The following is a 57,671-nucleotide window of genomic DNA, read 5'->3' on the forward strand; positions in this document are numbered from 1 at the left end:
CCAGCAGATGGTAATGGAGATGATGGACAATTTGTCCCGCGTTGGCTCCACAATTCGTAACCACGCGATATCCGGAATCAGCGACTCCCAATTCCCTCGCGACGTGCTGGGCTGCCTTTTGAACTTGTCCGATTACTGCCCAGTCTTCGTCAGTCGCAGCGTCCAAGGAGGCAAAGTGATTTTTAGGAATAAGCAGCACATGGATCGGCGCAGCAGGTTGGATATCGTGAAAAGCCAAGACTTGATCGTCTTCATAAACTTTCTTGGAAGGAAGCTCTCCCGCGACTATTTTACAAAAAATACAATCACTCATTCTTAAAACCTCTCCTTTAGCATACATCGAATTTGGTTATTCTAATCTTATCGGAAAGACGAGAAAAAATCCATTTTTGGATATAAAACGGAAGAAAAACGCCACGAACGAATCGTGACGCTTTCATCCGCTGAAGATTCGGTGTTAGCGGTTATGCTGTTTTTTAGCTGCTTGATGGATCTTCTTCCACTTCGCTTTTTCAGCGGCTTGCAGCCCTTTATCTTCTTTGCGGGCCAAATAGGCGAGCTCTTTTTGGAGCTTTAAATAATTTTGGAAACGATCCTGCGCAAGCGACCCGTCAGCTAGCGCTTGCCGAACTGCGCAATTCGGTTCATTTTCATGTTTACAATCATGGAAAAAACAACGCGTTCCCAGCTCTTCAATATCTTGAAATGATGTGCTTAACCCTTCCGACGCATCCCACAACTGAAGTTCACGCATGCCTGGCGTATCGATTAAAATGCCTCCGCCCGGAAGAGCGATCAGTTCCCGATGCGTGGTCGTATGCTTGCCTTTATCGTCCCCGGATCGGATATCGCCTGTCTCCAAAATCTCTTCGCCATATATGCGGTTCACCAATGTAGACTTTCCTACCCCTGATGATCCAAGCAGCGTCACCGTCTGCCCCGGCGTAACGTAGCCGGCAAGGTCGGCTAGCCCTCGATTTTCCGCTGAGCTAATAATGTGAACCGGTACGCCGACAGCTACCGCTTCCACTTCTGCGGCCATGGCCTCGGGATTATCGCTTAAGTCGGCTTTACTGAGCACGATAACAGGGTTGGCGCCGCTCTCCCAAGCCAGCACGAGGTAGCGCTCAATTCTTCGTACATTAAAGTCCAAATTAAGTGCTGTGACTAAAAATACCGTGTCAACGTTTGTTGCGACAATCTGCTCATCGTTGACTTGACCGGCAACTTTGCGGGAAAACTTACTTTTACGCGGCAGCACAGCATGGATCGTCGCTCTCTGCTCTTCTTCGCGAACCGAAAGAACGACCCAGTCGCCGACCGCGGGGAAGTCTTCACGACGAAGCGCGTTGTGACGCAACTTGCCTGAAATTTCAGCAAGCACTTCACCGGATTCCGTTTGAACGCGGTACATATGCTTATGCTCCAATGAGACACGACCCACATGATATCCTTCATGTTGATACGGCTCGAATGCTTTCTCAAAAAAGGGATTCCATCCCAAATCAATCTTATTCAATCGCCTTTTTCATCCTCTCTTGCTTATCTAAATCAAGTATAGTCTGGGGCTCTTGAATTCACACGGGAAACAATCATTATGAATCATTTTTTCTCCATTTCAATCAACGTTAAGCAATGGTCAATTCTATTGTAGACTGACAGTCTAATTAAGCATATAATAGAAATAAATCGATCGTTGAAACGGAGTGATCGGATGAGTCAGTTCATGAGAGCCTCCACCCGCAAAAAGCGGGATGTCATGATGGATGTGGCTTTGACCATGTTTATGGAAAAAGGCTACGAAAACGTATCCGTTGACGATATTATCGCATCGACCGGCACGTCGAAGGGGACCTTTTATCATTATTTTAAAAGCAAGGACGCCATCATTTCAGCGATTTACAGCAAACAAATCGAATGTATTCAAGACTGGGTGAAACAGCCCCCTTCCAAGGTGCAATCCCTTGAAGGGCACATTAATCGCTTATTTTTAGACTTATCGTCCAATCTTGCACCCTACCCGCGATTAATTCGAAGCTTACAAGCGTTGTCGCTGCAGAACGAAACAGTGAAGTCAGAAGAACAGCAGCAACTGCGCATACTATCGGAAAGCTTACTGCACTGGCTGCCGGAACCAAGAAAAATTGAACTTTTGGTCTGTATGTATGCAGGAACTGTTCTTAAATGGTGTGGCGAAGACAATGCCGATTTACTCTCCATGATGAAAAGCAACTTAGCCTGGCTATGGGCAGGCCTTCGTTCAGAAGTGCGGGGCGCGCCGCTGCAGGTAGAACCAGTCTCCAAGGAGGAAAACAAAATGAAAATAGCTATTATTGGCGGTGGCTTGGCAGGATTGACTGCAGCCGCTTATTTATCCGAAAATCCACATGTCGAGGGCATCCTTTTTGAACGCAGTCCTCAGCTCGGCGGTCGCGCTTTTACTTACGAAAAAGCCGGCTTTACACTTAATTACGGTGCTCACGCCGTCTATGGCATCGATCGTCATACACTGACTTCGATGGAAAAAGAACTGGGACTTTCTTTTAGCTCCAAACAAGTGGATAAACGTAAAGTTGTTTATGCCAAAAACAATCAGCTCACGCCGGCACCGCTCGACGCAATCAACCTGCTCAAAACCGATTTGCTCAGCACGGTGCAAAAAGTACGCTTCGTCGGTGAAATTGCCGCGATTATTGCGAATATCCACAATCTTAAAAACTATGCCACGCTTGCTGATTACCTAGCAGAATCCAATGCGGATGAAGATGTAAAAGAACTTTGGGAGCATCTTGTATGCTCCAACTTCTTCATCGCCCCTGAAGATGCTCGTAAAGTTTCCGGCGCTGTCATCAGCGAGTACTATCACAATCTTTTCCTATCCAGCAAGCCCGTGAACTACGTATTAGGCAGTTGGGCCGTCATTACGAATCAGCTGAAGCAAAAAATGACTTCAACCGGACGCTGGGAAATCGCCCTTCAAGAAGGCGTAGACAGTCTGCGATACGCGGATAAGAAGTTCATTCTTCAGACGAAAAACCGCGAAACGGCCTTTGACAAAGTCATTTTCGCGATGCCGGTTCAACAAGTCGTAAAATTGCTCAAAGGCACAGCATGGGAGCCGTTCCTGTCCCCTTATGAGTCGAATACTGCGACAGAGGTTATGGTTTATGATATCGGACTCAGCCGCGTTGTCGCCAGACCGTTCAGCTACATCAGCGATATGGATAACAAACTGTTTATCAGCGACGTTTCGGCGACGGATCACACACTGGTCCCTGAAGGCGGACAATTGCTGCAAGGTATCGCCTACCTGAGCGACAACTTTGACAATGATGAAGAGCGCAAAGAATATCTGGATCGGAAAACCGTTCAAATGGAAGCCTTGTTTGACAAACATTATCCGGGATGGCGTGATGTAACTGCCGTCAAACGGGTTTCGAAAAAAGCAATGGTTTCCAGTGTGAAAAACATCGCTACCAATAACCTTTTGCCAACTCGCGTAGAAAATGTGCCTTTCTACTTCTGCGGAGACGGCTGCACTGGTAAAGGCGAACTGGCCGAACGCGCATTTTCAAGTGCACGACATGCAGCTTTATCGATTGTCGAGGAAGTGCAGCAGGCATTGCAAAACGTATAAAAGTCAAATAAAAAACTGCTCCATCGTTGCCGACACATCTGTCGGGCGTTGGGGCAGTTTTTTTGTTTATAGAAGAAGCTTCTATTGGATGAATTCCAATTACCTTGGGTAAAAAAGTATTCTCTTTTCAAATTCGGCCTTTCCAGTATTCCCACGCTTTTAAATATTCCGGTAAATCGTGAGGATGATGTTTACAGCTAAGCCCAATACGACAATAGAGCTGTATGATCACTTCCTCGATAAGGTGCGACCGCCCCATCGTTCCATGTTTTAACATTTGGAATGCCGGAAGCAATGTTTCCAAGTTCAAGTCGTCCGGAGAGGAGCAAAATGCATAAAGAAAATCATAATGGACAGGGCCGACCATAGGCGATGGATCGATAACCCCCGTGAGAACTTCTTGATGAAAGACGAAATTATGAACGCCCATATCCCCGTGAAGCAAATATTTGGCTTCATCTTCTTGTTGCATCGCTGTCTTTTCAACGAGTAATTTGACTTGATGATAATCCTCGAGGGGCAAAAGATTTCCAATATACATACGGGCTTCTTCGACACTTTGCTCATTATACTCCCGCCAAGTTTCATGCGAATATTTTAACCCGTCCCATCTGTCCGCTTCCTGCTCATTAACATAATGATTGATAAGCTCCTTAACCAAAAGGGGCAGCCAGTTCTTTTTCGAACCCCGGTTGTAATGGGTTGCGCCTTGCAGGAATGAATACACGATGAATGTTTTCGCAGGATCTGTGTAGAGCAATTTAGGCAATAAACTCGTTCGCTGATAAGTTTGGAGAAATAGCTCGGCCAAATTAATTTGCTCGGGATGGTCCAGTTTTAGCACGTATTTCGATTCATTATTTTCAGAAACGATATAAATGAGCCCCTCTGTTGTACCTTTCATCTTACTTAAAACAACATGGTCACTATCAAATATACCTTTTTCATGAAGCTCTTTCATGATGCCGTTAACCCTTGCTTCTCCTAACATTCTCGAGTTCTCCTTCATGTAAACTTATCCTGCTCTGGTTATTAAACATTTAGTGTCCGGTCATAATCGCAACCGTTCTACTTGTACAATCCCAGGTCACATGGCCTCCGAAAGTTTCTCCGACGAAACGGGCCGGTGCGACGGTAAAGCCATTGACCAACTGAGCAGGTTCATCCAATTGAACAGCTTTCCCATTAAGTATAACGGTTTTCCAGTCCAGCGTGAGCTGTAGGGTCGTGCTGCCTTTGCGCGCCGTTACCGTGCGTGTTGCTGCCTCATACTCCACTGTCGCTCCTAATTTTTCAAAGATTGCACGCAGAGGAACCATCGTAGATCCGTTCATGATCACGGGCGCTTGTTCGAATTTTTGGTTTTTGCCATCGATCTCAACAGAAACTTGTGAGGTTAACCCGAAATTGCGGTTTGCGACTTGTTTGCCGTCTCGGTTGTAAATTCGCAATTGCAAAACAGACCCCTCGGGCACCTCACCGGCTTGCAGGCCCAGCCCGTACGGCAAATTAGTCTGTGTCGCAATGACTCGCCCGTTCAGGACGTATTCCACTTTTCCGATATAAACTTCCGGTATTTTTACAAATGGAACGAGTCTGGTCTTCTTGGTAAAAGATTGGTGATCTGCATCCACAGGGACATAACCGATACCGTCCTCCGGCTTGGCTGTTTGGGACACATCTGACAACAGATAAGGATTGGCAATCAATTTGCGGTAATAGTTTTGTATAGACGCGGAATCGCTTAGTGAATAGTCGTTTTTGGCATTTTCCATTTTTTGATCGACGTTAAAATAAGTGATCGCTTTTAGTCTCGGATATTTGTACGGCATAATTTCGTATAACCTTTGTAAATTGAGCTTCGCCCATTCCGTAAAATCTTCACCTGCCGAATTAGAAAAATGAGGAACCCCCGTTTCACTTAGCATGAGCGGTTTCCGGTCTGCGTACGTATTGTATAATCTTGTCAACCGCTCTACGTTGCTGGTCGCAATCATGGAAGGCAAGGAAGAATCGCCGTTCTCATAAGGCTCGATGTAGAGGCTGACGCCCACCCAATCTACGTACGCGTCTCCCGGATAATACGGATCAATATCGTTGGCCGGAACATCGCCAGGGCTCCAGACCATCGCAATGTTGGGAGCGTCGGCAGCAAACACATCATGAAGCATGCGGAATTTCTCGATATATTGGCTTGGATTACCGTGCCACTTCACCCAGGCCCCGTTCATCTCACCGGCAAAGCGCAAGAAAATGGGAATGCCAGCCGCTTTCGCGTCCTTAGCCCATTGCCGTAAATAAGCGCTGTCTGCAACTGGATCCAAGCCATCATCTGGTTCCCAAGCAATCTGTAGGGCTGCTCCTGCTTCTTTGGCTCTTTTGGCGTACGTGGCAGGGAAAGGTTGTCCCCAGTGTGCGTAGGCTAAAAATAGCGCATGCTTTTTGCCGTACACGCTTTCAGTTTTCGAAAAAAGATTGCCGACTTGCGGATCTTGCTCGGAATACAAACCTATGTATGTGCCGTAAGCAGGCTCGAATTTGGCCAATTTACCATTCGTGGGCAGCGCACGAGCTTGTACCACTTCCTGATCGCTGTCTTGCCGATATAACTCGACCGTTGTTCGAATTTGATCAGCCCGTTGCAGTTTAACTGCTCCCCAATCTTTGCCTGCTTTCAGCCAATATTCGTTTTCAAGTTCGTAATAACGAATCGCCTGCTCATACTCGCCAATCCCATCGAAGTACGCATCTAGATCGCCGTAAAAGAGAGCTGCATTTTCCCATTCACCGGTGCTTGCATAATGGTCGGCGAGAAACTGCCAGTGCGGGACTGCTTCCGCTTGATGGCCATCCGCTTTCAGAGATTCGGCTTTTTGCCAATGATCCCATACGATGTCCGCACCAACCGAAGCTGGGGCGCTTGTGAGACTGGCAGCCATCATTCCTGCGGCTAATGCGATGATCCCGAGTTGATTCCTTTTCAATTTCAATGTTCCCTCTCCATTCTGTCTTTTCATAGCGGCTTGATACTTGATACGCCATAAGAATCGGAAAGTAGCACGCTTGGGCAAGAAAAAAAGAAAGAAAGATAGGAAAAAAGAATGAATGAAGAATGAAAACAGCGAGTAATCCCGCTGTTTCCGTCTTAACCAACAAACAGTTATTTGGCATTTACAAGTACGGCACGGGTACGCTTGCGCTGTTGCTCCGTCAATGGCTGTACGTAGGCAGAATTACCTCGCGGAGCCGCACCCTTAATCGCACCCGCTTTAAACGTTCGCCCGGCTGCCGGAATCGCAGTTCGAATCCCATACGTTGACATCACGATTCCTAAAGGATTGCTAATCGAACGCAAGCCATCGGACGGTGCTGCAAAGTTGAGTGCAGCGGCAAAACGGTCGCTGGAGCGCAGCCATACCGATCCGGAATCTCCCGGAAGGGAGACGGCTGCGCCATTGTTACCTACAATGATAGACTGATTGCGGAATAATAACGTACCGATCGAACCCCCATAGGAAACATTCACATCTACGTTATTCGATTCCACTGTTCCTCTGACAAAGCCTGTAGTACGCCCTGTTTTAAACACTTGCATGCCAACCGGATAGCTTAACAAATGCCCGGGTACGGTTATCAGTCGAAATGCACTGAATAAATACCTGGGATTCAGTATGCTGTTGGAGGTTGGAAGCGCAATGGCAGAGTCCTGAAAATTCACTTGACCCGGGCGAAGTCTAACGAACTGAAATGCCCTCCCAATCCGATCCCTTCCGGAGACGCCTCCGTCTGCCGGACCGGGCTGCAGTGTTTCCGAGAAAGCCGTACTGTTATTTTTGATGAGGACATGATTGTTGCTGAGGATGTAAAGCTGGTTGTTCTTAATGACAACGAGTCCTCCGGTTCCCGTAGCGGCAGGATCCGGTTTACCCACACTTACTCCGCCTGGAACGGGGCGAATTCGGTTTTTGTATATTTGTTTGGGTCTAATCGTTCTTGGCTTTGGAGCTGTTGCATTTGTTTTGAACATGCCCGAAGATATAAAACGAACGGGGATGGACGTGCCTGCTTTAGCTAGGGTCAATTTCAAGCTGTTTAGACTGGACGGAACGATTTGCTTGTGCGTATAAATGATAATCCCCGCTCCCTCGGCTGGTTTCGCTGGATCCGCATACCCCACGCCCACCGCCATCACTTCTGCTCTTTTCAGCAGAATGGGGGCCATTCTGTTCTTATGCCTTAAAGCCTCATAAAAAGTCGCCATGAACATACTCCTCTTCCGCTAAGAATGGTGCAGTGTATGCGACATTGAAAGACATTGCTTGAGACCTTCACCTAAAGCTTGTTTACAGAATGTAAAAAAGGCTAACCGACGGTATATCCCATCGATTAGCCAAGCCTTAAATATCTATAACTCTTCCATCGTAATGCGGCTTCCCCGCCCTGAGGGCTCCGCTGGATGGACAATCAGCTTTCTCGGAAGCCTTGCCCGCAGCTCAGGGACATGCGAAATGACGCCGACAGCCAGACTGTCCATATGCAGCTTCTCCAGCGCCCCAATGACCATATCCAGCAGCTCTTGATCCAGCGTACCGAAGCCTTCGTCGAGGAAAAAGAACTCGAGCGGATATTCGCCCTTTAACTGGATCTGAGCCGATAAAGCAAGCGCTAAAGCCAGCGAGGTGAGGAACGTTTCCCCGCCAGACAGCGTGCTGACCGGACGTTTGACGCCGCCATTGGCGTCGTCGCGGATGACGAAACCGCCTCCGGAGTCCACCTCAATGGCATAGCGGCGACGCGTCAACTCGCCCAATCGCTCCGAAGCGGCGCGGCTGACCTGCATCAGCTGCTCCTCCGCGAGGTACTCGACGAAGGCGTTGGCCTTCAGCACGGCTTGCAGCTTGCCCAGCCGTTCCATCAGCGCCGCCTGCTCCATCCGGCGCGCTTCCAGCTCGCTCCACCGCGCATGCCGCGCAGCAAGCTCTTCGGCGCCCTGCGCCGCCTTGGCCCGCGCCTCGAGCGCAGCCTCTGCCCTTGCCTTCGCAGCGCCTAGCAGCCTCTGCGTCTGCTCCCACTCGGCCGCGCTCAGCACGCGGCCTTGCAGCTTCGCTGCCAGCTGCGCCAATCCGTGGCGCAGCGCCTGCTCGCGCTCGCGATGCTCAGCGGCGAGCGCAGCCCACTGCTGGCGCTGCTCCGGCGCCAGCACCGCGGCTTCGGCGGCTTCGCGCGACGCGAAGCCGCTGTCCGTGAGCGCGGCGTGAAGCACGCGCTCGGCTTGCGCCAGCTGCCGGCTCGCAGCGGCAGCGGCTTCGGCGGCGGCGCTGTGGCGCTGCGCCGCCAGGTGCTGCTCGCGCTGCGCCGCTGCGTGCGCGAGCTTGGTTTGCTGCGCGTGCAGCCGCAGCCGCTCGAGCGCGGAGGTCGCCTCCGCGATGAGCTGCGGCACGGCCGCGCCGGGCGCGCGCTGGGCGAGCTGCCGCGCCTTGTCGGCGGCGAGCTGCGCCAGCCCCTGCAGCCGCTCGTGCAGCTGCAGGGCGGTTTTGTCCTGCTCCAGCGCGGCCCGCTGGAGCTCGTCGATCTTGAGCAGCAGCCCGTCAAGGAACGGGATGCTCTTTTCGATGCGGACGCGGAGCTCGTCCGCGGCACGTTCATTGGCCAGTAGCTGCTCGAGCTGTGTCTCGACCGTGTCCCAAGTTAGCTCTGTGAAACGCTCGTGCCAATGGCTAAGCTGCTTGTCAATCTGCTCATTGATCGTAGCCAATCTATGCTCTGTTTCGGCGAGAACGCCTTTTGCGGCTTGCAACTGAGCAGACGCTTGGGCGTGTTGTTGCTCTAACGATTGGTGCTCTTTCTTTAAGGAGAGTAAGCTTCGCTCCAGTTCCTCTATTTGGTTTTTGTTGGAAATTACGGAGTCCCGAACCATCCCCCAAAAAGCTTCAATTGTAGATAGATTTACCCTTGGATCTTTTAACTCATTTGTATGTAATTGAGTTTCTGCGATTTCTTGAGCCGCTGCCACTTCACCCAACAACGAGGATTTGAGCGGATCCCTCACTACGAAATCAGCTGACTTCACATTGGAAGCCGGGTCCTCATTCCCTGCCATTTCATCCAACGCAGCCGCCTGATCCAATATTTGAACCGCTCTTTGTGTGAGCTGAGCCTGTGTAAATTGAAACTCTCTTGCCTGCTGCAGCAATTCCTGCACTTGCTGAACAGACGCTTCCAATCTTGTTTCGCTTTCGGCAGCGTCATGCAAGGAATCATCTTTCTCCTTGTATCGTCGAGGCGAAGGATGCTCGGTTGAGCCGCAAACCACACAGGCTTCCCCATCGCTCAGCTGTTCAGCTAGAACGGCCGCCAGCGTCTCACGTTCATGCTGTTTCCAGATTCGATTCTGCTCATCTAAAAGAGTTTGGAATGATGAAATCAGTACAACTAGATGCTCGCTATCCCCGCTCATCGAACTACGCAATTGCCCAGCTTGCATCGACCAAGTGATTAGCCGTTGCCGAAAAGCTTGACGCTTCACTGCTAGCTCCGTCAGATTTTGTTCGCATACCAGATAGGCAGACGCTTTGGCCTCTTTCTCCTTCCGTGCATCCTGCTCCTGTCTCCGCAAAAGCTCAATCGACTTCTTCTCTTGTTGGGCTTCTTGCAAAAGCTGGCGCGCAAGGGTATTCGGCTCAACCAGCTTTAACTGGTCTTTAAGCTCAGCTTGCTTCGCGATTGCTTTCTGCTTCGTCTCCATGATTTTGCCGAGCTCACTCTGTAAACCATCCAACATCGATTTTGCAGCCGATTTCTGAGCTTCCGTTTCTTGCACTTGCAGCTGGATTTGTTCCAACTCCTGCTGGAGGATCAAGGCTTGCTGCAGTTGATCCAGGCGCAGCAGTAAAGCTCCTTCTTGAGCAGCAAGTTCTTGCTGGGCTTGTTCGTTAGCTGTATCCGATTGCTGATAGGTTATTTCAGCTGTTTTCTGTGCCGTTATCGCTGCCTCGAATTGCGATTGACTGCTAAGAACCTCAGCAGCAGCATGCTGCTGCTGCTCTAAATATGGCCGTACCCGTTCTGCATGCTCGGCTTGCTGCAGCAGCAATTCCTTTTCGCGGATAAATGCCTCTTGTTCCTGCTGCTGCCCGACTTGCAGCTCCAATGCAGCTTTCTCCGTCTGCCATTGAAACACTTGCTTATGTTCTTCGTGAAGCAATTCTTGGCGCTTCAGATCTAAGCGGCTTTGTTCAGCTTCTTCCTCAGCTTCGAGGAGGCGGTCTTTGGCTTCCTTCACAGCTGATTCTGAAGCATCTCCAAGACCTTGCTGCTCGGCTGCTAGCTGCTTTACTGCGCTATCCGTTTCTTTCACTTTGGCGCTAACTTTCGCGCTCAAATGATCGCCATACTGTTCAAGGTGAAACAGTCTTTGCAGCATTTGACGGCGATCTTTTCCTGTCAGCGTCAAAAATTCCGCAAATTTTCCTTGCGGCAATACGACAGCACGAGTGAAATCCTGCATGGATAACCCAAGAACGCTCTGCACCTGCTGATTCACTTCACCGGCTTTATCGGCAAGCACCACCGTTTCTTCTCCGTTGATTTGAAGAAGTCTCGCAATTGTCCCGTTGATCGACAACTCCGATCCGCGCTTGAACTGCCGTTCGACCCGATATCGTTCCGTACCGGCGGCATTCGTCAGTTCAAATGTAAAAGAGACGAACAATGTCTGCTCGGCATGATTCATAATGGCTTGGGTGCCGCCGCTGGCTCGCTCGACCTTTCCATACAGTGCGAGCGTAATCGCATCAAGGATCGAGGATTTGCCGCTTCCTGTGGGACCAAAGATGCCGAACACTCCCGCATCGACAAGCTGGCTAAAATCAATCGTCTGCAGCTCGCGATAACTTTGGAGACCGGACATTTGTAATTGAATAGGACGCATATGTTCAAGTCCTCCTAAGCGTTTTCTGTGAGAAACACGACTTTCGACGTACTTTCGAAGATGAGCGACCGCTCACCCACCCCACAAAGACGGTTTTTCAGCTTTAAAATCGTTAACAGTGAGTGTTTTCCACGCCTTCGGGACTTTAGCGTGGTTTTTCCGTCTTAACTTTCCTCGTTTCACCGCATCAGACACTTTTAGACGGTTTTTCAGCGTTAAAGTCATGAACAGCTGGTATTTCCGACGTCAGTGGAACTTAAGCGCGGTTTTTCCGTCTTAACTCTCCTCGTTTCACATCATCAGGCACTTTAAGACGGTTTTTCAGCGTTAAAGTCATGAACAGCTGGTATTTCCGATGTCAGCAGGACTTTAGTGCGGTTTTTCCATCTTAACTTACCTCGTTTCACTCATCAGGCACTTTAAGACGGTATTTGAGACTGTCGATTAACTGTTCATAACTTCGAAAATCTGCGGGAGACCACAAAATGTATGCGAAAAATTATACATAATGAGCGGCGCACACATCGAATCAGGCGATTCTATTCGAAATTTCATCCACAAAACGCGATTTGGGTCCTGATTCTGTAAATGAATCCGAAAAATCATATACATTCTCTGCATGTTTCCGTTCAAGTCAATACTATCCACAATAAATCGACAGCCTCTTTTTCAGCGTTAAAATGATTTCATGCTGCATCTCCCAGCTAGGCAGTTATCCACAAGTACTTGTTTTGGATAAAATCAGTCCCGCTCTCGACTACCCGGCCGCTTCCGCATCGTCGTTCTCCTGCAGCAGCTCAAGAAACAGCCGCACGAGCTCCGGTTCAGGCTGCGCGCCTCCCGTTTGACGCGAATAAAACCGCGTAAAATGCTCTTCCATCGAAAGAGCTGCACGAGGTGCGGAAGCCCTTACCGCTTCAATCTCCGGATAAATCGGACGGATATGGATGAAGCCGTCATACGCTTTGCGCAGCGATTGAATTTGTTCCAGCGACATCGCTTCAGTCATCGTGATCTCCAGATCGATCCAGGCGCTGGCATCGCGCCGTTCTTCCAGCCACTGGTACACTTGCTGGATGCCCTCTTTCGCTTTCCAGCTGACCAGCGGACGGCCGGAAGTCAGGAAGATTTCCTGCGGCTCCGCCTTTTGACCAGGCGCCAAGTCGAGTACGGTTACCGACTTCGCTTGTCCCGCTTCGGAGAAGCTGTAGGCGATCGGGGAGCCGCAATAGCGAATCGGGGATGCGGATTTCACATTTTGCGGTCTATGTAAATGGCCTAACGCCACATACTGCGCACCGGCTTCAAAAGCGGACGTATCTACCGTGTAGGCGCCACCGACTTGAATCGGGCGTTCGGATTCCGTTTCCAGCCCACCCAACACATACAAATGGCTCATGATTAAATTCACTGTACCGGATTCGAAAGAAGCAGCCTGGCGACGAATGAGCGCAGCCACTCGCTCTGAATATTTGCTGCGCAGTACTTCCTCCTCGGCAACATCAGACAACAGCTCCTTCAACCTCGATTCCGAAGGATAGGGCAAAGCGGCAAGCCTGGCCAATTCCCCCGTTCTGGCAATTCCGATCGATTGAATGTCTGGAACTGGCATTCCAATTAGTGTTATTCCTTGTTTAGCTGCCAAGGGCCCGGAAGCGGCAAGCCGATCGGGATGATCGTGATTTCCCGAAATAACGGCAACCTGCCGTCTCCCTCCGTCCGCCAGCCTTGCGATACCTTCATAAAAGAGCTGCTCCGCAGCAGCCGGAGGATTGACGGAATCGTAAATGTCTCCCGCAACAAGTACAAGATCAATCGACTGATCCTGAACGATTTGCACCAGCTCGTCCATGAACGCTGTCTGTTCCTCCATGCGGCTGCGCCCTTCCAGCGTTCTGCCGAAATGCCAGTCTCCCGTATGTAAAACGCGCATCGTTTACGCCCCCCTCACATCTCTACTAACTTCGCACCATCAAAAAAGTACAGAAACTTATCCGTTACAGGACGTTTCCAAATATGTTCCACGGCCCGTGTGTACAGCATAATTTGTGTTTCATAACGAGCGCGCAGTTCGGAATCTCCGCTGCCTTTGACGGCATCGGTTTTATAATCGACCAACACAAGGCCTTGCTCATCCTCGAACAAGCAATCGATGACCCCTTGAATAAGCACGGTTTCTCCGGCAGTGGAACGTTCTGTTCCTGTGTATACTTCATTCGCCGGTAAACCATAGCTGAAAGGCACTTCTCGCTGAACGTTCGCTGCCCGTACCAAGCGCTGTCCGACTTCGGTTTTGAAAAAGTTCAAGATAACCGGAACGTCAACAACTTCACTTTGCTGCGGGGTCAGCGTTTGTTTGTTCAGCATCTCGGCCAATGTCTGTTTGATGTTGTCTTCGGTCGGCATTTCCTGAAGCGATATATTTTGCATAACCGCGTGAACGACAGTTCCTTTTTCGGCAGCGGTCAGCTTTCTTTCCTCCATAAACCTCGGTCTACGCCAGATGCTGGAGGTTGTTTTCACCGGTGACCCCACGGATGATTGAACAGACAATCCCGCATTATTCACTGTTGGAAGTTCACCCTCGCCTTCAATACGATTAAGCTCAGACAGGCGTTTCATTTCCGATACGGTCGTTTTGGCAAAAAGCTTGGGCGCATCGGGATATTCATACGTCCAGGAAAGCCGATCCCTCAACCATTCACCCCAGTTTCCTGATGTAGTGACCGGCTGAATGCTGCGAATCGCTTCCATGCGCTCCGCATCAGGCAATACGTTCTCCTGTTCCTCCTGTTTGTCCGATTGCAAACTTTCCGGCGTCATCACTGTGAACTTCCATTCAGAAGGATCCTTAAGCAAATGCAAGCCGGGCGTTGTCTCATGGATGCCAATCCGCTCTCGCCAAAGCGCCGCATCGGGATGGCGCAGCACGGCAGGGCCGACCCAGTCCAGATAACTTTTGGCTTTGGCCAGTTCAAAATCGGGCAAATACCATTCCGCTCTCGATAAATGACGTCCCCATGTACGAAGGAGTTTGTCCAGTGATTTGACAGTTCCAAGCAGGTACAATTTCTCTCTGGCACGCGTGAGCGCTACGTAAAGTACGCGCATTTCTTCAGCTAACAGTTCCAGCTTCATTCGTCTCTTAATGGCAAGCGAAGGCAACGTCGGATAGCTGACCCTGAGTGCCGTATCGACAAAGCGTGGCCCAAAGCCAAGCTCCTTATGCAGAAGAAAAGCATCGTTCAGATCGCGTTGGTTGAACATTTTTGCCATACCCGCAACGAAGACGACCGGAAATTCAAGTCCTTTACTTTTATGTATGGACATGATTCTTACGACATCCTCCTGTTCACCGAGCGCCCGCGCCGTTCCCAGATCGCCTCCGCTTTCTTTCATCCGTTCAATGAACCGCAAAAAGCGAAATAGTCCGCGAAGCGTTGTGCTTTCATACTGCCTGGCCCGATCGTATAAAGCTCTCAAGTTCGCTTGTCTTTGCAAACCGCCCGGCAGCCCGCCGGCAAAATCGTAATAGCCGGTTTGCCGATAAATGTTCCAAATCAAATCCGCGAGCGAGCCTTGTCTGGCCTCATTACGCCAATGCTCCAGCAGCTCCAGAAAATGCTTCAGCTTTTCCAGCAATTTCGGATCATGCCCCTCATCGAACTGCGCATCCGGCCCAGCGTCAACATATTGCAGTAAGGATTCGTAAAATGGCACCGACTTGTCGGTGACTCGAACCTGCGCCAGCTCTTCAGCCGAAAGCTGCACCACTGGCGAGCGAAGAACAGCTGCAAGCGGGACATCTTGATAAGGGTTGTCGATCACCTTTAATAGAGAAAGCATAACTTCAACTTCTGTCGCCGAAAAATAACCCGTGCTCAAATCCGCGTATGCCGGAATTCCATGCTGCTTGAGCTCTTCTATAATAATCGGGGACCACATCTGCGTAGCCCGAAGCAAAATCACAACGTCCCGATAGGTGGCAGGACGCGTACCTCCTGTTCGTTTATCAAAGACTTGAAAAGGCTCCTGCTTGCCACCATCGCCTAATAACTGACGAATCTGACGTGCGATCGCCCGCGCTTCAAGCTGAGCCGTTTCCAGCTCCCGCGCATCTTGAATAGGATCGAGCGCACCTGTAGCTAATTCACCCGTACCTGACTCATCAGCAAAATCGCCGCCTTCTTGATCGTCCGGGTCATTGCCAAACGATTCGCTTGGGTCCGGAGCATCCGTTGAACGATCTACGATCAGCACCTCTACCGAGCAATCTGAACCTGGCGCCGGGTAACCGGCCCCATACACAAGCTCAGCACGCTTATCATACTCAATCTCACCCACAGTCTCGTTCATGATCTGCTTGAACAAAAAGTTCACCGCATCCACAACTTGAATGCGACTGCGAAAGTTGCGCGCCAGATCGATTCTGCCGCCTTGATCTGTTGCTTGCGATGAAGCCGCCTCATCCGATTTTGACCGATAAGCCTTATACTTTTCCAAAAATAGTTCAGGCTCAGCCAGACGAAACTTATAAATACTTTGCTTCACGTCGCCCACCATGAAACGATTCCCCGGCTTCGAATTAGAGATCAGCGTCACAATCGCTTCCTGCACGCGGTTCGTATCTTGATATTCATCAAGCAGCACTTCGGCGAATTGTCTGCGATAAGCAAGCGCCGCTTCCGACGGATAAAGTTCATCCGGCATAGAGCCGGGCGCACATAAAATCTGCAAGCAGTAATGCTCTAAATCGGCAAAATCAATTAGTCCCTTGGCTGCTTTCGCCTGCTGATAACGCTGACCGAAATCAATCACGAGATCAACTAGCGTATGCAGCAATGGAGCCAGCTCAGCTATCTCTTGGCCAAATTGTTCAGGCGTGCGGCCGAACAGTTCTTCTTTGATTTTGTTAATCTGCTCTTTCGCCCTGTTGCGCAGTTCTTTCACTTCTTCTTGAAGTTCTTTGTCATAGTCGTCGCCCTTGCACGCTTTCAGCTTCCCGAACTCCACGGTTTGAAAGCCTTGGTACAAAACGGACCACGGATACGTCGTTGTTTCGAGCAAATTGTTTACGAGAAGAAGATCCTCTCGCAGATTGTCCAAATAGGGCGCCGGTCCGCCCGGCAGCTCGGCCAGCTGCTGCGCTTGCCGGAGCAGGTCGGCTGCGCCTTCCAGCTCAAGGGACAGGTCGCGGACCAGACTCCGCTCCCAAACCGAATAATCCGCCGTCGCGGACGCTGCGGCTACAAATGGCAGCGCCACCGCTACCTCGGAGGCGGACTCATCCGCCGCCTCCAGAGGCGCCGGCGGCCCAAACATCGAGGCCGTCGTCCTTAGCCAGTGCTCCGGCCACGGATGACTGCGCGACACATCATACAGCTTTTGGATCAGCTGCATGATCGCGTCGTCGTTCCGCTCGCCGCTGAACGAATCGACCAGCCGCCAGAAGGCGCTGTTCTCTCCGCTCGCGGCATAGTAGGCTTCCAGCATCTCGCCGAGCAGATCCTGCCTGAGCAGTTCCGCTTCCGTCTCGTTCGCAATGCGAAAGCCGGGATCCAACCGAATGAGACTGAAGTAGCGCTGCACCACCTCAAGGCAAAATGAGTGGAGCGTCGTAATCGACGCGCGTCCCATCAATGCCAATTGCTTGCGCAAATGCTGGGAGCCCGGTTGCTTGGTCAGTTCTTTTTCCAATGCTTCCCGGATCCGGTGCTTCATCTCCGAGGCCGCAGCTTTCGTAAATGTAGCTACGAGCAAACGGTCCACATCAATCGGTTCCCACTCGTTCGAGATCCTGCGAATGATCCGTTCGACGAGCACCGCCGTTTTACCGGAGCCGGCCGCAGCAGCGACCAGCATATTTTGACCGCCGAGCGTGATGGCATCCCATTGATCGTCCGTCCAGGTGCTGCCTGCGGGTTTGGGTTGTTGTTTATTCATTGGGTTTGCGCTCCTTTCCGCATTAGTCACGTAGTTGCTGCACCTTGCTCCAGTTCCGTCCAGAGCTGGTCTTTACCGCGCTGTTTCCAAACCTGAATTTCATTTCCCTCAAATAACGGGTCAAATTGACAAACGGATTTATACGAACAGTGAAGGCAGGCCGTTTTTTTGCCTAAACGGTAGGGTGCGATGTCGACATGACCATCCGTGATCCCGGTTCCGATATGCTTGACCTGCTTGCGCACATATTTGCGAAGCGTATCCCACTGCGCATCCGTAGCTACCGAAGAGCTTGAATAAAAACTTCCGTCTTTTTTCAAGGCTACAGGGATGAGCTGGGAATGGCCCGCTGCGTGAACCAATTGGTCATCCATTAAACCGGCGACATTGGCGTCTGCTGTAATAAGGCCTTTCATTTTATACCGCTTGCGCAGCTCCTTCTCGACTTCCGAGGGATCCAAAGCGTTCTTTTGCTGCAGCATCGGATTGTGCACATGGAAATAAAGTACGCCTGCCGGTTTCGCCGGAATGCCCAGCCACTGCTCAGCGTGTGTGATAATGACATCGAGATACGTCAGCATTTGCAAGGACAAGCCGTAAAACACCTCGGAGAGTTGCAGCGAAGTCTGACTAGATTTATAGTCAATGACGCGCAGCAATACGCCCTGCTCGCCATCCGCACGATCTACGCGGTCAATCCGGCCGATAATCTCCATCGTACAGCCGTTGTCCAATTGAAAGGTAAGCGGCGGCAGCTCCTTGCCGGGGCCAAAATCAATCTCCAGCCCGAGCGGCTGGAATTGGCCATGTTTGGCATGCTCGCCGAGCACGACAGCGGCCCTTCCGACAACTTGTTTCAGCTTTCTCGCAATGTAAGCGTAGCGGCTTGAACTTAGCAGGATTTCCCCCTGCAGCCTCGGCGCCAGCTCATCGACTACTTGCGCAGAACGTTCCATGCAGTCTTCGGCGGAAAGCGAACCCCAGTCCAGCTGATCGCGCTGAAGCCCTTGAACAAATTGATTCAATGCTGCGTGAAACAATTGTCCGATATCCGGAGCATCAAGCCGATAAACGCGTCTTTCCTGCAATCTCAGGCCGTGCGAAAGAAAATGAGAGAATGGACAGGCCACGTACTTTTCCATCCTTGATACGCTGGCTCGCAATTGCTGACCATATAGGCGCTGGCTGGTTAAGGAGCTCAGTCCCGCTTCTTTATTCGTATATTGCAACGCACTGGCTAAAGCTTGCAGCTTCATTTGCCATTGCGGCTGAGTCGCAAACCAGTTGTACATTTCCCACCAAAGATCGGCCATCCGTCCGCCAAGCATCCAATGCTTCATCCGAACAGCCAGGTAAGAAATGGCTTGACTAGGGTGAGCGATATAGGCAGACTGCTCGTCCTCGGTTGTTTCATTCGATGGTTCTGCAAGCAAGAGCGGCATGTCCGTTCCGGGAAATAAATGACGAAGCTGCTTGATCAGCTCGGATGGAAGCAAGGATTTCCCTTCCTCATCTGCGAGCGGATAGCTAAGCCATAATCTTTTGCCGGGCACGGTCAGAGAGGTATAAATGATAAACTGCTCGTCAAGCAGCTTTCTTCTGCTGCCGTCGGCCATCGGTAACCCGGAATCCATTAACACTTCCCGCTCCGCTTCGGTGAGGACACCTTTTTCGTCCATTTGCGCCGGAATCACGCCATCATTTACGCCTAATATGTACGCATAACGAATACCGCTGGAGCGTGTCCGGTCCATGCTGCCGATCAGCAGTTGGTCCATCGATGGCGGTACTAAGCCAAGTTTCATGCTCTCCATACCGGTTTCAATCAAGCCGGTGAACAGCTCTTGCGACAGTTCGTCTTCACCCATCGTCTCGATGAGCTGATCCAGCATATCCATGACACTGTTCCACATTTGACCGTGTTCGCGTGCCTTCTCCGGGTTGCCTTCTTGAATCGCTTTCTGACTCCATGCCTCAAGCTTATCAGGTGCCTGGACTTCAACAAGCAGCTCATAGAGTGCTTGGACCTGCTCTTTTACCGAACGAGCTTGCCCGAGACGTTTGGAGAACGCTAATAAAGGGCGCACAATCCAATCCTTGCTTGCATTCAACTGCTCAAGCGCAGCTGCATCTTCATTCATACGTTCATCAGCTTGCTCTAAATTAGCCCGAAACTTGAATGTCCATGGCTTCCCGTCCGTCCATCTGTAACCTTGTATGCCGAAAGCCAGGACATAGTTTTCAAGCTTATCCATCAGGAAGCGTTCGGATGCGGCGTCTATGGGGAGCAGCAGATCCGTTTTGACGCACCGAAACACGGCATCGTAATGCCAATTATGCTGGACCACTTCAAGCGCCGAACGAATGAATTCAACTAGCGGATGATGGAGCACGGTGCGTTTTTGGTCAAAAAAGTGTGAAATTCCGTAATCGGTCAGAACCGCCTTCAGTAAATCCTGATACCCTTCCATGTTGCGTACCATAATCGCAATATCGCGCCAGCGAACGCCCTGTTCGCGCACAAGCTGAAGCATATCCCGCACCGCACCCTCCACTTCGGCGCGCCGGTGTACGGCTTCTCGAATCACAAGCTGCTCGCTCAGTCTCTCGCCCTGTGCAGGCTGATAACGCTGCGCCCTGCCGCCGATCCTGCGATCGAACACCTTTTCCAAATAAGCGAGTGCCGGACTTTCTTGAAACCTCGGGGAGTACTCCGGTTCGAGCAGCAGAACCTCAGGTGCATGAAGTCCCAGCTGCCATATCATTTCTTGCAAACGCACCATAGTCATGGCCGTGGGGTGGAATAAATCCAGTTCATCCGGGGTATCTCCAGCTTCAAGCGCGCGATCCAGACACAACGTAATCGTCACGTCTTTACAGTGGGCGAAAAGCCCCCCAAGCACCGCAAATTCCTGCGGCGTGAAGCCATGAAAACCATCGATCCACAGCGTTGCCGAACGCAAATAAGCGGAATTCGGCAGCTGCTCCGCCAGCAGCGTCAAATAATCCTCACCATCCAAGTACTGACGAGCGAGCTCTGATTCAAATTCCCGGTAAACAAGACGGATGTCCTGCATTTTATCCCGGAGCAAGCCACTTTCGGCAATGGAAGTCATACGTTTGGTTTCGTGTTCGTCGAGCTGTTCCGCGCTCACGCAGTAGCGTTTCAACTCTGTAAACAATTGGTTCAGCCTGTCGACAAAACCCATTTGTTCCGCGGAATGTCCGAAAAGCCGAAGTTGATCTTTGTACTTATGTAAAATGCTCGTCAAGAGCAGCTTTTTACCCGTTTCATCAATAGGGAGTCTGGCCGTCCCGCCTTCCTCTTGCATCACGCGCCACGCAAGACGGTGAAAACTGAGCACTTGCGCGCGAATCATGCCTCCGATTCGGGAATCGGATACGAGAGCGTGCTCGGCTTGGAACGTCGCTTGTTCCGGCACCAGCAGGATTAGCGGGTCGCCTTCCGGTTCAGCAGCCAGACGCTGCTTCATCTCTTCCAGGCAGCGCTCGCTTTTGCCGCTGCCGGCTCTGCCAATCAGGAATCGAATGGTCATAAAGTACTCCTTTGCCTACGTAGTCATCCTCTTATTCTATCATACTTTTGGTAGAAAAGAGGCGTGGCAGATCATGGGGATGTTCAGGCATCCGCCCGTTTCTGAGCGCTTTCTTGACATTCCGCTTGGCTGTAATTAAAATATGTACAACAAAGAGGGTGAAATTATGAAAAAGTTCAGCAGCCGCTTCACCATTGGTGTTCACATCCTGTCATTAGTGGATTTGGAAAAAGGCGAACACTGCACTTCGGAATTCATTGCCGGCAGCATTAATGTCAATCCTGTCATCGTGCGCAAAGTGAACGGCATGCTCAAAAAAGCCGGACTTCTTCATGTCAGACAAGGCGTTGGCGGAGCCTCGCTAGCCAAACAACCAGACGAAATCACGCTGCTTGACATCTACCGTGCGGTAGAAGTCGCCGAAGAAGCGGACTTGTTCCATTTTCATGATCAGCCAAATCCGGATTGTCCGGTCGGCAGCAACATTCAATCTGTGCTGCAACTCAAACTCCAGCAAGCGCAAACCGCGCTTGAACGCGAATTAGCTCAAGTGACGTTAGATCAGGTCGTTAACGATCTTGCAAATAAAATCAGCTCCTTACGGGACTGATCGGATTTCATACAAAAAAAGCTGTCCGTTTCGTCATTCAAAATGACGCTCGCGACAGCTTTTTTAATTATTGTTCGTGCCCCTATTCCGGCATCGGACCTGTGTAAACCGACTGCGGTCGGAAAATGCGGTTGCAGCCCGCTTGTTCAAGCAAATGAGCCGTCCAACCCACCATCCGGCTTGCCGTAAAAGTCGGCGTGAACAATGCCTTCGGCATGGCTACGGCTCTTAGAACGGCAGCGGCGTAAAACTCTACATTCGTATAAAGCTTTCTTCCCGGTTTATACTCATGGAGCAAGTTAACGGCGACCGCTTCAACGTGGGTAGCAAGTCCAAACCAAGGATCCTCGTCCGCTAATTCCGTCGTCATGATGCGAAGCGCTTCAGCTCTCGGATCGAATGTTTTGTAAATGCGATGTCCAAATCCCATCAGCCTTTGACCTGCGCCAAGCTGTTCACGAAGCCAGGTTTCCGCCTGGTCCTTCGTTCCGATCTCATCGAGCATGTCCATAACCTCGGATGGCGCTCCGCCGTGCAGCGGCCCTTTCATCGCCCCAATGGACGCGCAAAGCGCAGAGGCAATATCAGATTGCGTGGAGAGCACAACCCGACCGGCGAAAGTCGAAGCATTCATCCCATGCTCCATGGCCAAAATGAAATAGGTCGTTAGCGCTTTTACATGAGCCTGCTGCGGCACCTTGCCGGATAGCATGTATAAATAATTGGCAACATGGTCCAATTCAGGATGCGGTTCGACCTGCGGCAGTCCTTCCGTTTGCCGGTAGCGGTACGCGATGATGACGGGCAGCATCGCCGTGTAGCGTAACGCGGCCTCAGGCTGCGGAGGCCATACGCGGCTTGTACCATCTCCGGCTCCAATCGCCGATACGGCTGTCCGCAGCACACTCATCATATCGCATTCCGCTGGAAGCAAATCCAGTATCGATTTTAACGCCGCCGGAAGTGCGCGCTCAGCTTTCCACTGTTTCCGAAAATGAAGGAGCTCGTCTTCCGCAGGCAGCTTGCCGTTCCATAATAAATAAGCTGCCTCCTCAAAGGTTGTGTGAAGCGCCAGTTCTTTCGCCAAATGCCCCCGATAAATAAGAAGCCCTTTCTCCCCATCAACTAAAGATAATTCCGTTTCCGCAGCGACTACGCCTTCCAAACCTGTAACAGATGCCATTTTATATGCCTCCCTTTCAGCGTGAAGAAATCATTTTTTATTTCCTTCATCTTACTCGGAATTTACAGCTTCATCCAATTCAGATTTTCTTTAGGGATGATAAATAAAAATGTATAAATATTTTTTATCAATCATATTTTTTTATCAACTCATCACATCCATCTCGCGTGGCTCTATTCATGAAAATTCGTTCCAACTATGCAATACCTCAGGAGATCGGATGAGGGGACGACAAAAAGAAAAATTCATCAAATAAGAACTCATAACATGCTGTCACACAATTTCTCGCATTTGAAGGGGCTCCTGAGCAGGGGGCACAGTTAGAACGGATGTTCTCTAATAGAGAACATTTTGACGCATTTGGTGTGTAAATGACCACCAATCAGGCTTCGAACGAATAAAATTCCATAATTAGCGAAGATCGTTCGCTGTTTATGGAATTTTGTTCGTTCGAGCCCCGAAATGGCTATTTCTCCGAAATTTAGCGTCAAACTTGTTCACTATTAACGACCGTTGTTCATTGTCAAGCGAGTGACTCGAAGAGTACCCCCTCATTTCTTTGAAAATGGCCGATATGGTTGCATGATGCGCATTCGAATCTGCGGAAGAGCGAGCCAAAAGGTGCGCTAATAGCGACCCATATTCTCTAAACTGCTGGAACTGCACACTTTCAATCTCCCTATCGGAGATTCCCCCACTTTTAGCGTCATTATTGGCGTTCAGATTTCATATTGCAGGCATCAGCCCATACAGACCCATATCAGGCCATAATCAGGTCCTTATATATTAAACCCTCCCACAAATCGGCATTTTACATATTTCCCTGTACAATCCAAAAAGCGAGGCTTCTCAGCCTCGCTCCGGGAGGTGCAGCTATTTACTTCGCACCTCAAAAATCGCGAATTTCAAATAATGTCCCTCATCTACACCGAGGATGCGGGGGTGATCCATCCCGGCTCCACGGAAATCAACGAGCCTGAGAATTTTTCCGGCATCGGTTGCCGCTGCATGAATCGTCTCAAGAAACAGTTCCGGACGCATATGGTAAGAGCAGCTGGCGGTTACAAGATAGCCGCCTTCATTCACCAGCTTCATACCGTGCAGGTTGATGTCCTTGTAGCCGCGGCAGGCGCCTTCTACGGCCCCTTTCGTTTTGGCGAAGGCCGGCGGATCCAGAATGACGACGTCCCAGGTGCGACCGCCGCTAACCGGCTTGGACGTATCTACTTTGGTTTGCCCGACGTTCGCCGTCGAGCGGATTTTCCGCTCGTCCAAGCCCTTCACCTGCTGGCGCAAATACTCAAAAGCGTCCGCGACAACAAACTCGACACGCTCCTCATAACCATTCAGTCTGATATTCTCTCTTGCGCTCTCAATGGCGTGCTCTGAAATATCGAGACAAGTAACCTTTTTAGCCCCGTACTTGCAGGCATTCAGGGTAAAGCTTCCGGTATGGGAGAAACACTCCAGTACGGTGGCGCCGTCCCAATAAGGGAAGGTCACGACTTTGCCATTGGCATTGACTGGCAGCGTCTGCATCTGACCCTCGTGCTCAATCTGCTTGAGCTCGATGCCGCTTCGGCTCCCCCAGCCAGTCATCAATGGAGCGATCGACGCGCGGTTTTCTCTTTGATCGAAGAAATACCCTGTCTTCTGCCCCTCTTCAATGTCGACGCGAATGCGCAGACCATTCTCCAGAATGTCCACATGCTTCGGACAATCCCCGAATAGAAGCCCCTTCGTCTGTTGCAAGCCTTCCAGCTCCCTGACCGAAACATCACTACGTTCATAGATGCCGGCCGGGTTCATGACTTGAACGAGCGCATCAACAATTTGCTGCCGGCAGCGGTCCATCCCAAGTGTCAGGATCTGGACTACAAGGACGTCGGCGAATTTATCGACGATCAAGCCCGGCAGGAAGTCCGCCTCCCCATAGACCAACCGGTAGGAAGCCGCCTCCTCCAAGAAACGTTTGCGGTGCTGCAGACAACGCGTAAATCGCTCGACGAAGAGCTCCGTTGTCAATGACTCCAGAGGCTGATACGAGACGATGCGGACCGTAATTTGCGAAGCCGCATTGTAATACCCCGTGCCTAAGTATTGGCCAAGATGATTAAGAACGGGCACCAATTGCCCTGGTTCGATTTCCCCGTCTACCCGTTCGATTTCGCTGCGGAACACCCAAGGATGTCCCTGCTCCAAACGCGGTTTCCGTTTTTTATGTAAGATTACTGCTGCCATGTCAGGTTTGCCATCCTTTGTTTAAAACCGTCTTCGATCGCCAGCTTGTCATGCTTGTCTGTACGGTCACATATATTGGTTGAAAATAGTCCATGCTTGCGAAGGAGATCCGCCGCATATGATTACTACGATCGTGCTGCCTGTGCTGACAGGCTTAGCCTTATTTCTGTTTGGGATGAAGCTGATGGAAACCGCGCTTCATCATTGGGCCGGCGCCCGCCTCCAGCAGTGGCTGGAGCGGTTCACCCGCACGCCGGTGCGCGGTCTCGCCACCGGCACCGCGCTCACAGCGGCGCTGCAAAGCAGCACCGCCATCACTGTCATCGCCATCGGACTCGTCAACGCCGGCGTCCTAACTTTCCCGAGAACGCTCGGCATCATTCTCGGGACGAACATCGGCACGTGCCTCACCACCGAGCTGATCGGGCTCAGTATCGGCCACCTCGGCGTGCCGATGCTGCTCGCGAGCGCCGCCGTCTGGCTCGCGAGCTGGTTTGCCGGGCCATTGCCGCCTACGGCGCAAGGCCTCGGTCTAACGCAGACCGCCACCGCAGGCGGCGGTCGTCCTTGGCTGCGCAGCGTGCGCTACGGCTCGCTGGCGGTGGCCGGCTTCGCTCTCGTGCTGCTCGGCATCGAGATCATGCAAACCATCGGGCCTGCCCTGCAGTCCCGGGGACTATTCGCTTGGTTCGTGCTCCAAGCGAAGCAAAGCCTGCTCTGGGGCGTCATCGCAGGCGCCGCGGTTACCGCGCTCGTGCACAGCAGCGCGGCAGTCATAGCCATGGCGATGGGACTCGCCACCATCCAGGGCATTCCCGTCGAGCTGGGCGTCGCGATCACGATTGGCGCCAATGTAGGCACCTGTGTGACCGCACTGATCGCCGGTATCGGGGGCTCACGCGCCGGAAGCTATGTCGCGTGGTCGCACATTCTCCTCAACGTTGGAGGAGCCATTCTCTTTTATCCGTTTATCCATCAGCTCGTCAGCATTTCCGCAATCTCAGCCGGCGGCGCTTCGGAACAAATTGCACGCGCACAAACGATTTTCAACGTCGTGAGTTCGCTGCTCGCCTTGCCGCTTTGCTATCTCAGCATATGGAGGCGACTTGATTTCCGATCATTTTCGTAGATGTCCGTGTGGTGATTAGTCTAGTCTAGCACTAAACATCAATGCCTAATTTGCGCAATGCTTTACTCAATACGCTGTTATTATTGTCGTAACCAGACTCTTGCTGCTGACGCCATGCTTCTAATGGTTCCAGCCATTCAACCCCGCGAATTTCTTCAACCTGTGCCTGCAGTGCGCCGTCAACAGCTTCAACCAAATAATAGTGAACTTCCTTATCTACGATGCCTAGCGCGGGATTTTTATACTGATATGCAATCAATTCAACAGGCTCGATAATACGTCCTTGAATGCCTGTTTCCTCCAAAATCTCGCGAAGCGCTGTTTGTTCCACAGTCTCCCCAGGCTCCATCTTCCCCTTGGCCAGCGTAATTTTGCCGTAGCGATCCTGAATCATTTGAACCTGCAATCGGCCGTCGTGTTTACGGTAAACGACACCGCCAGCTGATATCTCTTTCATGGATTGATCCCCCTGAATAATGGTTGTTTATAACGAAGAAGAGGATGCCACCCCACCTAAGGGCGGAATGATATCCTCAGCTTGTTTCCTTATAAGATGTTATATATTTACAGCTTGAGCAGGTTCAACAATTCGCACGATGTGCCCTTTGCTTTCATTAACTCCCGCTTCCGTTACTTTAACGCGGCATACTTCACCGATCATGCTTTCCGTACCCTCGAAAACCAACTGGATATAGTTATCGGAATAACCCATGTACAAGCCGCTTTCAGGGGCGCCTTTATACGCGCGTTCCGGGATCACTTCCAGCACTTGTCCGACGAACTTCTGGGCATAAGCAAGCTGCATTTTTTCCGAGAGATCGATCAATTCATGCACGCGTGCATTTTTGATTTCTTCGTCGATTTGATCTTCCATGCGTGCTGCAGGCGTACCTGTCCGTTTGGAGTAAGGGAACACGTGCATTTCGGAAAATTTCATTTGTTCCATAAATTTAAAGCCATTCCTGAACATTTCTTCGGTTTCGCCGGGGAACCCGACGATGACATCCGTCGTAATCGCTACGTCCGGCATAATTTCATGAAGTCGTTCGATTTTGCGGGCAAACTCCGCAGTTGTATACTTTCGTCGCATGCGCGCTAATACTTGATCGTCACCTGCTTGCAACGGAATGTGCAGATGGCGGCACATTTTATCGGACGATTTAAGCACCTCGATCACTTCGTCCGTAATTTGGCTCGCTTCAATAGAGCTGATGCGGATCCGCTTCAAACCTTCTACTTTATCCAGATCCCAAAGCAGTTTCGCCAAGCTGTAGTCCTCAATATCCTCGCCATAACCGCCTGTATGAATACCTGTAAGGACAATTTCCTGATAGCCGGCTTCAACGAGCTGCTTCGCTTGCTGAATGACACTTTGCGGCTCACGGCTGCGCATTAGGCCGCGCGACCATGGAATGATACAGAAGGTGCAGAAGTTATTGCATCCTTCCTGAATTTTCAGGAACGCACGTGTACGATCAGCAAAATCAGGCACGTCTAACTCTTCGAACTGACGTGTTTTCATAATGTTGCGGACCGCATTAATCGGCTGACGGTCTTGTTCCAGTTGTTTCACGAGCGGAATGATCTTATCCCGATCCTGTGTTCCGATCACCATATCAACGCCAGGAATGGCCAAAATTTCAGCCGGCGACGTTTGCGCATAACAGCCGGTTACCGCGACAATCGCTTCGGGATTGCGGCGGATCGCTCGACGAATCATTTGGCGGCTTTTTTTATCGCCCGTATTCGTCACCGTACATGTATTTACTACATACACATCTGCAGTCTGCTCGAAATCGACCTGCTCGTATCCCTCATTTTTGAACAGCTGCCAAATGGCCTCCGTATCATAAAAATTCACTTTACATCCTAATGTATGAAACGCTACCGTTGCCATAACGCTTATCCTCCCATCTCTCCGGTTTCATAGAAAAGGCACGTGAGCCCTACCATAGCCGCAGTCTCCGTGCGTAAAATGCGTGCACCCAGCGATACCGAACGAAACCCGGCCTCTTCAGCCTGCTGAACCTCTTGCTCCGTAAAGCCGCCTTCCGGTCCAATGGCAATCAATACGCGCTTACCTTGCCCAACCTTGCCTGATTCGACCGCTTGCCGAATGGCCGGCTTTAATTGCTGACCGTCTTCCTTCTCGTAGCAGATCCATGCGGCATCGGCTTCTTTCGCTTGAGCGAGCAGCTGTTTCCAGGTAAACACCGATTCTACCTGCGGAACGCGATTGCGGTGTGCCTGTTCGGCCGCTTCCTTCGCAATTTTCTGCCAGCGTTCAGTTCGCTTTGCTTCTTTCTTTGCATCATACTGTACAACAGTACGCTCCGATAAAAAAGGAAGAAACCGGGCTGCCCCGATCTCGGTCCCTTTTTGAATTACCGTCTCCATCTTGTCGCCTTTGGGCAAGCTCTGCGCGACCCACACCTCTACAGCCGCTTCGGCGTTCATCGGCAGGTCCTCCACAATTTCGGCCGTTACGCAGCCTTTATCCAGCGACGTAATACGGACTAGCGCTTCGCGGTCAACACCATTGCTGCAAATCACTTGATCACCGATCTCTGCGCGCATGACGCGCTGCAGGTGATGGGCATCGTCTCCTTCAATGGTGACTTGCGCAGATGTTGATGAAAACTGCGCGGGCGGAAGAAAATATCGCTGCATAGGTTCAAAAGCCTCTCTATCTTCATGCACATTTTTATTTTAAGTTGTTCTATGAAAACTTCCACTCACCATCATACCTTTTTTGCGATCGAAAATCTACAATTGCTTATTGGAAGTCTCTAGCCGCCTAAAATCCAAATAATCGGAACTTGAAGAAATGCTAAAATATCATCGCCCAAACGAAGATATGGATCCAAGGTCACTTGTCGTAATGGTCTTACGAAAACAACCAGTAAAAAAATGACGGAAGCCCATTGTTCAAACTTGACAAGGGACTCGCTATATTTCAAATCGACTACGTCTTGAATAATTCGATAACCGTCAAGTGGCGGTATAGGGATTAAGTTGAACAAGAACAGGGTGAGATTCGTACCCACCATCAAATTTAAAAACAATTTTATCGCCTTGACACTCCCACCGGACATGCCGTTAAACCAGCCAAATTTCAAAAAAGCCATGAATATAAATGCGCTGATAAAAACCAAGATCAAGTTTGAAATGGGTCCTGCAGCCGTAACAATAATCCCCATGAGACGAGGATTTTTAAAGTTTCCCCGGTTTACCGGCACTGGCTTCGCCCAACCGAATCCGGCAATCAACAACATGATCGTGCCGAACAGGTCCAAATGCACCATGGGGTTCAAGGAGACTCTGCCAAATTGATAGGCCGTTGAGTCTCCAAATTTATAAGCGCTATAAGCATGCGCAAACTCATGAAAAGTAAAGGAAATAACTAGAACCAGAATAACAAAAGGAAGTGTATTCCAGTCGTAAAACAATAATCCTCCCATGTAACACCACCTACAGCTTTCTAGCTACAATCACAACCCAATCCGAATCGTAGTTTTTCTCTACAATCGTAAAGTTGGCTGCAATAAGCGCTTTTTCCACATCCGCTTCCTTGGCAGTAATAATTCCTGAAGCGACATAATAGCCGCCAGGCTGTAATACTTCATATACGTCATTAACGAATAGCAAAATTATTTCCGCCAAAATGTTCGCCACGACGACTTGTACCGGAATCGTCACACCTAGCTGGTTGGACGCTTCGGTTTCGCTAGCTTTCAGAACGCCGAGCAAATCGCTCAGCTTTACCGTAATCTGATTATCAAGCTGGTTCAGCCTCGTGTTCTCTGTTGCGCTTGATACGGCAACGGGGTCTAAATCCACAGCAAGCACATGTTTGGCGCCAAGCTTTGCGGCAGCAATGGACAAAATACCCGAACCGGTTCCCACATCGATCACGTCGTCTCCGGGTTTTACCACTTTCTCCAGCGTTCTCAAGCAAAGTGCCGTCGTTGCATGGGTACCTGTTCCGAACGCCATTCCCGGATCCAGTTCTAGGATCAACTCATCAGGCGACGCCGTGTATTCTTCCCAAGTAGGTTTAATCGTTAAGCGCTCCGAAACGCGAATCGGTTTAAAATATTGCTTCCAAGCATTCGCCCAATCCTCGTCGTCCACTTCTCTCATTTCAAATGTAGGATTGCCGGTATCGATGTCAAAATCCCGGAGCTGATCAATCGATGCTTTAAGATTATCCAAGACCGTATTCATCTCAGTACCTTGAGAGAAGTATCCTTTAATAACCGCTCTTCCTTCCGGAATATCGTTGAGCGGCAGCTCATACCACTGGCCAAGCGATGTGTCCCTTTGTTTGTTCAACGTCCCGGATTCTTCGATGGATACGCCCCCGGCGCCAAGCTCATGAATAAAATTCGAGATCATTTCTATTGCTTCTTCTGTCGTATGTACGGTAATTTCGTGCCAAAGCATGGGTGTTGCTCCTCCTAAATTTGCCTCGCAAACTGATCTTGCAGAGACTCCAAAATATTGTGAGTATAGGGTGTAACCCTAAATTCATAATGCTTATTGTACTACAACTCGGTTCCCCTAGTAAAATCGGGTCCTTAGAAGACAAAAAGCATCCGTCAGACAGTGACTTAGCACTGATTGACAGATGCTCCAATTTTACTTATACAGTGCCTCCGGCGCTCTCGATAACACGGATGGCTTGCTCGTAAACAGCCTCATCAATGACTGCAGCCAGCACGGTATCAAGTCCCGTTACCCCTCCGCCGCCGCCATCGCTCATTCCGCTGGCTGCCGGATCGGCTGCAATCAAAATCCCCTCATCCGGCGTTGAAACATGCGCAGCCTGCGTCAATCTTCCTAAGCTGCCAAAGTCCCCGGCATAAGGATTCATGACGGATTGCAAGCCATACCCTTCATACCGGCCAAATCGGTCTACCGATACGTCGATAGCGCGCAAAGCTTTCAGTTTGGAAGCCGCGCCTTCCGCCTGCTCAGGCGAATGGAAATAGGCAAGAATATTTTTCTCAGCCATTACTGTTGTTCCTGTCGGTAATCCGCCGCTTGCGCTCTTTCGGCCGCTTCATAATCATCTGCGTCCGCTACTTCAGCGGCAAATTCCACGTCCTCATTTTTGGTAATAGGCAAATTCTTATCCTGCTGTTTCTTGTTGTCGCTCATCTTTGTACCTCCTTGGAGTATTGCTTAGCAAAACTTGCATCGTAAGCTAACTAGCGCCTGTATAGGTAAACCAGTTTTATTGTTCCAAAGTGAGCGCATTTCATACAAGAAACATGATCCTAAATTATTCAGAAACTTTAAGAACCGTGATTAGTCCGCCCATCTCTCCGTTTGCCATTTCACCTGCATTCATCGTGTGATCCAGGATATGACAATGGAACATCCAACTGCCAACCGCATCTGCGGTAAGAGCAATATCATAGGTCTCTCCTGGACCTATCAATACTGTATTCATCATCTGCGGTTCTTTGACAGGATGGCCGTCTTTGGCAATCACCTGAAAATCCATGCCATGAAGGTGCATGGTATGAACCTCCATTGTATCGATATTCGCCATGCGGATGCGGATGGTTTCCCCTTTTTTCACTTCAATTGGCGGGGTGTCCGGGTAACTCCGGCCATTTATTGTATAGTAATCCTGATCTTCCTCATCCGATGTGTTTACATGAAAACCGCTGATCATCATCATATAGTCGTGATCATATTTTTTTTCCGTTGCACGGTCTTTAGGATCAATAATAAATGCACCATAAAGGCCATTCCCAATTTGTTTCATGTCATCGAAATGAGAATGGTACATAAAAGTGCCCGCATGGCTGGCCACAAATTCATAAGTGAAGCTTTGTCCTGGCTGCACAGTCTCCTGCGTAAGGCCTGGCACGCCATCCATTGCATTGGGCAAATGAAGGCCATGCCAATGTATGGCCGTCGGTTCCGGCAGCTGATTATCCAATTTCACACGGACACGATCTCCTTCTGTAACTCGAATTACAGGTCCGGGGGCTTGTCCATTAAACATCCATGCGTTAGTGACAACGCCTTTTACGGGAGACCATGGGCCAATTGCCGCAGTCAGGTTAAATTCTTTCGTACCGTCTGCCGCAAGATGAGGCACCATACCAACGCCATGAAAAGCGTCGTTCACTTGTGCTTGTTCTTTTTCAAATTGTCCAGCCGCTGGTGTAACGACTTGCACTTTGTTTAGTTTCATATTCCATTTCACTTTCACGTGAAATGCCTTCTCGATGGTATCAGCTGATACCAGTAACGTTCCATTCATCATGGCCGGCTCTAAATCAGGCTGATACAGGGCTCCATCCAATACGATGCCTATATGTTGCATCATATGACCACCCATATCTCCCATAACTTCGTGAGACGAGTGATCCATATGATCCATAACGGCCTCGGGATAAAATGTACTATTGATCAAGGCGGCCTGATGCTGGGCATCCCATCGAACTTCAGAACCTAGCATTTCACCTATACTGCGCAGCGGAAGCATGATTTCCGATAAATCCTTGCTTACCATAGCGCTGCCTTCAACAACTTTGCCGTCAACCGTGACGATAAGCGCACCTTCTCCTGTTTCTTCTTTCTCCATGGAACCTCCATGAGCAGAAGTAAGCAATGGGGCACTTTGCACCAAAAGAAGCAAAAGCGCCGCAACTAAAGTCATTCTTTTTATTGACATTGTTAGCTTGTCCTCCTTGTTGAGATGAAGAAGACCATTGAAGCTTAAATCCGCTCCAATGGTCTCTTCTTCAGGATCTGATTAGTGATTTAAGAAGCCGTTCAGTACAGAAGTTGTGATCATTGTTTTTTCATTCTCAATCCGAGCTGCGATTGGTAATTGCACCGTTTGACCATCGATCAATGCAGTGGCGTCATTAATTTTCACTTTCAGCGAATGACTGCCTTTGGTAACAGTCACACTGCTGTCCTCTTCATTCCATTTAACAGTTGCTCCATGCGCTTCAGCAACATCGCGAAGAGCGGAGAGAGATTTATCCGTATCCATCCATTCGATCATTTGGCTGTAAGTCGGTAATCCGCTGATATAACCTACACTGCCTGCACGCTTGTTGTCATATGTTTTATTAATGACCGCATCAACTTGAGCTTTTAGCGGCTCCGGCAAGATCATCTCGTCTCCGGGATGTTGCATATTGCTCATTACATAACTAAAACCGTTCAGGTTATCAACAACTTGCAAGCCAGTAGCTTCGCCGCCCGCAGGAACAGAAAGAATTCGGGAAAGCTTTTTCGTATCGATATTATAGGCCCAAACGAAGTTATTGGAGTGCATACCGCTATCTTCGCCGATGAACAATGTTCTTAACTCTTCCGAGTAGGAAAGGTTATCGGGATTCGCGACGAGATCTTCTGCCGCAGTATTGCCTTTACTATCTGCTTTCGCCAGATCTTGTCCAGCGACTAGGCCGTTCATCGTGGAAGGGACGAAATCGCTGTTAATAGGTTGTTTATCCTTATCGAGTTGGCTTCCGGCCAATTGCAGCTCATAGGTCACGCCTGCTTTGATTTTTTTCACTTGAATATCGTCAGCAGGATCAGCGCCTTTAGTGTCCTTTTCCATCGATTTCTCGACATAGGACATAGCCACATAAACTTTCTTATCTTTGGCGTTGACTGCTACGCCTTCCATCTTATTGAATTCAGCCGTCGCTCCCGCGATGGCTCCAAAACGGCGAGACTCCAGGAAAGCAGCCGCTTTCTCCATGCCTGGCTTCACTTTTAACCATTCCACTTTACCGCTTGGATACGATTTGATTTTGGTAAAACCGGCTGTATCCTTATCCGCAGTATCAAAGAGGTCGCTGAACTTAAGGCCTTTATCGATATACGTTCTAATTTCCGCATCTGTCGCATGACCGAGCTTGATCCACTGCAGATCCGCGGAACCTCCGTTCGTATCGCTCTTCTGAATCCATTTCGCTGCGTATAGAGTACCCGCGGATAAATCCTTTGCTTTATCGGCTACATACATGAACAACATGGTATTGCCGCCGTCATCTCCAAAAAAGACAGTTTTCATGTCAGGCGCAACACGGCCCAGCTCATGTGAAAAGCGGCCCATACTGTAGTGTTTTACAACTGAAGTCGTATTATCGGCATGAACCGTTACTTCAGGGATATAACCGTACGCGTACGGATTGCCTTGCTTTTTGTCATCTTGGAAATATGCCTTGACAAACGGACCGACATAAGTTTGAGTCGGGTCTGCTTCAAAGGCGCGAGCATCCGCTTCATACTCCTCACTGCTGAGGTGCGTATTCCAAGGCGTTAAAGATCCGTTACATGGAATCCACAGTCCGTCCACACCGCTAAAATCAACCTTCTTCAAATCAGTAGCCGCAAGCTCGCCTGTTGTTTTATTTTGATCCAACGTTGTTAACGACATCGATGCTGGAACCAAGCCGTATGCCGACTTTCCTGCATTATTTAAGGTTATGTACTCGTAATGGGTAATCAGGGAAAGGGGGTTGCCGCCTTTTGCTGTTGATTTAGCGCCATCCACTTTAAACAAACTATTAGAATCCGGTGAATCCGAAACGTAAGGTGTTGGATTGCTCGCAACGCTTGTATCGAGAATGGCTTTACCATTTTTATCTTGCGAAACACCGGCAACCGTACCATTGATCGAATCATCCGATTTAAACAGCGTTTTGTATGTAAGAGGGAACGTTTTTACCGTACCGTCCGTGTATGTAACTTGGAGGGAGGCATTCGAGTACATTTTCGCCATATCTTGCGGCGTTGCAGGTGCAGACATACTTACGAATTCTACTGACTTTACTTTAACGTCATTCGCTGCATAGGCCATATTGGGCAATACGCTAGGTGCTAATAGCGCTAATCCTAATACAGGCGTTAACATTTTTTTAGCTTTGTTTGATTTCTGGAACAAGTTCATCTACCTCTTCCCTACTAGTGATAGTTTCATATACTCAAGGTTACTAAATATTTGTAAAATGAAAGCCACAGTTTTCGTTCAGTTATGTAAAATTGGCATGAAGATTTTGTAAATTCATAAAGTAAACAAAAAAACTTAGCCTGCGGCTAGGTCCTTGTGCTTTCGGGTACCTTTCCCATCAACTCTAACTCCCTTTTTTTTGTTCGAAAAAAGTGGCCTCATGATTTATGAATAAGCGTTTCTGTAAAGGAAATAAACATTTTGGCAACAAAAAAACACCTCATCTCAAGCAACCAACAGTACAATGACTGTCAATTATTCGAAAATGAGGTGCTTTATTTGTAAGATATGCAACAATTCTAATCGCCTAAGAAAGCTCTTTTCATTCGCTCAAAAATCGATTGATTTTGCTCGTGCGTATGTTCGCCGCTTTCCTTGCCGAATTGGCGAAGCAGTTCTTTTTGTTCTTCACTCAAGTTCGTTGGTGTCACGACGATCACTTTCACGTGTTGGTCGCCTTGGCCATAACCGCGCAGCCGCGGAACCCCTTTTCCTTTTAAGCGGAAATAGGTATCCGTCTGTGTGCCAGCTGGAATCTTGAGCTTGACTTTCTCCGTCAAAGTCGGAATTTCGATCTCATCGCCGAGCGCGGCCTGCATAAACGTTAGCGGTACTTCGCAGTAAATGTCATCGCCTTCGCGCTCGAAGAATTCATGGGACTTCACACGAATGACTACATACAAGTCGCCTGCCGGACCGCCGCGGGTACCTGCTTCCCCTTCGCCGGATACGCGAAGTTGTGCGCCGTCATCCACGCCGGCTGGAATCTTGATATGGATCGTACGTTGTTTCTTCACCTTACCGGCGCCATGGCAAGTACCGCATTTTTCCTTGATGATGCGGCCTTGACCGTTACATGCCGAACATACGCGGCGGTTGACGATCCGGCCAAACGCAGTATTTTGGACAACTTCCTGCTGGCCGCTGCCGTGACAGACGCCGCAAGTATCCGGCTTTGTCCCCGGTTTCGCGCCGGATCCATGACATGTATCGCAGTTCTCCGTACGCGGGATATGAATATCCGTCTCTTTGCCGAATACCGCCTCTTTGAACTCGATCGTCATCGTGTATTGAAGATCGTTACCGCGCTGCGGCGCGTTCGGGTTACGTCTGTTGCCGCCGCCACCGCCGCCAAAGAACATATCGAAGATATCGCCGAAGCCGCCGAAATCTTGTCCGCCCATACCGCCCATGCCTTGGTTAGGATCCACGTGGCCAAAACGGTCATACTGCGACTTCTTCTGATCGTCGCTCAGAACATCGTAAGCTTCCTTCGCTTCTTTGAACTTATCTTCCGCATCCGCGGCTTTATTCACGTCAGGGTGATACTGTCGGGCCATTTTGCGGTAAGCTTTCTTGATATCCTCTTGCGAGGCCTCTTTACCGACGCCAAGCACCTCATAATAATCACGTTTACTCATGTTTCCACTCCCATGTTCAAGACTACAAACGGAAAGTCAAAGCCACGGATACACTCCGAGCGGCTTTGACTTCTTCCGTCTTATATTCTTATGATACATAAAATAAGGGTTTAAAAAGTCGGCTTTCAGAACCGAGAAGATTGGACGAAATCCGGTGAAGGAGGAACGGAGCGTAGGCAAACCTACGTGAGTACCGGACTTCCCGGATTTCGTTCAATATTCGATGTCGATATACTACCTGAATCACTTCGTTATCAAAGTTGGCTTTTTAAACTTCCTTACATCAGGATAGGCTTATTTCTTTTGGTCGTCAACAACTTCGTAATCAGCGTCGACAACATTTTCTCTGCCTTTAGGGGCTTCGCCGCCTGCCGCGCCGCCTTCTGGACCTGCGCCTTGAGCCTGAGCAGCTTGCTCATACAGCTTCACGGAAAGCTGTTGAATGATTTCTGTCAGCTCTGCAGTCGCTGCTTTAATCGCATCCAAATCATTACCAGCAAGCGCAGAAGTTACTTTTTCTTTTGCAGCGTTGGCTTTATCGATCTCGCCTTGGTCGACTTTATCGCCAAGATCTTTGATCGTTTTGTCTACGGAATAGACGAGTTGATCCGCTTCGTTGCGAGCTTCTACAAGCTCTTTGCGCTTGCGGTCTTCCTCAGCGTGCGCTTCCGCGTCTTTCATCATTTTATCAACTTCCTCATCGCTCAAGCCGCTGGAAGAAGTGATCGTGATTTTTTGGCTTTTACCGGTTCCTTTATCCAAAGCGGATACGTTCACGATACCGTTCGCATCGATATCGAAGCTAACTTCGATTTGCGGGATACCGCGAGGTGCCGGAGGAATATCGCCAAGCATAAAGCGGCCCAATGTTTTGTTGTCGGTAGCCATCGAGCGTTCCCCTTGAAGAACATGGATTTCTACGCTTGTTTGGTTATCCGCATATGTGGAGAACACTTGGGACTTCGTTGTCGGGATCGTCGTATTGCGGTCGATCATTTTGGTGAACACGCCGCCTGCCGTTTCGATACCAAGGGAAAGTGGAGTTACGTCAAGAAGAACGACGTCTTTCACATCACCGGTCAATACGCCTGCTTGAACCGCTGCCCCAAGAGCAACAACTTCATCCGGGTTTACGCCTTTGTGAGGCTCTTTACCGATCAGTTTTTTGATAGCATCAACAACCGCAGGGATACGCGTTGAACCACCAACAAGTACAACTTTGTCGATTTGGCTTGTGGAAAGGCCGGAATCGCTAAGCGCTTGACGAGTTGGTCCCAATGTTCTTTCTACAAGGTGAGCGGAAAGTTCTTCGAACTTCGCACGAGTCAGGTTAAGCTCCAAGTGCTGAGGAACGCCGTCAGCAACTGTGATAAACGGCAGGGAAACCGTAGTTGTCAGAACGCCGGAAAGTTCTTTTTTCGCTTTTTCGGCTGCATCTTTCAAACGTTGTACAGCTGCTTTATCTTTGCTCAGGTCGATACCCTGTTCTTTTTTGAATTCAGCAACGAGGTAGTCGATAATCACTTGGTCGAAATCGTCGCCGCCAAGACGGTTGTCCCCGCTTGTTGCTTTAACTTCGAAGAAGCCGTCTCCAAGTTCAAGGATGGAAACGTCGAACGTACCGCCGCCAAGGTCATAAACGAGGATCGTTTGATCTTCTGTTTTTTCCAAACCATAGGCCAGCGCTGCCGCTGTAGGCTCGTTGACGATACGCAGAACTTCAAGACCTGCGATTTTACCGGCGTCTTTAGTTGCTTGACGTTGGCTGTCGTTGAAATAAGCAGGAACTGTAATTACCGCTTGAGTCACGGATTGACCCAGGTAAGCTTCAGCGTCGGCTTTCAGCTTTTGCAGGATAATTGCGGAAATTTCTTGTGGCGTATATTCTTTGCCGTCAATGTTTTCTTTGTGGTTCGTACCCATAAAACGTTTGATCGAAATCACTGTTTTGTCCGGGTTTGTGATCGCTTGACGTTTGGCTGTCTCCCCGACAACACGCTCGCCGTCTTTCTTGAAACCAACAACGGATGGCGTTGTGCGGTTACCTTCGGCGTTAGGGATAACAACAGCTTCGCCGCCTTCCATGACGGCAACGCAAGAGTTCGTAGTACCCAAGTCAATACCAATTACTTTACTCATGTTAAAAATGCCTCCTTTAATTCCATGCTCCGATGGGAACATTTCGTTTCATCATATTCAGGTTACGATCTATAAGATCTGCTAAACCATTACACGCTAACTTTTACCATTGCTGGGCGGATCACTTTATCTTTTAACATATAACCTTTTTGCAGTTCTTCCACGACGATGCCTTCTTCGTGTTCTTCGGATTCAACCTGCATAATCGCTTGATGGAATTCCGGATTGAACGGTTGGCCGACAGCCTCGATCGGCTTCAAACCTTCTTGCGTCAACACTTGATCCAGCTGGCGGAATGTCATGTCCAGACCTTTGACCAAGGCGTCAAAATCTTTCGCTTCCTTGCTGGAAGACAGCGCCCGATCGAAGTTATCGACGACCGGCAGAAGCTGCTCGATCACTTTAAGAGAAGCGTATTTCGCAAAATCTTCTTTCTCCGCTCTGGAGCGGCGACGGAAGTTATCGAAGTCCGCTTGAACGCGTAAAAAACGCTGATAGTTTTCATCAGATTGCATACGCAATTGATCCAGTTCGCTAGGCGCACCAGCTTCTTCGGATCCCGCTTGCGATGGCTCTGCCGCATCAGTTTGCTGCTCGGCAGCTTGCTCGCCTTCGGCTGCGTATGTAGCATTCACGTCTTGCTCTGCTGTTTGTTTATTTTCAGTACTCAATTGTCCTTCACCTCCTTAAAAAACTATATACTGCCGTCAGTTTGCCCATCTTTATGATTCTTCAAAAGGCTGCTTCATTTTAATAACGGTATGAATGCGCAATACGGCTGCCGCAACTTCTCCAGCCGCTTGAAGCGCGTGAATTTTCACATCGGCAGGGTCAATAATGCCAGCTTCAATGAAGTCAATCACCTGCCCCGTATCGCAGTCGATGCCAAGACGATCGGTCTCCAATGCGATTTGCGCGGCTTTAAGCTCTTCGACCTTCTCAAGCGGGTTATAGCCCGCGTTAACGACGATCTGCGCCAAAGGTTTCCGCAGCGCTCCCGCCACGGCGGCAACGCCGAAGCCTTCCATGCCCTTCATCGTCTCGCGAAGGCGCTCCAGGTCATGCGCGACAGCCATCTCGACGGCGCCGCCGCCGGGCAAATACCCGCCGCGCACGGCGGCTTGGACCGCCGAAGCGGCGTCCTTCGCGATGCGCGAGCGCTCATGCGCCGCTTCGCGCGTCGCGGCGCCGACAATCACGGTCACGTGCTGCCCGCCGTGGCCACGGCTGACGCGCACGCGCTCCAGCCGCTCATCGTACGCGGCGTAGCCCGCGTGCCCGAGCGCAGCGCCGAGCTCTTGCGCGCTCTTGCGCAGCGCCGTGCGCCGCACCGGCCTGGCGCCGGTGTACTCGCTCAGCTGCTGCAAGTCCTTGCGGGACAGCCGCTGCAGCACGAAAATGCCATGGTCGGAGCACAGTTGCTCCGCCTCGGGGTCAACCCCGCGGTCTGAGGCAATCAGACCGACGCCCAGCTCCAGTAGCGAGCCAAGGCTGCTGCGGAACTGCTCCCTCAGCTGCATATGCCGCTGGAAGCCTGCCTCGGTGACCAGCGATTCCTCGCTGACCGCCTCAGGCTCCAAGGCATCATGCAGCACGAGAACCCGGACATCCCGACGTTCGGCGTCGAGATGCAGATTCATCGGCTTCTGATTCAGCAGAATGCCGGGCCAGACCTCGCTGCTCGCCTCCTCGTGGGCGAGCACGCTGTCCGCGAAGCGGTACCCGTCTTCGCGCAGCTTCGCCTCGCCGACCGCCTCGGCGGCGGCGGCAATCAGCCGCGCGATATCCGCCTGCTCGCGGCCCGCCGTGATGGCGATGCGCTTCAGCGCAGCATCGCCCAGCCCTTCAATGCTGCGGCTTCGGCCTTGCAGGCTCCTGACCGCCAGCTCAATACCTTGCTGCATTCCGCTGACGACCTTCGCCACCGGGACGCCGCGCGTCACCTGCGCAACGCCTTCCTGCACAAGCGCTCCTGCGAGCACCGTTGCCGTCGTCGTACCGTCGCCGATTTGGCGCTGCTGGCTTTTCGCGACTTGTATGAGCAGCCGTGCGGCCGGATGGGTGACGTCCATCTTCTCCAAGATAGTCACCCCGTCATTCGTGATGATGACCTCGCCATGCGCCCCGACTAACATCGTATCAAGTCCCTTGGGGCCGAGCGTACCTTCCACAGCAGAGCATATCGCTCTAACGGCCGCAGCGTTGTTCACCAAGGTAGAGAATCGTTCTTCACCTTCATGTTGAACGCCGCTCATTTGCCGTACCATCGCCCTAAAACGACTTCCAAATGTTTCGAAAGATGGTCAAGCAAATTGATGACTCTTCCATATTCCATGCGTGTAGGTCCGAGAATGCCGATGGTGCCAAGCGGTTTATCGCCAATCGAATAGGAAGCGGTAATTAAGCTGCAATTATTAATTGCTTCAAGACTGTTTTCCGTGCCGATTTTGACCTCAATGCCTTCATTAGACGGAGTAAATAATTTGATCAGCGTAGGCGCCTCTTCCAAGAGGTCGAAAATGCTTTTCACTTTATCCACATCTTTGAATTCCGGCTGAATGAGCATGTTGGTCATTCCGCTAAGGAACACGCGATCCTTCTCATCGTTTTGAAGGACGCTTTCGACGACAGAAACGAGCTCCTGATACCCATTTACATATTTGCTTAGCTCATTGGAAATCTCATTATAAAGCTTGGATTTAAACTGAAGCAAAGGGACATTTTTGAGCCTTGCGTTCAGTATATTGACGACCTTTTCGATCTCGGACATAGGTACGCCTTCCGGAATGGAAACCGTCTTATTTTCCACGTGGCCTGTATTCGTCACAATAATTGCGACAGCCGTCGTTTCCGAAAGCGGCACGATTTGCAGATGTTTGAGCGTCGTGCTAAACACCTCAGGACCGAGTACGATGGATGTATAATTGGTGAGACTGGAGAGCATTCCCGCGACATGCTGGATCACATCTTCCATCTCTTGAATGCGCTGCGCAAAAACCAGCTTCATCGCATCAAGCTCATGCGTTTGCAAGGAACCGTGCTGAAGCAAATGATCCACATAATAACGATAGCCTTTGTGCGAAGGAATCCGGCCGGCGGACGTATGGGGTTGCTCGAGAAAGCCCATCTCTTCCAGATCGGACATTTCATTGCGGATCGTAGCCGGACTGAATCCGACATTGCCCCGTTTCGAAATGCTTCGCGAGCCGATCGGCTCCGCTGAACGTACATAGTCATCAATGATTGCACTCAAGATCATACGCTGACGTTCCGACAACATATATACCCCTCCTTGTTCGAGTAGAACTTTAGCAACATGGTTCCGCCGTCGTTAGCACTCTTATTTAGTGAGTGCTAAATCCTATTACAAAAATAACAGACCCTAAGGTCTGTTGTCAAGTCAATCCAATCGTTTAAGCACAGCAATTTCGTCGCAGCAATACTGCTTTTTGCAGTGCATGCAATCCTTCCAAACCTTTTCCGGAAATATCTCCTTAGGCACGACGGTGAACCCGTTTTTTTGGAAAAAGGCCACTTCATACGTCAACGCCATCACTTTAACAATGCCTCGACTTCTAGCCTCTTCCACAAGGAAATCAACCAATTTGCCGCCGATTCCCTGTCCTTTATAGCCCGGTGTCATCCCCAGTGACCGAATTTCAACCAAATCTGGCCCAAGACGCGTTAACGAGCCGCAGCCGATGAGAACATGATCATGTTCCGCGACGATAAACGTCTCGATTTGCTCTTGCAGCATCTCCCTTGTACGGGGAAGCATGATCCCCTGCTTGGCGTAGCCTTGTATAATATCATAAAGCTTCTCGATATCCTCCATGGAAGCTTTTCGTACAGTCACTGTTGAATTCACCATTATCCCACCAATCGCAGTAAAAATGCATAAAACCCACGCCAGCGTCATAGCGGGTTTACCTCACATACGCTTGTGGATTCTTGTATAAATATACAACGAAACGTATATTTGCACAAGAGAAATTTATACAGTTTTTAAGAGGTAGGGCACCGTCCACTTTGCAGCTCCAATGCGAGACCTTATTAGGAACTGGAAAACATACCGTTAATTGAACATGAAACTGTTTATAGAAAAATTTAACTGGAAATTCTCCCGCTAATTCAGATTATTTTCAATATTAGTCGCTAAATTGGTTGTTTTAACGGGAGTTTTTCCATGTAAACTACGAAAACGCAGAGTAAACATCTCTTTTAACGGGAGGAATTCCAGCTAATTCGCATCTCGGAATCAAATCGGCATTCAGCTCAGATCGGTACTCTCAGCCGAGGTCAGGAAAGAAATGAGGCAAATACTTCATTGCCTAGCAGTATGCCTTGCTTCGAAAGCCTATAACCATCCGCAGTCCGCTCGAGCAGTTGTTTACGCAGCCAGCCGTCTAACGTTGCCTCGAATTGCGATTCGATGGTGACTCCGAACTGGGACATAAAATCGGCATTTCTCACACCTTCCAGCATACGCAGGCCGACCATCATAAAGTCTTCCATAGCTTCCTGACGCGTCACCTCGAATTGCTCCGTAATCGGCAAGCCCTGCTTAGTGGCGTCTATATAAGGCTGAATACCTTTAACGTTTACGTGTCGCTTTCCGTTCATATAGCCGTGAGCCCCGGCGCCGAGACCATAATAGGAACGATTGCGCCAATACATCGAGTTATGCTTGCTCTCGTAGCCAGGCCTAGCGAAGTTGCTGATCTCGTACTGTTGGTAGCCCGCTTCCTCCAGTCGGCGCATGATGAGTTCATACATGTCCACTTCTTCATCTTCGCTTGGCAGCGGCAGTTGGTTTTTGTGGAACAATGTGTGGAACAACGTGTTTTCTTCAACTTTTAGACTATAGATGGAGTAATGCTGTAAATCCAGAGCCAATGCTTCATTCAACGTCGCTTGCATGATATCTACCGTTTGTTTCGGGAGTCCAAACATCAGATCGATCGATAAATTGCTGAAACCCAGCTTCTTCGCGTTCTCGATGCTTCTGAATACGTCGTCGGTATTATGAATGCGCCCGATCGCCGCCAACAAATCATTGTTGAAGGACTGCACGCCGAAACTGATGCGGTTCACGCCGCCTTCTTTCATGACAGCCAGTTTATCTTCATCGGTCGTTCCGGGATTAGCCTCCATAGAAAACTCAACTTCAGCCGGGTTCGCCGGAAAATAAGTCCGAACCATTCGCAGAAACCGCTCCATCTGATCGGGCAGCAATACGGTTGGCGTCCCGCCGCCAACGAAAATCGTTTCTACCTTCGCAGGCGGATTCTCTCTTACCGTCAACTCCATTTCGCGTTCAAGAGCATCCAGATATTCCATCACCGGCTGACCTTTTAGCACATAGGAATTAAAGTCGCAATAATGACACTTATTCGTGCAAAACGGGATATGAATGTATACAGCCGTTGGGGCCGCATAGGTAACTAGCATCGTTAATCATTCCTTTCTGAGCGAAAAAGCCAAGGGGCAGAGTACTCTGCCACCCCGGCTTCATCTTTTTAATGCTATAACGTCTACTCGTCGATTTTGAGAACAGCCATGAACGCTTCTTGCGGCACCTCAACGCTGCCGACCTGCTTCATGCGCTTCTTCCCTTCCTTCTGCTTGTCGAGCAGCTTGCGCTTACGGGAAATGTCGCCGCCATAACACTTGGCGAGAACGTTTTTACGCATTGCTTTGACGGTCTCACGGGCGACGATCTTTTGTCCGATTGCCGCCTGGATCGGCACTTCGAACATTTGCCGCGGGATCAGTTCCTTCAGCTTATCGCAAATAATTTTACCGCGGTTATAAGCCCCGTCACGGTGCACGATGAAGGACAAGGCATCGACTTGTTCGCCATTCAGGAGAATGTCCATTTTCACGAGATTAGACTTTTTATAACCTGTAACTTCATAGTCAAATGAAGCATAGCCTTTTGTTCTGGATTTTAGCTGATCGAAGAAATCGTAAACAATCTCTGAGAGCGGGATGTCATACGTCAGCGTAACACGATTGGAATCCAGATACTCCATATTGATATATTCGCCGCGTTTGCCTTGGCAAAGCTCCATGATTGTACCTACGTAATCGTTTGGTACAATGACTGAAGCTTTGACATACGGCTCTTCAACGAAATCTATACGTTGCGGATCCGGGTAGTTCGACGGATTATCGATATCCATCACTTCGCCGTTGGTCAAAGTGACGCGGTAAATTACGCTTGGCGCCGTTGTAATCAGCGGGATGTTGAATTCGCGTTCGATACGTTCTTGAATGATTTCCATATGCAGCAGTCCAAGGAACCCGCAACGGAAACCGAAGCCCAGTGCTGATGACGTCTCCGGCTCAAAACGCAGCGATGCATCGTTCAGCTCCAGCTTTTGCAGCGCTTCGCGAAGATCGTTGTAATCGGACGTTTCGATCGGATACAGTCCGCAGAATACCATCGGATTAATCCGTCGGTAACCAGGCAGCGCTTCAGGTGCAGGACGATTAGCTTCGGTCACCGTATCCCCGACACGCGTATCTCCAACATTCTTGATACCTGCTACGATAAAGCCTACATCGCCTACGTCGAGCGAATCGACGATGGACATGCGCGGTTTGAACGCTCCTACCTCGATGACTTCGAACGTTTTGTTCGTCGCCATCATTTTGATCTTGGAGCCGGCTTTGATGGAACCGTCAACGACACGCACATACACGATAACACCTTTATAGGCATCGTAATGAGAGTCGAAGATCAGTGCTTTCAAAGGGTTGTCCGGATCGCCTTGAGGCGCAGGTACCTTCTGACACACTTGCTCCAAAATTTCTTTAATACCGATTCCGGCCTTAGCGGAAGCCAGCACCGCTTCACTTGCATCAAGTCCGATCACGTCCTCCACTTCCTGCTTCACTCGCTCAGGATCAGCACTCGGCAGATCGATTTTATTAATAACAGGTAAAATTTCGAGATTATTATCAAGCGCCAGATAGACGTTTGCAAGCGTCTGAGCTTCGATCCCTTGTGCTGCGTCTACAACGAGCAGCGCTCCTTCACAGGCTGCGAGGCTTCGGGATACTTCATACGTGAAGTCGACGTGTCCCGGCGTATCGATCAGATTCAGGATGTACTGCTCACCATCATCGGCGCGATAATTCAATCTTACGGCTTGCAGCTTGATGGTGATGCCGCGTTCCCGCTCCAGATCCATCTGGTCCAGCACCTGCTCCTGCATTTCACGGGAAGAGAGCGCTCCTGTATATTCCAAAATGCGGTCGGCAAGTGTCGACTTACCGTGGTCGATATGCGCGATAATTGAAAAGTTGCGAATTTTCTTTTGTCTAGCTCGAATGTCCGTCATGCTAAAGACTAACCCCCACTACATGCAAATAATTTTCATTATAGCAGTTGTAGGAAGTTGCAGCAATGTGCGGACATCATCCTTTGCCAAGGACAGCGTCGAAAATCGATACGAATAGCTTGATTCCGTGATGCGCAACGATCTGCAAAAGGTCGCCGAGCTTGTTTCCGACATGGTTCAGCGAATTATCATGATCGGCAACGGGAGCGTCATTAGCTTCCGTCTCCGCTTTGGCTTTTTCCGCTTCTTTGACAGTTTTGTTCTTCGCGTCTGTCTTGCTTGACGGAGGCGTAGTTTCAGCGGCCAGCGCTGTCACTTGCGCCTTCGACTTTGCTACGCTGTCCTGCGTATTTGTGGAGGAAGCAGGCAGCGGCCCTTGGATCCGTTCCACTCCGCTTGATGCCAGGCTTACGCCGAATAAGATGCAAAACAGCAGCAGCAGTCCAAATAAGCTAACTTTAAGATAAAAATGTTTCATCCTCATCTACTCCTCCTCCATCCAACGCATCATTATGATTGCTTCGGCGCTGGAACCGGTGCATCAACTTTTTTCGCGTTCAGTATGACTTCAGATATGGCGTCCGCCAGCCAATCCGTTGTCCGGTAGCATTCTTCCATTGTGTTGTATGGGCCCCCGACTTCTATCAGGATGTTATTCGGCGAGAAATTTTGATTGTAAAGACCGTTGCCTTCGTTCGCTTCTTTGGCATGAATACCTTTGGAGATGCCGGGATGTTTAGCTTCCAACACTTGATGAATTTTATTTGCGAATTCTTCATTTTTCTTCCAATCCGGATTTTTGCCGCCGATAATAAAGTACACCTGCGCATAGTCTTGGCCGTCGATGGTAGCCGTCGTTTTACTGCGTCCTGCGGAATCACGATGAATATCGAAGTAATACTGAAGGTCCGGATGAGCGGCTGCGGCTTCCTGGAGCGTTTTCAACGAATATTTATAAGAGTACGGATACTCAAAGTTTTTCACTGTGCTCGGATACACCGTTTCGGAATGTACGGCGCCAATGCCGTCCTTCTCCAGATTTTGCGCCAGTCTTTTGCCTACTGAAATCACATTGACCTTATCGCTGTAAGCTTTGTCTGGGTCGGTAATCCCCTTAAGCTCGGGAAGGAACGATTCATTGCTGTGCGTTTGATAGATGAATGCGATATTGCTGCCTGCTGTTTTAGGCGGTTGACCGGATGAGGCGACAGTTTGCGTTGGCTGCGGTACGGATGTGGAGGTCGGCGTCGTTGTTGGTTGAGGCGGGTTTTTCGCTTCGCCTGCCAAAACGTTATTTGACGGTGTAAGATCGTATGGTTCACTAGAGTTCGCATCGCTTCCTTTAACAAGCACCGTGCTTCTCGACAGATCCATGCCAGGCACTTCGCTGGCAACCAGACTTTTGGGATCATGCGGGTTAATATCCGTCATAAAACGAAAAGCAAAATTAAACACATTGTGCTGAGAAAATGTAAATTTCTGTTGGTCCTTATGTAGATGCGGCACTTCCATGCCTAACATATCAATAAAAAATTGATTCGTGACGGATGCGGCAAGACTTTTCATCGAAGAGACAGGGGAGGTCGTCTTCACTTTGGCCTGAAGAAAGCCTCCGACCCCAATAAAGACGAACAGAGCAAGCGTAGCGGTACTAAGCAGGAAAAATGTCTTCCCGACTGAGCCGGCGCTCTGAAACGTTTTGCGAACATGGCTGAGATTAAGTGTGGCGGATGTCCATTTCATTGTGTGATTCCTCCTAATCTATCTTACTTTAATCTATGAAACGAGCTTCTTCAGTAGAACTCGAATTCATAGATTTTTTCAGATAGAGAAAAAGAAAAGACGCCGCATGCCATTACTGGCTTCGACGTCTGTATATTGCTTATAGCTTGTATGGAGTTAGTTATACAACGGATTCAAAATCAAAAGAACCTTTGGCAACAATCGTTACGCCGCTGGTTTTATTTAACACAGTCGGACCGTTATAAAGCTTGACCAGTTTGGAACCGGAAGACTTATCGCCCTTCTTGGGGCGAGCTTGGCTACGAGCTTTCTTCATGGGCTTCAACATAAGGAATCCTTCCTTTCACAATGGATTTGAGTGAAGACACCAGCTTAGCGTTTCGTTCAGATAATTCCATCATCACCTGATGATGATTTCTAGACGGGATATCCGTCTTGGTTTTGAAATGTATGGATGACACAATCGTCGGATGCAGCTTTACACAGTAAATGTATTCAAATTCTCCATCCTCTTTATCTTTGGCTCGACCTAAGTATATGTTCGTATCCTGGCCGCGATAACACTCGGCAATATAACTCGTAGGATCATCTATGGTAAATTGATGATGGCTGCCAACTTGGCCTGCACGGCCGAATTGCTTCAATGTGACGCCATCCTCCAGCAGTTCAAACAAGGTTGCTGCGGTCACTTCTTGAAGCTCAATTATACCACAATTGGAATCAAATGTCTTATGAAATTTATCCAGCACCCTATCATAATCTACGCTGGAAACGTTGAGAGAATCCAAGGAATCGAACAGGAAACTGCGAAGCGCATCATTTTTGCGTATATCCGACTTTTTATAGCGCCTTTTTTGCGCATGGATGCTTGTTTTCAGCGGATACAGATGCGGCCCAGCAAGTTGTTCCAATCCTTCGTGCCCATCATGCCCAGCGATCATCAATGGATGATAGCCTTCCAGATAGTCAGGCAATGGACGATTCTTAGGCATGACGATAAACGTTCGGTTGTGGCCTAGTTCTCCTAAGCATAACCCGATTAAGATTAATAGATTATGATAGACCGGAGCGTTATCCATATCTGAATCCGTTAAGATGATGAGCCCAAAATCCGTCTCTTCCATATGCTTCTTCAGCATATTCAATTTATGGTGCGAAGCAGCAAGTACACCTTGATGTATGACCGTAACCTCTGAGACCGCCTGGAGTTGGGTTTGATAAAATTCCGCCCATATTGAGCTTTGCTGGGAACAGCCGATAAATAATTTTGGCTTCATTGTGCTCGAGGCCCTAATTCTTTAAACATTTGCTTCACTGTATACGTGGCCGGCCCTAATCCAGCTAGAAGTCCGGCGCTATGATGCGGATTATACTTCAATGGGGTTAAGCCGATTAAATCCGTAGCAAGATGGAAGGGCTCGTTTTCCGGAATAAGGAAATACGTTCTCTCTAAGCCTATTTGCCCGATGAATAAACCAAGTTCCAGTATCACGTTATCCCTGACCGTGCTGACAACGGTATCTCTAAGCAGCGTCAAATCGCTGGGTTGAAAAACAAAGATAGCAAAATCAGACGCTTTCGCCTTCTGGATGAGGGGCGCTAAAGTCGTTTGGGAAGGCGGGAACAACAACTGACTCCATACCGTCACTTCAAATGTATAGTGAAGATTAGCCTGCAAGGCCTCAGCGACTTCGATGCTTTCCGCGGATGAGCCGATAAATAACCTGGCTTTTTCCGAATGACTCATAATCTCACTTCCCGATTCTCATTTTCGTTGAGAACCATTTCGACATCCCGCTTCTTTCTCCTTCTAAAATTATCCATAAATTAGTTAATGACCCGAAAATTAAAAAAGCCGTCTCTACGTTACGTAGAAACAGCTTTCATGAACGATTTAATGCGTATAAGCCGCAACATTGTCGGCACTGACAGCTTCGTGCAGCGCAGCGTTCAAGCCGCTTGCGATTATATTGGCTATATCCTCGATGAACTGGTCGATCTCCTTCGGTGTTACGAGCAGATCGTGCCCGACCGGGTTCAGCACTTCCTTAACCAGCAGCAGGCGCTCCTCCTCTTTCATTCCGTCCAGAAGCCCCAGAATCTGTCCGGTATTGCTCGTCTGCTCGCTGAAATGCTTCTGCATCATATCAAAGGCATTGTTAACGATCGTGGAGGCGTATACGACGGTAGGAACGCCTATGGCAACCACCGGAATCCCCAAGGCTTCCTTGGTTAGCCCCTTGCGCTTATTACCAATACCCGAGCCTGGATGAATGCCCGTATCGGCGATTTGAATCGTCGTATTGACGCGTTCTAAAGAGCGGGAAGCAAGCGCATCGATGGCAATGATGAAGTCCGGTTGCGACTTCTCTACGATCCCTTGAACGATATCACTGCTTTCTATGCCCGTCGTGCCGAGTACCCCAGGTGCAACTGCACTTACAGCGCGGTACCCCGGTCCTACATCATCCGGCATCAGCTCAAAATAATGGCGCGTCACCATGACGTTATCCACGACGAGCGGGCCGAGCGCATCGGGCGTAACGCTGGAATTGCCTAGCCCGATAATGAGTACTTTTGCCTCTTTCGGGATCCCGATCTCGAGCAAAAACTGGCCAAATTCTTGCGCAAGTTTCGTTGCCACACGATCTTGCAGCTGGGTATCCTTTTGCCGTAGAGCCGGCACTTCAATTGTTATGTAATGACCGGGAAGCTTACCGAGCGCCCTGGAGCCTTCTTCATTCAGCACATTGATCTTGGTTACACGAATCCCGTTCTCCCGTTTCGTATCCGTCTCAATGCCCGGTATGGCTTGTCCCTGATTGGCAGCCTGTGCCAAGTCTCTTGCATCTAACGCAAGGTCTATATGTGTGGAGTATGCGTTCAAATCCATAACTGTTCCCCTTTCTCAGGTAGCATTGCAAAGCTTATTGTGCGACGAACATTTACCTGTTATTCAAAAAAGAAGGATGGTGAAACCTATTGACAGGTCTTGCATTTTCACTTTTTGCATGGTAGAATACTTAAAGTTGTCAGCAAACATGCAAATGTAACGTTGAACGTGTTTTGTGAAGTAGGAGGTGAATTTCATGCCAAACATTAAATCCGCTATTAAACGAGTAAAAGTTAGCGAAAAGCGCCGTCTTCGCAACGCTTCCCAAAAGTCCGCACTGCGTACTGCTGTGAAAGCTTTCGAAACAGCTGCAAGCAATAATGTAGAAACTGCCAAAGAAGCTTTGATCAACGCTTCTAAGAAATTGGACAAAGCAGCTTCTAAAGGTTTAATCCATAAAAATGCCGCTAACCGCAAGAAGTCCCGTCTGGCTAAAAAGCTGAACGCTCTTACGGCTCAAGCGTAACCCAAGAACATACAAACAAAAGTCCAGCTCTCCCACGAGAACTGGACTTTTTTCGTTCCGGCAAAATGGTGCTCCCCAAAAAGCTTTCACTTTTTGGGGATTCGATTATGCCGCCAGCCTGAGCAGAAACATTTCAAGCCCTAACACCTTATCGATCTTTCCGCTTTTCATCTGATAATCGAGATCGGCGAGTTGCGACATGATCGTGCATAGCTTATCCGTCTCGTATTTGCGGGACTGGCCCTCAGCTACTTTCACCGCGAACGGATGAAGTCCGATTTGCGAAGCCATCTGCTGCTGGGAATAGCCCTGCTTGCTCAGCTCTTTGACCTGCAGCATAATGCGGAACTGCCTGGCGATGAGCGCTGCAATCTTAATCGGCTCTTCACGCTGTTTGAGCAGCTCTTCCAGGATGACAAACGCTCGTTCCAGCCGCAAATTGACGATATCTTCGATGAGAATAAATACATTCTGCTCCGTACTGCGCGCTACGAGCTGGTCAATGGTATCCTCCGTTGCAGTGCCTCCGTCCCCTACATACAAGGAGATTTTCTCAATCTCAGCCGATAAAGCCTGCAGATTTCCCCCCGTGTAAAGGATGAGCTGATCAGCCGCGCCTACAGCAAAAGTAAAACCTGATTTCTGCGCTTGCCTGGTCACCCACTGCTGCAGCTCCTCCGCAGTGAGCGAGAGGAAAGGAACAGCCGCTTCATGCTCTTTGAGCGATTTCACGACCTTCTTGCGCTCGTCAAGCTTGTCCGCATCGACGGTAAAAACAATCACCGTATGCTCCGCCGGAGACTTCAGATAGTCGATCAGGCGATCCAGGTGATGCTCCACCTTGGTGCTCTCCTTCGCTCCTGTGAAAAATAGCGCATTCGTCGCGATGATGAGCTTCTTCGGCACCATGAACGGCAGCGTCTCTGCATCCTCCAGCACCGCTGAAAGGCTGAATTCACCCAAATCGAATTTACTGACCGCAAATTCTCTATGTTCCGGTTCGATCAACGACTCCGACAATAATTGAATAAATTCTCTCATTCTATATTTCTCGGGTCCGTAGCACAAATAAACCGGCGCCGGCCGCCCTGCTTGAATGTCTTTTAGCGCTTTCTTGGCATCCATCGTTATTCAGTACACTCCTTAGAGCTTCCATTTGGGAAGCTGGCATCTTAAAGCATCTTAAATCTTCCTACGTAAACATAGCGCTCTATCTTAACAACTTCATCTTACCAACAACAAAGGGATTGCGTCAAAGTCCGAAGACGTTGACGCAATCCCTTTGCCGAGCAACAAGGAAGAATTTGTCCCGAAAGGTTTCCCTCCCGGAAACAGCATCTATTTAAACACCGGTGCAAAGGCTCTAGAAACCTTTGGCCGAGTGACGAACCACCGGTTGATGGCGAATTCGCTTTTCATACATCATACGCAGATGCATCCGTTTGGTGCATACGTTTTGCAAATAAATTATGGGGAAATTTCCGTCTTCGCTTTCACGTCGATAACGATCGTCTTGGACGTATCGCCGCTGATTACCTGATAAGTCAACTTGTCGTCTTTGGACCACTCTACAAGGGAAAGCTCATCGGATTCCGGCCATTCCTGCTTGGACGTATAAACGATTTCTTGAGAGGAGCTGTCCCGAATGACGACATGCCGCTGCTCGATGACAGCTTCATAAGTGCCTGTCGGTGATTTCAATGGACGATTCAACTGAGAGGTTAAAGAATAAAAACCGTTCTTTTTCTCTGATTTTTCTTGCGGATCTGTCTTTTTCGCAACTGGAGACGGTGTAGGCTCCCCAGCTTTTAACGTATTGACAGCATGCGTATCGTCCTGTTTCGCAATTCCCTGATCCGGATTGGCCGTTTCCGACGGACTAACCGCAGGACCATTCGTATCTGCGGACCCGATAGATTGCGGATCCTTCAACCTTTCAGGCTCGGTCGTTGCCGGTGCCATACGCGCAGACGGATCTTTAGACGTACTCTTTGGAGAAGCGGATGGATCCATGGCCTTCGGTTTCTCCAGCTTCGCGTCGGTTGACGGTTGCGAAGTTCCGCCAGATGCAGGTTCGGCTTTATCCGGCTTCGCAGCTCCGGTAGCAGGAGTACCTGCGATATCGGAGGTTTTCGTCGTCGTTTTCTGATCAGCCGCACCGGCGGTAGCGGCGCCGGCCGGAGCAGCGTTTTGAGCTTTACTGGCGGACTCAGATTTGGTTGCAGGCGGAAGCAAACCGTCGGCTTGATCCAGCACCGGATGTTTCATGTTGAAAGTAAAAAATCCGATAATAAGGCCCGCTGCAACGACGCCCCCGGCGAACTTCCAAGAAAATTGCGACCCGAAACGGCGTGTCCAAGGGAGTTTGCGCGGCTGCCCGTCTGCCACGGATGGAGCTTCAGTGCCAAGAGCAATCGCCGGATCGGTAATGGAAGCCGCGGCATGTCGGTCAAGCTCACTTAATTGCGGCAAGATCGCATCGACCAAGCTGTATGGAGGAACGACCTTGGGCAATTGGGTCAACTCACTGGACAAGCGCTGCAATCGTTCGAACATTTCTGCACACTCTAAGCAATGCATCAGGTGAGCTTCAAGCTCATCGATCTCCTGTGCATGTAAATCTCCATCCAGTTGTCTTTGCATAAGCTCCATCACCTCTTGACAATTCATCCCCGAACACCTCCTTTCTGATATTCTTGGAGCAGCGACTGTAATTGCTGTCTAGCTCGAAATAAGTAAGACTTTACCGTATTCAGCGGTAAGTTTAACGACTCTGCAATTTCATGATACGAAAAGTCCTGCAAGTAGCGAAGAACAACAACAGATCGGTGGTGATCGGGAAGTCTATCGATCGCTTCACGAATATCTTTCGCTAAATAACCGGTCATAATCTCATGTTCTACATTATGTTCCGCTGTAAATGTCATTTCATGCTCATCAATGGAGACCGTTGGCTTCGCCTTGCGAAATTTATCAATGCAGATGTTCGTCACGATCCGCTGCACCCACGTCTTGAACAGCGCTTTTTCTTCATATGAATTAATTTTGGTATAAATGCGAAGCAAGGCTTCCTGCGAAGCATCCAGGGCATCTTGTTCATTGTTCAAAATATAATAAGCGGTTCGATAGACGTGAGCCTCGATTTCTCGCAATAGGGTAATGAGAGCATCACGGTCACCGGCTTGAGCGGCTCTAACCAGTTCGGGTGCTACCACTGGGATCCCTCCCTCTTGCAATCTTACTGACGCAGCTGCATCCAATAAGGTTGCACTTTATAGAATAAAAAAACATAGGCCGTCTAGCAACTATCAGAATAACAAAATTTCATCAATAAATATACACTGAGCCATGCGCATTACGTAGTATTAGACGCAAGAAATTAATTTTGGTTTCATGTAAAAAAATACACTTCCATTCAACCCCTTCCACAGGCATGTGGTAAATTACTCTCCATTGTAAGCCTTTTAACTAAAAGGCTATAGTACTATGTTTAGGTAGTACCTCCCCTATAAGGACATCTCTCTATCATTCTATTGACGCTGGTACAGAGGATGTTCCCGCTCATTGGACAAAAGAAAAAAGCTCGCAGACTTTGTCAGTCACGAGCAGCGTTTAGTTTAGCCAGCCATTCTTTTCAGCGATGGCAATGGCATCGATCCGATTTTTGGCGTCCAGCTTTTGTAAAATTTCAGAAACATAATTACGAATCGTTCCGCTTGATAAAAACAACTGTTGCGCCATTTCATTAGCTGACAACCCTTGTGCAATAAGCTTTAAAATTTCCTGTTCTTTGCTCGTCAGCGGATTTTCCGTCTCCCAGAACGTCAGCGCCAGCTCCGGCGATACCGCGCGGCCGCCACCATGTACTTTACGCAGCGCTTCGCTCAATTCTTGTATGGGGGCATCTTTAAGCAAGTAACCGCGAACACCGGCTTTCATCGCCCGCTGGAAGTAGCCGGAACGAGAGAACGTCGTCAGGATGACAACCCGACAGGAGATCCCGGACTCTTTGATTTTCTCCGCAACATCCAGCCCCGTAAGCTTCGGCATTTCAATATCCATAATACAGAGATCAGGCTCTAGCTTTAGGATGAGTTCTAATGCCTGTTCCCCATTTTCAGCTTGCCCGACGACATCGATATCTTCTTCCAAATCGAGCAGAGCGCTGAGCGCCCCGCGAAGCATACCCTGATCTTCCGCGATAATGACTCGCATAACTATTACATCCCCCTAATGATTCTCGGAACTTTGATGATCAACCGCGTCCCTGCACCCTTCCCCATATGGAAAGACATTGTGCCGTCGATAAGTTCCAGCCTTTCCTTCATGCCTAGTAAACCGCGGCCTGTTGACTGAGCCCGTTCCGGACGCCCTTCGCAAGGAACGCCGTTATCGGAAATCGTCATCATCCAATTGCCGGATTCTTCTTGCAGAATCAGCGAACATTTGCTGGCTCCACTGTGTTTAACGACATTAGTGACGGCTTCTCTTAAACACATGCCGAATATATTTTGCACCATAGGCGGAGCTTGAAACTGATCAAGAGCCCCCTGAACTTCAAACTCAATGGATGCGGCGGCTAAAATCCCTTTGGACTGCTGAATCTCATCCTGAATCGAGACGGCGTGCATACCCGATATCAATTCCCGCACTTGCTTCAGCGCAGCTCTAGAAGTCGCTTGAATATCCTTCACTTCTTGTACGGCGCGCTCAGGTGATTTGAGAATGAGCTTCTCGGCTAATTCGCTCTTCAGCGTTATTAATGAAAGCGTATGACCCAGCGTATCGTGCAGATCGCGGGAAATTCTCTGCCTTTCCTCAATCGTGGCCAGCCGCGCAATCTCGTCGTTGGCGAGCGTCAGTTTCTCTTTCAATTCATTCGCTTTCATCCGCGCTCGCATCCCAAAAGGCAATATAAACAAAATGACTAACGATGGAAAGATGTACCAAAGTCCTTCTCCATAGAATCGGTCAAAATCGAGAGTAACAACCGTTACGACAGAGATCAGCAGAACGGATAATACGGTGATGAACTGTCTCGTCGAAGGCAACATACCGATCATCGGAATGGTATAAAAAAACATGTATACCATGTAAGGACTGTCGTTAACCGTAAAGTACGAGATTAAAATAATCAGAGCGATAATGTAGGCCACTCTTCGCTTCTTATCTTTAAATCCTAATATGATAAGAACTACAAAAACGGCTAACAAAGCAAAGCCGGTCCACATTTGTGCAGACGGCTTTGAGATTAAGCTCATAATCGGAAATGCCAAGTAAAAGAACCACGTGACCCAAAAGTTATCAAAAGGCTTTTTTTTGTCGCTAAACAGCTTTTCAAACAGCTTTTCCATGAACTAAACCGCTTTCTGTTTTTTTAGGATATACGATGATAATACCACAAAAACGATCAGATATGCGGCAAGGATGATAACACCTTCCAGGCTCAAACCGCCGCCGGAAATGATGTTCCACGCACCCTGGCCAAAGCGGAATGAAGGTGAATACGAAGCGATATCTTGCATGATTTTCGGCATCGACTGAATAGGAAACCATAATCCGCCTATAATCGATGTTGCCATAAAGATAATTTGTGAGACCACTTGGGTAACCTCAACGCTTTTTAACGTACCGATCAAAATACCCAGTGCCATGAAAGGGAGAGCCCCTAACCAGATCCATAATCCACATGAAATCCACTGGGCAAAGGTGAGTTCAACGCCTTTTACAACACCCCCTACGATAAACATGAAGACAATCGTAACTAAATTCACGATAGCTTGAGACACGATTTTGGAAATGACATAGGCGCTCGAAGGAAGCGGCGTTATCTCAATCATGCGGATCCAGCCCTGTGTCCGTTCTTGGGCAAATTTGATGCTTAGCGTTTGAATACAGGCGCCGACAACCCCAAACACTGTCATTGACATCAGGTAGTACGCCTTCCATGCCACACCGCCAACCTCTGTATTATCTCCGACAGTTGAAGTGAAAATAAAGTAAAATACCGCAGGCATGATCATCGAAAATACGAAAAAGCGTTTATTCCGAAACGTTCTTAACAATTCTGCCTTACATTGAGCTATCATCGCTCTCATTTTTTACATCTCCTTCAGTTGTTCGAATTATTGTTGAACCAGAAACTGGAAGGCATCTTCCAGACCGCCGGTATGAATTTCAATATCTTTGATATCAAGCTGCCGTTTTACCATCGCGAAAATAACCTGATCCGTATCGGGGCTTAAAATTTTAACTCTGCGGCCGCTCCAGGTTACATTCGTTATCATCGGTATGTCGTTTAACATCTCTGAAGTTAAATGAGGGCCGGCGGTTAACAAGATTGTTTTCTGGTTGGTTGTCGCTTTAATCTCAGCGGACGATCCGTCAGCGATCAGCTTGCCTTTATTAATAACAACGATACGGTCAGCGATG

At 49.4% G+C, this 57,671-nt stretch carries 45 protein-coding genes (2 of these 45 cut by a window edge); 4 read left to right on the forward strand and 41 right to left on the reverse strand.

The genetic code is table 11. The annotated features are described in order from the left end of the window. Positions 1-313: the 5' portion of a histidine triad nucleotide-binding protein gene (locus ACFQZT_RS01845; RefSeq protein ID WP_379295964.1), read on the reverse strand. It extends 38 nt beyond the left edge of the window; the window shows 313 of its 351 coding nt (coding positions 1-313); it begins with the start codon at positions 311-313; the stop codon falls past the left edge of the window. A 144-nt stretch (positions 314-457) separates the two neighbouring features. After that, positions 458-1,519 (reverse strand): ribosome small subunit-dependent GTPase A, encoded by a 1,062-nt coding sequence (gene rsgA / locus ACFQZT_RS01850; protein WP_379295966.1) that lies wholly within the window; start codon positions 1,517-1,519, stop codon positions 458-460. Positions 1,520-1,714: 195 nt separating this feature from the next. Between rsgA and ACFQZT_RS01855 the strand changes: the two genes are divergently transcribed. Further along, positions 1,715-3,637: an FAD-dependent oxidoreductase gene (locus tag ACFQZT_RS01855; RefSeq protein WP_379295968.1), complete on the forward strand. Its 1,923-nt coding sequence runs from the start codon at positions 1,715-1,717 to the stop codon at positions 3,635-3,637. Positions 3,638-3,764: 127 nt separating this feature from the next. Here the strand turns inward: ACFQZT_RS01855 and ACFQZT_RS01860 are convergent, their stop codons facing one another. The 7 genes from ACFQZT_RS01860 to addB all read right to left on the reverse strand — a co-directional run bounded on the left by ACFQZT_RS01860 (position 3,765) and on the right by addB (position 21,067). Continuing rightward, on the reverse strand, positions 3,765-4,628 hold the full coding sequence (locus tag ACFQZT_RS01860) for a phosphotransferase (RefSeq protein ID WP_379295970.1): 864 nt from the start codon (positions 4,626-4,628) through the stop codon (positions 3,765-3,767). A gap of 49 nt (positions 4,629-4,677) precedes the next feature. After that, positions 4,678-6,627, reverse strand: a complete 1,950-nt coding sequence (locus ACFQZT_RS01865; RefSeq protein ID WP_379295972.1) for a stalk domain-containing protein — start codon at positions 6,625-6,627, stop codon at positions 4,678-4,680. 170 nt (positions 6,628-6,797) lie between these two features. Further along, a complete protein-coding gene (locus ACFQZT_RS01870; RefSeq protein ID WP_379295974.1) occupies positions 6,798-7,898 on the reverse strand; it encodes a chymotrypsin family serine protease in 1,101 nt (366 codons plus the stop codon). 144 nt (positions 7,899-8,042) lie between these two features. Beyond that, on the reverse strand, positions 8,043-11,567 hold the full coding sequence (locus ACFQZT_RS01875; RefSeq protein ID WP_379295976.1) for an AAA family ATPase: 3,525 nt from the start codon (positions 11,565-11,567) through the stop codon (positions 8,043-8,045). Between the two features lie 757 nt (positions 11,568-12,324). Next, on the reverse strand, positions 12,325-13,500 hold the full coding sequence (locus ACFQZT_RS01880) for an exonuclease SbcCD subunit D (RefSeq protein WP_379295978.1): 1,176 nt from the start codon (positions 13,498-13,500) through the stop codon (positions 12,325-12,327). Between the two features lie 14 nt (positions 13,501-13,514). After that, complete coding sequence (gene addA, locus ACFQZT_RS01885; RefSeq protein ID WP_379295980.1) at positions 13,515-17,510, reverse strand: helicase-exonuclease AddAB subunit AddA; 3,996 nt, start codon at positions 17,508-17,510, stop codon at positions 13,515-13,517. 26 nt (positions 17,511-17,536) lie between these two features. After that, positions 17,537-21,067, reverse strand: a complete 3,531-nt coding sequence (gene addB, locus ACFQZT_RS01890) for a helicase-exonuclease AddAB subunit AddB (RefSeq protein ID WP_379295982.1) — start codon at positions 21,065-21,067, stop codon at positions 17,537-17,539. A gap of 166 nt (positions 21,068-21,233) precedes the next feature. Between addB and ACFQZT_RS01895 the strand changes: the two genes are divergently transcribed. Next, a complete protein-coding gene (locus ACFQZT_RS01895; protein ID WP_483874870.1) occupies positions 21,234-21,677 on the forward strand; it encodes an Rrf2 family transcriptional regulator in 444 nt (147 codons plus the stop codon). Positions 21,678-21,759: 82 nt separating this feature from the next. On the opposite strand, the gene ACFQZT_RS01900 is transcribed toward ACFQZT_RS01895, so the two are convergent. Then, on the reverse strand, positions 21,760-22,860 hold the full coding sequence (locus tag ACFQZT_RS01900) for a citrate synthase (protein ID WP_379295986.1): 1,101 nt from the start codon (positions 22,858-22,860) through the stop codon (positions 21,760-21,762). A gap of 873 nt (positions 22,861-23,733) precedes the next feature. Next, positions 23,734-25,101: a class I SAM-dependent rRNA methyltransferase gene (locus ACFQZT_RS01905; RefSeq protein ID WP_379295988.1), complete on the reverse strand. Its 1,368-nt coding sequence runs from the start codon at positions 25,099-25,101 to the stop codon at positions 23,734-23,736. Between the two features lie 118 nt (positions 25,102-25,219). Between ACFQZT_RS01905 and ACFQZT_RS01910 the strand changes: the two genes are divergently transcribed. Further along, positions 25,220-26,230 (forward strand): Na/Pi cotransporter family protein, encoded by a 1,011-nt coding sequence (locus ACFQZT_RS01910; protein WP_379295990.1) that lies wholly within the window; start codon positions 25,220-25,222, stop codon positions 26,228-26,230. A gap of 31 nt (positions 26,231-26,261) precedes the next feature. Here the strand turns inward: ACFQZT_RS01910 and ACFQZT_RS01915 are convergent, their stop codons facing one another. The 23 genes from ACFQZT_RS01915 to gpr form a co-directional block, all read right to left on the reverse strand. Then, the gene (locus ACFQZT_RS01915; protein WP_379295992.1) at positions 26,262-26,687 is read right to left on the reverse strand and encodes an NUDIX hydrolase; all 426 of its coding nucleotides are present in this window, start codon (positions 26,685-26,687) and stop codon (positions 26,262-26,264) included. Positions 26,688-26,786: 99 nt separating this feature from the next. Further along, entirely contained in the window at positions 26,787-28,127 is a 1,341-nt protein-coding gene (gene mtaB, locus ACFQZT_RS01920) for a tRNA (N(6)-L-threonylcarbamoyladenosine(37)-C(2))-methylthiotransferase MtaB (protein ID WP_379295994.1), read from the reverse strand. Positions 28,128-28,132: 5 nt separating this feature from the next. Then, positions 28,133-28,900 (reverse strand): 16S rRNA (uracil(1498)-N(3))-methyltransferase, encoded by a 768-nt coding sequence (locus tag ACFQZT_RS01925; RefSeq protein ID WP_379295996.1) that lies wholly within the window; start codon positions 28,898-28,900, stop codon positions 28,133-28,135. 119 nt (positions 28,901-29,019) lie between these two features. After that, the gene (locus ACFQZT_RS01930) at positions 29,020-29,691 is read right to left on the reverse strand and encodes a site-2 protease family protein (protein WP_379295998.1); all 672 of its coding nucleotides are present in this window, start codon (positions 29,689-29,691) and stop codon (positions 29,020-29,022) included. Positions 29,692-29,701: 10 nt separating this feature from the next. Further along, entirely contained in the window at positions 29,702-30,676 is a 975-nt protein-coding gene (gene prmA / locus ACFQZT_RS01935) for a 50S ribosomal protein L11 methyltransferase (RefSeq protein ID WP_379296000.1), read from the reverse strand. Positions 30,677-30,875: 199 nt separating this feature from the next. Then, positions 30,876-31,247, reverse strand: a complete 372-nt coding sequence (locus ACFQZT_RS01940; RefSeq protein WP_379296002.1) for a hypothetical protein — start codon at positions 31,245-31,247, stop codon at positions 30,876-30,878. After that, complete coding sequence (locus tag ACFQZT_RS01945) at positions 31,247-31,393, reverse strand: YfhD family protein (RefSeq protein WP_379296004.1); 147 nt, start codon at positions 31,391-31,393, stop codon at positions 31,247-31,249. The genes ACFQZT_RS01940 and ACFQZT_RS01945 overlap by 1 nt, the downstream gene beginning before the upstream one ends. A 124-nt stretch (positions 31,394-31,517) precedes the next feature. Beyond that, complete coding sequence (locus ACFQZT_RS01950) at positions 31,518-32,927, reverse strand: multicopper oxidase family protein (protein WP_379296006.1); 1,410 nt, start codon at positions 32,925-32,927, stop codon at positions 31,518-31,520. Positions 32,928-33,008: 81 nt separating this feature from the next. Continuing rightward, complete coding sequence (locus tag ACFQZT_RS01955; RefSeq protein ID WP_460871415.1) at positions 33,009-35,162, reverse strand: alkaline phosphatase PhoX; 2,154 nt, start codon at positions 35,160-35,162, stop codon at positions 33,009-33,011. Between the two features lie 365 nt (positions 35,163-35,527). Beyond that, the gene (gene dnaJ / locus ACFQZT_RS01960; protein ID WP_379296008.1) at positions 35,528-36,649 is read right to left on the reverse strand and encodes a molecular chaperone DnaJ; all 1,122 of its coding nucleotides are present in this window, start codon (positions 36,647-36,649) and stop codon (positions 35,528-35,530) included. A gap of 294 nt (positions 36,650-36,943) precedes the next feature. Then, a complete protein-coding gene (gene dnaK / locus ACFQZT_RS01965) occupies positions 36,944-38,788 on the reverse strand; it encodes a molecular chaperone DnaK (RefSeq protein ID WP_379296010.1) in 1,845 nt (614 codons plus the stop codon). Between the two features lie 89 nt (positions 38,789-38,877). Then, entirely contained in the window at positions 38,878-39,459 is a 582-nt protein-coding gene (gene grpE / locus ACFQZT_RS01970; protein ID WP_379296012.1) for a nucleotide exchange factor GrpE, read from the reverse strand. 51 nt (positions 39,460-39,510) lie between these two features. After that, positions 39,511-41,043: a TCP-1/cpn60 chaperonin family protein gene (locus ACFQZT_RS01975; protein ID WP_379296014.1), complete on the reverse strand. Its 1,533-nt coding sequence runs from the start codon at positions 41,041-41,043 to the stop codon at positions 39,511-39,513. Beyond that, the gene (hrcA, locus tag ACFQZT_RS01980; protein WP_379296016.1) at positions 41,040-42,068 is read right to left on the reverse strand and encodes a heat-inducible transcriptional repressor HrcA; all 1,029 of its coding nucleotides are present in this window, start codon (positions 42,066-42,068) and stop codon (positions 41,040-41,042) included. The genes ACFQZT_RS01975 and hrcA overlap by 4 nt, the downstream gene beginning before the upstream one ends. 120 nt (positions 42,069-42,188) lie before the next feature. Continuing rightward, complete coding sequence (locus ACFQZT_RS01985) at positions 42,189-42,659, reverse strand: N-acetyltransferase (protein ID WP_379296018.1); 471 nt, start codon at positions 42,657-42,659, stop codon at positions 42,189-42,191. A 428-nt stretch (positions 42,660-43,087) separates the two neighbouring features. Beyond that, entirely contained in the window at positions 43,088-44,239 is a 1,152-nt protein-coding gene (gene hemW / locus ACFQZT_RS01990; RefSeq protein ID WP_379296020.1) for a radical SAM family heme chaperone HemW, read from the reverse strand. A gap of 83 nt (positions 44,240-44,322) precedes the next feature. After that, positions 44,323-46,137 carry a translation elongation factor 4 gene (gene lepA / locus ACFQZT_RS01995; RefSeq protein WP_379296021.1) on the reverse strand — a complete coding sequence of 605 codons (1,815 nt, stop codon included), beginning with the start codon at positions 46,135-46,137 and terminating at the stop codon, positions 44,323-44,325. Positions 46,138-46,213: 76 nt separating this feature from the next. Beyond that, complete coding sequence (locus ACFQZT_RS02000; protein WP_379296022.1) at positions 46,214-46,615, reverse strand: DUF3679 domain-containing protein; 402 nt, start codon at positions 46,613-46,615, stop codon at positions 46,214-46,216. 32 nt (positions 46,616-46,647) lie between these two features. Continuing rightward, complete coding sequence (gene spoIIP / locus ACFQZT_RS02005) at positions 46,648-47,880, reverse strand: stage II sporulation protein P (RefSeq protein ID WP_379296023.1); 1,233 nt, start codon at positions 47,878-47,880, stop codon at positions 46,648-46,650. Between the two features lie 160 nt (positions 47,881-48,040). Beyond that, entirely contained in the window at positions 48,041-48,208 is a 168-nt protein-coding gene (locus ACFQZT_RS02010) for a hypothetical protein (RefSeq protein WP_379296025.1), read from the reverse strand. Then, complete coding sequence (locus ACFQZT_RS02015) at positions 48,180-49,157, reverse strand: TIR domain-containing protein (protein ID WP_379296027.1); 978 nt, start codon at positions 49,155-49,157, stop codon at positions 48,180-48,182. The genes ACFQZT_RS02010 and ACFQZT_RS02015 overlap by 29 nt, the downstream gene beginning before the upstream one ends. After that, on the reverse strand, positions 49,154-49,627 hold the full coding sequence (locus ACFQZT_RS02020) for a TIR domain-containing protein (protein ID WP_379296029.1): 474 nt from the start codon (positions 49,625-49,627) through the stop codon (positions 49,154-49,156). The genes ACFQZT_RS02015 and ACFQZT_RS02020 overlap by 4 nt, the downstream gene beginning before the upstream one ends. Before the next feature lie 147 nt (positions 49,628-49,774). Beyond that, positions 49,775-50,773 (reverse strand): GPR endopeptidase, encoded by a 999-nt coding sequence (gpr, locus tag ACFQZT_RS02025; RefSeq protein ID WP_379296031.1) that lies wholly within the window; start codon positions 50,771-50,773, stop codon positions 49,775-49,777. Between the two features lie 196 nt (positions 50,774-50,969). Here gpr and rpsT point away from each other — a divergent pair, with 196 nt between their 5' ends. Continuing rightward, entirely contained in the window at positions 50,970-51,239 is a 270-nt protein-coding gene (gene rpsT, locus ACFQZT_RS02030) for a 30S ribosomal protein S20 (RefSeq protein WP_379296033.1), read from the forward strand. Positions 51,240-51,344: 105 nt separating this feature from the next. Here the strand turns inward: rpsT and holA are convergent, their stop codons facing one another. The 7 genes from holA to ACFQZT_RS02065 form a co-directional block, all read right to left on the reverse strand. Then, a complete protein-coding gene (gene holA / locus ACFQZT_RS02035) occupies positions 51,345-52,364 on the reverse strand; it encodes a DNA polymerase III subunit delta (RefSeq protein WP_379296035.1) in 1,020 nt (339 codons plus the stop codon). 342 nt (positions 52,365-52,706) lie between these two features. Further along, on the reverse strand, positions 52,707-53,909 hold the full coding sequence (locus ACFQZT_RS02040) for an anti-sigma factor family protein (RefSeq protein WP_379296037.1): 1,203 nt from the start codon (positions 53,907-53,909) through the stop codon (positions 52,707-52,709). Further along, positions 53,906-54,454, reverse strand: a complete 549-nt coding sequence (locus ACFQZT_RS02045; RefSeq protein ID WP_379296039.1) for an RNA polymerase sigma factor — start codon at positions 54,452-54,454, stop codon at positions 53,906-53,908. Before ACFQZT_RS02045 ends, ACFQZT_RS02040 begins: the two co-directional genes overlap by 4 nt. 397 nt (positions 54,455-54,851) lie before the next feature. Beyond that, positions 54,852-55,454: a response regulator transcription factor gene (locus ACFQZT_RS02050; RefSeq protein ID WP_379296041.1), complete on the reverse strand. Its 603-nt coding sequence runs from the start codon at positions 55,452-55,454 to the stop codon at positions 54,852-54,854. Positions 55,455-55,459: 5 nt separating this feature from the next. Continuing rightward, positions 55,460-56,593 carry a sensor histidine kinase gene (locus tag ACFQZT_RS02055; protein WP_379296043.1) on the reverse strand — a complete coding sequence of 378 codons (1,134 nt, stop codon included), beginning with the start codon at positions 56,591-56,593 and terminating at the stop codon, positions 55,460-55,462. Positions 56,594-56,596: 3 nt separating this feature from the next. Beyond that, a complete protein-coding gene (locus tag ACFQZT_RS02060; RefSeq protein ID WP_379296045.1) occupies positions 56,597-57,337 on the reverse strand; it encodes an ABC transporter permease in 741 nt (246 codons plus the stop codon). Positions 57,338-57,364: 27 nt separating this feature from the next. After that, positions 57,365-57,671, reverse strand: the 3' end of a protein-coding gene (locus ACFQZT_RS02065; RefSeq protein WP_379296047.1) for an ABC transporter ATP-binding protein. Its footprint extends 578 nt past the window's final position; the window shows 307 of its 885 coding nt (coding positions 579-885); its start codon lies off the right edge, out of view; its stop codon occupies positions 57,365-57,367.

The organism is Paenibacillus sp. GCM10027628, assembly GCF_042676385.1.
Lineage (GTDB): Bacteria > Bacillota > Bacilli > Paenibacillales > NBRC-103111 > Paenibacillus_E.

Coding starts and splice junctions, on each gene's coding strand:
- ACFQZT_RS01925 (WP_379295996.1), bottom strand. CDS start 28,900: ATGCAGCGATATTTTCTTCCGCCCGCGCAGTTTTCATCAACATCTGCG.
- ACFQZT_RS02055 (WP_379296043.1), bottom strand. CDS start 56,593: ATGGAAAAGCTGTTTGAAAAGCTGTTTAGCGACAAAAAAAAGCCTTTT.
- ACFQZT_RS01945 (WP_379296004.1), bottom strand. CDS start 31,393: ATGAGCGACAACAAGAAACAGCAGGATAAGAATTTGCCTATTACCAAA.
- rpsT (WP_379296033.1), top strand. CDS start 50,970: ATGCCAAACATTAAATCCGCTATTAAACGAGTAAAAGTTAGCGAAAAG.
- ACFQZT_RS01950 (WP_379296006.1), bottom strand. CDS start 32,927: ATGTCAATAAAAAGAATGACTTTAGTTGCGGCGCTTTTGCTTCTTTTG.
- prmA (WP_379296000.1), bottom strand. CDS start 30,676: ATGCTTTGGCACGAAATTACCGTACATACGACAGAAGAAGCAATAGAA.
- ACFQZT_RS02060 (WP_379296045.1), bottom strand. CDS start 57,337: ATGAGAGCGATGATAGCTCAATGTAAGGCAGAATTGTTAAGAACGTTT.
- dnaJ (WP_379296008.1), bottom strand. CDS start 36,649: ATGAGTAAACGTGATTATTATGAGGTGCTTGGCGTCGGTAAAGAGGCC.
- ACFQZT_RS02020 (WP_379296029.1), bottom strand. CDS start 49,627: ATGAGTCATTCGGAAAAAGCCAGGTTATTTATCGGCTCATCCGCGGAA.
- ACFQZT_RS01930 (WP_379295998.1), bottom strand. CDS start 29,691: ATGGGAGGATTATTGTTTTACGACTGGAATACACTTCCTTTTGTTATT.
- spoIIP (WP_379296023.1), bottom strand. CDS start 47,880: ATGAAATGGACATCCGCCACACTTAATCTCAGCCATGTTCGCAAAACG.
- ACFQZT_RS01985 (WP_379296018.1), bottom strand. CDS start 42,659: ATGGTGAATTCAACAGTGACTGTACGAAAAGCTTCCATGGAGGATATC.
- ACFQZT_RS02010 (WP_379296025.1), bottom strand. CDS start 48,208: ATGTTGAAGCCCATGAAGAAAGCTCGTAGCCAAGCTCGCCCCAAGAAG.
- ACFQZT_RS01900 (WP_379295986.1), bottom strand. CDS start 22,860: ATGGCATCTGTTACAGGTTTGGAAGGCGTAGTCGCTGCGGAAACGGAA.
- gpr (WP_379296031.1), bottom strand. CDS start 50,773: ATGGATTTGAACGCATACTCCACACATATAGACCTTGCGTTAGATGCA.
- lepA (WP_379296021.1), bottom strand. CDS start 46,137: ATGACGGACATTCGAGCTAGACAAAAGAAAATTCGCAACTTTTCAATT.
- addA (WP_379295980.1), bottom strand. CDS start 17,510: ATGAATAAACAACAACCCAAACCCGCAGGCAGCACCTGGACGGACGAT.
- ACFQZT_RS01905 (WP_379295988.1), bottom strand. CDS start 25,101: ATGGCAGCAGTAATCTTACATAAAAAACGGAAACCGCGTTTGGAGCAG.
- ACFQZT_RS01855 (WP_379295968.1), top strand. CDS start 1,715: ATGAGTCAGTTCATGAGAGCCTCCACCCGCAAAAAGCGGGATGTCATG.
- ACFQZT_RS01870 (WP_379295974.1), bottom strand. CDS start 7,898: ATGGCGACTTTTTATGAGGCTTTAAGGCATAAGAACAGAATGGCCCCC.
- ACFQZT_RS01975 (WP_379296014.1), bottom strand. CDS start 41,043: ATGAGCGGCGTTCAACATGAAGGTGAAGAACGATTCTCTACCTTGGTG.
- holA (WP_379296035.1), bottom strand. CDS start 52,364: ATGGATGCCAAGAAAGCGCTAAAAGACATTCAAGCAGGGCGGCCGGCG.
- ACFQZT_RS01875 (WP_379295976.1), bottom strand. CDS start 11,567: ATGCGTCCTATTCAATTACAAATGTCCGGTCTCCAAAGTTATCGCGAG.
- ACFQZT_RS02050 (WP_379296041.1), bottom strand. CDS start 55,454: ATGCGAGTCATTATCGCGGAAGATCAGGGTATGCTTCGCGGGGCGCTC.
- hrcA (WP_379296016.1), bottom strand. CDS start 42,068: ATGTTGTCGGAACGTCAGCGTATGATCTTGAGTGCAATCATTGATGAC.
- ACFQZT_RS01895 (WP_483874870.1), top strand. CDS start 21,234: ATGAAAAAGTTCAGCAGCCGCTTCACCATTGGTGTTCACATCCTGTCA.
- addB (WP_379295982.1), bottom strand. CDS start 21,067: ATGACCATTCGATTCCTGATTGGCAGAGCCGGCAGCGGCAAAAGCGAG.
- ACFQZT_RS02000 (WP_379296022.1), bottom strand. CDS start 46,615: ATGAAACATTTTTATCTTAAAGTTAGCTTATTTGGACTGCTGCTGCTG.
- ACFQZT_RS02040 (WP_379296037.1), bottom strand. CDS start 53,909: ATGAATTGTCAAGAGGTGATGGAGCTTATGCAAAGACAACTGGATGGA.
- ACFQZT_RS01940 (WP_379296002.1), bottom strand. CDS start 31,247: ATGGCTGAGAAAAATATTCTTGCCTATTTCCATTCGCCTGAGCAGGCG.
- mtaB (WP_379295994.1), bottom strand. CDS start 28,127: ATGGCAACGGTAGCGTTTCATACATTAGGATGTAAAGTGAATTTTTAT.
- ACFQZT_RS01860 (WP_379295970.1), bottom strand. CDS start 4,628: ATGTTAGGAGAAGCAAGGGTTAACGGCATCATGAAAGAGCTTCATGAA.
- ACFQZT_RS01910 (WP_379295990.1), top strand. CDS start 25,220: ATGATTACTACGATCGTGCTGCCTGTGCTGACAGGCTTAGCCTTATTT.
- dnaK (WP_379296010.1), bottom strand. CDS start 38,788: ATGAGTAAAGTAATTGGTATTGACTTGGGTACTACGAACTCTTGCGTT.
- ACFQZT_RS01880 (WP_379295978.1), bottom strand. CDS start 13,500: ATGCGCGTTTTACATACGGGAGACTGGCATTTCGGCAGAACGCTGGAA.
- ACFQZT_RS01915 (WP_379295992.1), bottom strand. CDS start 26,687: ATGAAAGAGATATCAGCTGGCGGTGTCGTTTACCGTAAACACGACGGC.
- ACFQZT_RS02015 (WP_379296027.1), bottom strand. CDS start 49,157: ATGAAGCCAAAATTATTTATCGGCTGTTCCCAGCAAAGCTCAATATGG.
- hemW (WP_379296020.1), bottom strand. CDS start 44,239: ATGCTAGTTACCTATGCGGCCCCAACGGCTGTATACATTCATATCCCG.